At 66.3% G+C, this 57671-nt stretch carries 44 protein-coding genes and 2 pseudogenes (2 of these 46 cut by a window edge); 37 read left to right on the top strand and 9 right to left on the bottom strand.

Annotation, left to right across the window (positions count from 1 at the left end):
• The 7 genes from ACFJI2_RS18595 to ACFJI2_RS18565 all read left to right on the top strand — a co-directional run.
• Positions 1-218, top strand: the 3' portion of a protein-coding gene (locus ACFJI2_RS18595) for a LysR family transcriptional regulator (RefSeq protein ID WP_377701349.1). Its footprint begins 721 nt before the window's first position; the window shows 218 of its 939 coding nt (coding positions 722-939); its start codon lies off the left edge, out of view; it ends in the stop codon at positions 216-218.
• Positions 219-429: 211 nt separating this feature from the next.
• Positions 430-3285 (top strand): 2-oxoglutarate dehydrogenase E1 component, encoded by a 2856-nt coding sequence (locus ACFJI2_RS18590; RefSeq protein WP_107871201.1) that lies wholly within the window; start codon positions 430-432, stop codon positions 3283-3285.
• Between the two features lie 72 nt (positions 3286-3357).
• A complete protein-coding gene (odhB, locus tag ACFJI2_RS18585; RefSeq protein ID WP_377701348.1) occupies positions 3358-4608 on the top strand; it encodes a 2-oxoglutarate dehydrogenase complex dihydrolipoyllysine-residue succinyltransferase in 1251 nt (416 codons plus the stop codon).
• Positions 4609-4731: 123 nt separating this feature from the next.
• A complete protein-coding gene (locus ACFJI2_RS18580; RefSeq protein WP_056394836.1) occupies positions 4732-5070 on the top strand; it encodes a PspC domain-containing protein in 339 nt (112 codons plus the stop codon).
• 11 nt (positions 5071-5081) lie between these two features.
• Positions 5082-6515: a dihydrolipoyl dehydrogenase gene (lpdA, locus tag ACFJI2_RS18575; RefSeq protein ID WP_377701347.1), complete on the top strand. Its 1434-nt coding sequence runs from the start codon at positions 5082-5084 to the stop codon at positions 6513-6515.
• A 111-nt stretch (positions 6516-6626) separates the two neighbouring features.
• Positions 6627-7724, top strand: a complete 1098-nt coding sequence (zapE, locus tag ACFJI2_RS18570; RefSeq protein WP_107871193.1) for a cell division protein ZapE — start codon at positions 6627-6629, stop codon at positions 7722-7724.
• 13 nt (positions 7725-7737) lie between these two features.
• Entirely contained in the window at positions 7738-8454 is a 717-nt protein-coding gene (locus ACFJI2_RS18565) for a hypothetical protein (RefSeq protein WP_377701346.1), read from the top strand.
• A 54-nt stretch (positions 8455-8508) separates the two neighbouring features.
• Here ACFJI2_RS18565 and ACFJI2_RS18560 read toward each other — a convergent pair whose 3' ends face one another.
• Complete coding sequence (locus tag ACFJI2_RS18560; RefSeq protein WP_377701345.1) at positions 8509-9315, bottom strand: PP2C family protein-serine/threonine phosphatase; 807 nt, start codon at positions 9313-9315, stop codon at positions 8509-8511.
• A 122-nt stretch (positions 9316-9437) separates the two neighbouring features.
• Between ACFJI2_RS18560 and ACFJI2_RS18555 the strand changes: the two genes are divergently transcribed.
• Together ACFJI2_RS18555 and ACFJI2_RS18550 are read left to right on the top strand one after the other, a co-directional pair.
• Positions 9438-9638, top strand: a complete 201-nt coding sequence (locus ACFJI2_RS18555) for a YdcH family protein (protein WP_056394845.1) — start codon at positions 9438-9440, stop codon at positions 9636-9638.
• A gap of 68 nt (positions 9639-9706) precedes the next feature.
• Complete coding sequence (locus ACFJI2_RS18550; protein ID WP_377701343.1) at positions 9707-11749, top strand: ATP-dependent DNA helicase; 2043 nt, start codon at positions 9707-9709, stop codon at positions 11747-11749.
• A 72-nt stretch (positions 11750-11821) separates the two neighbouring features.
• On the opposite strand, the gene ACFJI2_RS18545 is transcribed toward ACFJI2_RS18550, so the two are convergent.
• Positions 11822-12802, bottom strand: coding sequence for an NADPH:quinone oxidoreductase family protein (locus ACFJI2_RS18545; RefSeq protein WP_377701342.1), 981 nt, complete (start codon positions 12800-12802; stop codon positions 11822-11824).
• Positions 12803-12968: 166 nt separating this feature from the next.
• Here ACFJI2_RS18545 and ACFJI2_RS18540 point away from each other — a divergent pair, with 166 nt between their 5' ends.
• The 9 genes and pseudogenes from ACFJI2_RS18540 to pbpC all read left to right on the top strand — a co-directional run bounded on the left by ACFJI2_RS18540 (position 12969) and on the right by pbpC (position 29182).
• Positions 12969-13577 (top strand): toll/interleukin-1 receptor domain-containing protein, encoded by a 609-nt coding sequence (locus ACFJI2_RS18540; RefSeq protein ID WP_107871361.1) that lies wholly within the window; start codon positions 12969-12971, stop codon positions 13575-13577.
• Between the two features lie 8 nt (positions 13578-13585).
• On the top strand, positions 13586-15655 hold the full coding sequence (locus ACFJI2_RS18535) for a KGGVGR-motif variant AAA ATPase (protein WP_377701340.1): 2070 nt from the start codon (positions 13586-13588) through the stop codon (positions 15653-15655).
• Positions 15656-15772: 117 nt separating this feature from the next.
• Positions 15773-16510, top strand: a complete 738-nt coding sequence (gene surE / locus ACFJI2_RS18530; protein ID WP_377701339.1) for a 5'/3'-nucleotidase SurE — start codon at positions 15773-15775, stop codon at positions 16508-16510.
• Positions 16507-17424 (top strand): protein-L-isoaspartate(D-aspartate) O-methyltransferase, encoded by a 918-nt coding sequence (locus ACFJI2_RS18525; RefSeq protein ID WP_377701338.1) that lies wholly within the window; start codon positions 16507-16509, stop codon positions 17422-17424. Before surE ends, ACFJI2_RS18525 begins: the two co-directional genes overlap by 4 nt.
• 32 nt (positions 17425-17456) lie before the next feature.
• Positions 17457-18418, top strand: a pseudogene (locus ACFJI2_RS18520) (peptidoglycan DD-metalloendopeptidase family protein).
• 6 nt (positions 18419-18424) lie between these two features.
• Positions 18425-19444, top strand: coding sequence for an RNA polymerase sigma factor RpoS (gene rpoS / locus ACFJI2_RS18515; RefSeq protein ID WP_377701337.1), 1020 nt, complete (start codon positions 18425-18427; stop codon positions 19442-19444).
• A 108-nt stretch (positions 19445-19552) separates the two neighbouring features.
• On the top strand, positions 19553-20986 hold the full coding sequence (gene rlmD / locus ACFJI2_RS18510) for a 23S rRNA (uracil(1939)-C(5))-methyltransferase RlmD (protein ID WP_377701336.1): 1434 nt from the start codon (positions 19553-19555) through the stop codon (positions 20984-20986).
• A 124-nt stretch (positions 20987-21110) separates the two neighbouring features.
• Complete coding sequence (locus ACFJI2_RS18505; protein ID WP_377701335.1) at positions 21111-26927, top strand: alpha-2-macroglobulin; 5817 nt, start codon at positions 21111-21113, stop codon at positions 26925-26927.
• 2 nt (positions 26928-26929) lie between these two features.
• A complete protein-coding gene (gene pbpC / locus ACFJI2_RS18500) occupies positions 26930-29182 on the top strand; it encodes a penicillin-binding protein 1C (protein ID WP_377701334.1) in 2253 nt (750 codons plus the stop codon).
• A 17-nt stretch (positions 29183-29199) separates the two neighbouring features.
• Here pbpC and ACFJI2_RS18495 read toward each other — a convergent pair whose 3' ends face one another.
• Positions 29200-30183, bottom strand: coding sequence for an Rpn family recombination-promoting nuclease/putative transposase (locus ACFJI2_RS18495; RefSeq protein ID WP_377701333.1), 984 nt, complete (start codon positions 30181-30183; stop codon positions 29200-29202).
• Positions 30184-30293: 110 nt separating this feature from the next.
• The gene (locus tag ACFJI2_RS18490; RefSeq protein ID WP_107871165.1) at positions 30294-30977 is read right to left on the bottom strand and encodes a Bax inhibitor-1/YccA family protein; all 684 of its coding nucleotides are present in this window, start codon (positions 30975-30977) and stop codon (positions 30294-30296) included.
• A 207-nt stretch (positions 30978-31184) separates the two neighbouring features.
• Here ACFJI2_RS18490 and ndk point away from each other — a divergent pair, with 207 nt between their 5' ends.
• The 16 genes from ndk (at position 31185) to ACFJI2_RS18410 (ending at position 47864) form a co-directional block, all read left to right on the top strand.
• A complete protein-coding gene (ndk, locus tag ACFJI2_RS18485; protein ID WP_107871163.1) occupies positions 31185-31610 on the top strand; it encodes a nucleoside-diphosphate kinase in 426 nt (141 codons plus the stop codon).
• Between the two features lie 116 nt (positions 31611-31726).
• The gene (gene rlmN, locus ACFJI2_RS18480; protein WP_132138489.1) at positions 31727-32899 is read left to right on the top strand and encodes a 23S rRNA (adenine(2503)-C(2))-methyltransferase RlmN; all 1173 of its coding nucleotides are present in this window, start codon (positions 31727-31729) and stop codon (positions 32897-32899) included.
• A complete protein-coding gene (gene pilW / locus ACFJI2_RS18475) occupies positions 32899-33723 on the top strand; it encodes a type IV pilus biogenesis/stability protein PilW (RefSeq protein ID WP_377701332.1) in 825 nt (274 codons plus the stop codon). The genes rlmN and pilW overlap by 1 nt, the downstream gene beginning before the upstream one ends.
• A gap of 13 nt (positions 33724-33736) precedes the next feature.
• On the top strand, positions 33737-34780 hold the full coding sequence (locus tag ACFJI2_RS18470; RefSeq protein ID WP_377701331.1) for a helix-turn-helix domain-containing protein: 1044 nt from the start codon (positions 33737-33739) through the stop codon (positions 34778-34780).
• A 41-nt stretch (positions 34781-34821) separates the two neighbouring features.
• Entirely contained in the window at positions 34822-36081 is a 1260-nt protein-coding gene (gene ispG / locus ACFJI2_RS18465) for a flavodoxin-dependent (E)-4-hydroxy-3-methylbut-2-enyl-diphosphate synthase (RefSeq protein ID WP_107871155.1), read from the top strand.
• Positions 36074-37432: a histidine--tRNA ligase gene (gene hisS, locus ACFJI2_RS18460; protein WP_377701330.1), complete on the top strand. Its 1359-nt coding sequence runs from the start codon at positions 36074-36076 to the stop codon at positions 37430-37432. Before ispG ends, hisS begins: the two co-directional genes overlap by 8 nt.
• 35 nt (positions 37433-37467) lie before the next feature.
• A complete protein-coding gene (locus ACFJI2_RS18455) occupies positions 37468-38124 on the top strand; it encodes a tetratricopeptide repeat protein (RefSeq protein WP_107871151.1) in 657 nt (218 codons plus the stop codon).
• A gap of 135 nt (positions 38125-38259) precedes the next feature.
• The gene (gene bamB / locus ACFJI2_RS18450; RefSeq protein WP_377701329.1) at positions 38260-39417 is read left to right on the top strand and encodes an outer membrane protein assembly factor BamB; all 1158 of its coding nucleotides are present in this window, start codon (positions 38260-38262) and stop codon (positions 39415-39417) included.
• Between the two features lie 4 nt (positions 39418-39421).
• A complete protein-coding gene (der, locus tag ACFJI2_RS18445) occupies positions 39422-40765 on the top strand; it encodes a ribosome biogenesis GTPase Der (RefSeq protein ID WP_377701328.1) in 1344 nt (447 codons plus the stop codon).
• A gap of 183 nt (positions 40766-40948) precedes the next feature.
• Positions 40949-41185, top strand: a complete 237-nt coding sequence (gene hfq, locus ACFJI2_RS18440) for an RNA chaperone Hfq (RefSeq protein WP_008450615.1) — start codon at positions 40949-40951, stop codon at positions 41183-41185.
• 43 nt (positions 41186-41228) lie between these two features.
• Positions 41229-42410, top strand: a complete 1182-nt coding sequence (gene hflX / locus ACFJI2_RS18435) for a GTPase HflX (RefSeq protein ID WP_107871145.1) — start codon at positions 41229-41231, stop codon at positions 42408-42410.
• Between the two features lies 1 nt (position 42411).
• A complete protein-coding gene (hflK, locus tag ACFJI2_RS18430; protein ID WP_377701327.1) occupies positions 42412-43704 on the top strand; it encodes an FtsH protease activity modulator HflK in 1293 nt (430 codons plus the stop codon).
• The gene (gene hflC, locus ACFJI2_RS18425; protein WP_377701326.1) at positions 43704-44606 is read left to right on the top strand and encodes a protease modulator HflC; all 903 of its coding nucleotides are present in this window, start codon (positions 43704-43706) and stop codon (positions 44604-44606) included. Before hflK ends, hflC begins: the two co-directional genes overlap by 1 nt.
• A 219-nt stretch (positions 44607-44825) precedes the next feature.
• A complete protein-coding gene (locus tag ACFJI2_RS18420) occupies positions 44826-45986 on the top strand; it encodes an ATP phosphoribosyltransferase regulatory subunit (RefSeq protein WP_377701325.1) in 1161 nt (386 codons plus the stop codon).
• A 4-nt stretch (positions 45987-45990) separates the two neighbouring features.
• Complete coding sequence (locus tag ACFJI2_RS18415) at positions 45991-47304, top strand: adenylosuccinate synthase (RefSeq protein ID WP_377701324.1); 1314 nt, start codon at positions 45991-45993, stop codon at positions 47302-47304.
• Between the two features lie 14 nt (positions 47305-47318).
• Positions 47319-47864: a phosphoribosyltransferase family protein gene (locus ACFJI2_RS18410; protein ID WP_107871137.1), complete on the top strand. Its 546-nt coding sequence runs from the start codon at positions 47319-47321 to the stop codon at positions 47862-47864.
• A 114-nt stretch (positions 47865-47978) separates the two neighbouring features.
• On the opposite strand, the gene ACFJI2_RS18405 is transcribed toward ACFJI2_RS18410, so the two are convergent.
• From ACFJI2_RS18405 to ACFJI2_RS18390, 4 genes are all read right to left on the bottom strand, one after another.
• Positions 47979-51098: an efflux RND transporter permease subunit gene (locus ACFJI2_RS18405; protein WP_377701323.1), complete on the bottom strand. Its 3120-nt coding sequence runs from the start codon at positions 51096-51098 to the stop codon at positions 47979-47981.
• Positions 51099-51116: 18 nt separating this feature from the next.
• Positions 51117-52346 carry an efflux RND transporter periplasmic adaptor subunit gene (locus ACFJI2_RS18400; protein WP_377701321.1) on the bottom strand — a complete coding sequence of 410 codons (1230 nt, stop codon included), beginning with the start codon at positions 52344-52346 and terminating at the stop codon, positions 51117-51119.
• Between the two features lie 6 nt (positions 52347-52352).
• A complete protein-coding gene (locus ACFJI2_RS18395; protein ID WP_377701320.1) occupies positions 52353-53669 on the bottom strand; it encodes a TolC family protein in 1317 nt (438 codons plus the stop codon).
• Between the two features lie 67 nt (positions 53670-53736).
• A complete protein-coding gene (locus ACFJI2_RS18390) occupies positions 53737-54138 on the bottom strand; it encodes a hypothetical protein (RefSeq protein ID WP_377701319.1) in 402 nt (133 codons plus the stop codon).
• A gap of 98 nt (positions 54139-54236) precedes the next feature.
• Here ACFJI2_RS18390 and ACFJI2_RS18385 point away from each other — a divergent pair, with 98 nt between their 5' ends.
• Positions 54237-54833, top strand: coding sequence for a MarC family protein (locus ACFJI2_RS18385; protein WP_377701318.1), 597 nt, complete (start codon positions 54237-54239; stop codon positions 54831-54833).
• Between the two features lie 21 nt (positions 54834-54854).
• Here the strand turns inward: ACFJI2_RS18385 and ACFJI2_RS18380 are convergent.
• A pseudogene (locus ACFJI2_RS18380) lies at positions 54855-55544 on the bottom strand (SDR family oxidoreductase).
• Positions 55545-55562: 18 nt separating this feature from the next.
• On the opposite strand from ACFJI2_RS18380, the gene ACFJI2_RS18375 reads away from it, so the two are divergent.
• Both ACFJI2_RS18375 and ACFJI2_RS18370 read left to right on the top strand, forming a co-directional pair.
• Complete coding sequence (locus ACFJI2_RS18375; RefSeq protein WP_377701317.1) at positions 55563-56414, top strand: LysR family transcriptional regulator; 852 nt, start codon at positions 55563-55565, stop codon at positions 56412-56414.
• A gap of 133 nt (positions 56415-56547) precedes the next feature.
• On the top strand, positions 56548-57671 hold the 5' portion of the coding sequence (locus ACFJI2_RS18370; protein WP_377701316.1) for a rhamnogalacturonan lyase B N-terminal domain-containing protein. It continues 556 nt past the right edge of the window; only the first 1124 of its 1680 coding nucleotides appear in the window; it begins with the start codon at positions 56548-56550; the stop codon falls past the right edge of the window.

Raw genomic sequence — 57671 nt, 5'->3', positions numbered from 1 at the left:
TGCAGCCGCGCTTCGCCGCCGCGCCGCTGCTGCGTTCCGGCCAGCTGGTGGAATTGCTGCCAGCCTGGCGTCCGCAGCAGATGGGAATCTACGGCATCTACACGTCGCGCGAGCACATGCCGCCGGCCCTGCGCGCCATGCTGGACCACCTGCTGAACTGGTTCGCGCACGACCCCGCATGGCTTGCCGCAAGCATACCAATTAGGGAAAAGACATGATTGACACCCTGCCTATCCCGCAATTTTTCGTGCTTGCATGGTTGTTCGAATACAATACCGCGTGCTATCCTAGGCGACCGTTTTTGGAACTACCCGTAATACCGAGTCCTTCCCCCACAACTTGATGTGCAATCCGCTAACCGGTCAGGCCGTGTCGCGGAAGGTTAGATTAACCCGCTAATCTCGCGAAGCGCGAAGAAAGGTGAGCAATATGATGCAGCAGCAGTCGTCCAACTCCTACCTGTTCGGTGGGAATGCTCCGTACGTTGAAGAACTGTACGAAGCGTATCTCGACAACCCAGGTTCCGTGCCCGATAACTGGCGCGCGTACTTCGATTCCATGCAACACGTCCCAGCCGTCGACGGCACCAACAAGCCGGACGTCGCCCATGCCTCCGTGATCGCCTCGTTCGCCGAACGCGCCAAAGCCGGCCCGATCCGCACCGTGGTGGCATCCGCCGACGCCGAAATGGGCCGCAAGCGCGTGGCAGCCACCCAGCTGATCGCCGCCTACCGCTACCTGGGTTCGCGCTGGGCCAACCTGGACCCGCTGCAGCGCCAGGAACGTCCATTGATCCCGGAACTGGAGCCGAGCTTCTACGGCTTCACCGATGCCGATCTGGACACCGTTTTCAATATCAGCAACACCTACTTCGGTCCTGAAACCGCAACCCTGCGCGACCTGACCAACTTCCTGCGCGACACCTACACCCGCTCCATCGGCGCGGAATACATGTACATCTCCGACCCGGCCGAAAAGCGCTGGCTGCAGGAGCGCCTGGAATCGATCCGCTCCACCCCGAATTTCACCGCAGAGAAGAAAAAGCACATCCTGGAGCGCCTGACGGCAGCTGAAGGCCTGGAACGCTATCTGCACACCAAATACGTCGGCCAGAAGCGCTTCTCGCTGGAAGGCGGCGAGACGTTCATCGCCTCGATCGACGAAATCATCCAGCGCGCCGGCGAAAAAGGCGTGCAGGAGATCGTTATCGGCATGGCCCACCGCGGCCGCCTGAACGTGCTGGTCAACACCCTGGGCAAGGCGCCTAAGGACCTGTTCGAAGAATTCGAAGGCAAGCATGGCGACGACTTGCCGGCCGGCGACGTGAAATACCACCAGGGCTTCTCGTCGGACATCTCCACCGCAGGCGGCCCGGTCCACCTGTCGCTGGCGTTCAACCCGTCGCACCTGGAAATCGTCAACCCGGTGGTTGAAGGTTCGGTCAAGGCCCGCATGGACCGCCGCGGCGACGCAGCCGGCGCGCAAGTGCTGCCTATCCTGGTGCACGGCGACGCCGCGTTCGCAGGCCAGGGCGTTGTGATGGAAACGCTGAACCTGGCGCAGACCCGTGGCTACGGCACCGGCGGCACGGTTCACATCGTGATCAACAACCAGATCGGCTTCACCACCTCCGACCCGCGCGACGCGCGCTCCACCATCTACTGCTCGGACGTCGTCAAGATGATCGAAGCACCGGTGCTGCACGTGAACGCCGACGATCCGGAAGCCGTGGTCCTGGCATCGCAGATCGCCATGGACTACCGCCTGCAGTTCCAGAAAGATATCGTTGTCGACATCATCTGCTACCGCAAACTGGGCCACAACGAGCAAGACACCCCGGCGCTGACCCAGCCGCTGATGTACAAGAAGATCGCCAAGCACCCAGGCACCCGCAAGCTGTACGCGGACAAGCTGAGCGCGCAGGGCGTGATCGCTGCCGATGGCGGCGACAAGATGCAGGCCGCCTACCGCGACGCCATGGACGCCGGCAAGCACACCGTCGATCCAGTGATCTCCAACTTCAAGAACAAGTACGCGGTCGACTGGCTGCCGTTCCTGAACCGCAAGTGGACCGATTCCGCCGACACCGCCGTACCGTCGACCGAACTGAAACGCCTGGCCACCCGCATCACCACCGTGCCGGAAGGCTTCAAAGTGCACTCTCTGGTCGAGAAGGTACTGGCCGACCGCGCCGCCATGGGCCGTGGTGAAGTGAACCTGGACTGGGGCATGGGCGAACACCTGGCCTACGCCTCGCTGGTATCGTCCGGCTACGCCGTGCGCCTGACCGGCCAGGACGCCGGCCGCGGCACCTTCGTGCACCGCCACGCCGTGCTGCACGACCAGAACCGCGAGCGTTGGGACGCAGGCACCTACGTGCCGCTGCAGAACGTGTCCGAATCGCAGGCACCGTTTACCGTGATCGACTCCGTGCTGTCCGAAGAAGCCGTTCTGGGCTTCGAATACGGCTACTCGACCGCCGAGCCAAACACGCTGACCATCTGGGAAGCCCAGTTCGGCGACTTCGTCAACGGCGCCCAGGTTGTCATCGACCAGTTCATCAGCTCCGGCGAAGTGAAGTGGGGCCGCGCTTCCGGCCTGGTGATGATGCTGCCGCACGGTTACGAAGGCCAGGGTCCTGAGCACTCGTCCGCACGTCCGGAACGTTTCCTGCAGCTGTGCGCAGACAACAACATGCAAGTGGTGCAGCCGACCACCGCGTCGCAGATCTTCCACCTGCTGCGCCGCCAGATGGTGCGCCAGTTCCGCAAGCCGCTGGTCATCCTGACCCCGAAATCGCTGCTGCGCAACAAGGACGCCGGCTCGCCGCTGACCGAACTGTCGAAGGGCGCCTTCCAGACCGTGATCGGCGAAGTGGACGACAAGATCGACGCCAAGAAGGTCAAGCGCGTCATCGCGTGCTCGGGCAAGGTTTACTACGACCTGGTCAACGCACGCAAGACGCGCGGCCAGACCGACACCGCCATCGTGCGTGTGGAACAGCTGTATCCGTTCCCGCACAAGTCGTTCGCTGCTGAACTGAAGAAGTTCCCGAACCTGGCGGAAGTGGTATGGGCCCAGGACGAGCCGCAGAATCAAGGCCCTTGGTTCCAGATCCAGCACAACATCTTCGAAAGCATGGACGCAGGCCAGCGTCTGGCGTACGCAGGCCGTCCGGCCTCGGCATCGCCGGCCGTCGGTTACTACGACAAGCACTACGCGCAGCAAAAAGACCTGCTGGAAACCGCGTTCTCGAAGCTGAAGGGCTTCATCCTGACCAAGTAATAGGCCCGCCCTCTGCTAAGGCATGTGGCCCAGGCAGAGGGCATCAAAGCATACAAAATACGGAGTTTTTTCATGGCACAAATCGAAGTTAAAGTCCCACAACTGTCGGAATCCGTCGCAGAAGCGACCCTGCTCACCTGGCACAAGAAAGTCGGCGAAGCCGTCGCGCGCGACGAGAACCTGATCGACATCGAAACCGACAAAGTGGTACTGGAACTGCCAGCGCCTGCCGCCGGCGTGATCGTGCAGATCATGCAGAATGACGGCGCCACCGTGGTTGCCGACCAGGTTATCGCCATCATCGACACCGAGGCCACCGCCGGCGCCGCGCCTTCGGCTCCAGCCGCTGCCGCCGCTGCTCCTGCCGCCGCTCCAGCTGCTGCTGCCGCTACCGGTGGCAACAAGGGCGACGTAGCCATGCCGGCCGCCGCCAAGATCCTGTCCGAAGCCGGCCTGTCCGCTTCCGACGTTGCCGGTTCCGGCAAAGACGGCCGCGTGACCAAGGGCGACGCCCTGGCCGCCGCTTCCGCACCGAAGCCTGCCGCTCCGGCGCCGCTGGCCCCAGCCGCTGCCAAGCCGGCGCTGCAAAAGGTTGCCGCGCCAGCCGCGCCTAACCTGGGCGACCGTCCGGAAGAGCGCGTGCCGATGAGCCGCCTGCGCGCCCGTATCGCCGAGCGCCTGGTGGAGTCGCAGTCGACCAACGCCATCCTGACCACGTTCAACGAAGTGAACATGGCTCCGGTCATGGACCTGCGCAACAAGTACAAGGACAAGTTCGAAAAAGAGCACGGCGTGAAGCTGGGCTTCATGTCCTTCTTCGTCAAGGCCGCCGTGGCCGCGCTGAAGAAGTACCCGATCCTGAACGCGTCGGTGGACGGCAACGACATCGTCTACCACGGCTACTTCGACATCGGTATCGCAGTCGGTTCGCCACGCGGCCTGGTGGTGCCTATCCTGCGCAACGCGGACCAGATGAGCATCGCTGAAATCGAGAAGAAAATCGGCGAATTCGGCGCCAAGGCCAAGGAAGGCAAGCTGACCCTGGAAGACCTGACCGGCGGCACCTTCTCGATCTCGAACGGCGGCACCTTCGGCTCCATGCTGTCGACCCCGATCATCAACCCGCCGCAATCGGCCATCCTGGGCGTGCACGCCACCAAGGACCGCGCTGTGGTGGAAAACGGCCAGATCGTGATCCGTCCGATGAACTACCTGGCAATGTCCTACGACCACCGCATCATCGACGGCCGCGAAGCCGTGCTGGGCCTGGTGGCCATGAAGGAAGCACTGGAAGATCCAGCGCGCCTGCTGCTGGACCTGTAATCAAGCTGGCGGGTTACGCGGGGGCGCCGAGCCGCTGCGTGCTAACCCGCCCTACAGCCCGTGGGGCGGGTTAGGCGGAACGCCGTAACCCGCCATGCCGCCGCAGCGTTGCGAAGGAGTGTCATGAGCGTTTCTGAAGAAATCAAGCGTTTGCACGAACTCAACCAGGCTGGCGCGCTGAGCGACGAGGAATTCGCCCGCGCCAAACAGAAGCTGCTCGACACCACGCCGGTGTCGCTCAGCAAGGACAACGGTTCCGGCGACTTCGCCAGCGAATTCAACCGCTTCCGCCGTTCCCGCAGCGACCGCTGGCTGGGCGGCGTGTGCGGCGGCCTGGGCAAGATCTCGGGCATGGAGTCGTGGATCTGGCGCCTGGTTTTCACGCTGTTCACGATCTGCTTCGGCTTCGGGCTGGTGATCTATCTCCTGCTATGGATATTCGTCCCGGACGAAATTAATTAGGATAAAAAATAATGAGCAATAAACAATTTGACGTCGTCGTCATCGGCGCCGGTCCCGGCGGCTACATCGCCGCCATCCGCGCAGCGCAGCTGGGCTTCTCGGTCGCTTGCGTGGACGAGTGGAGCAATGAAAAAGGCGGCCCGGCACCTGGCGGCACCTGCACCAACGTCGGCTGCATCCCATCGAAAGCGCTGCTGCAGTCGTCCGAGCACTACGAGCACGCCGGCCACTCCTTCAAGGAGCACGGCATCGACGTGTCCGGCCTGTCCCTGAACCTGGGCCAGATGATCAAGCGCAAGGACACCGTGGTCAAGCAGAACAACGACGGCATCCTGTTCCTGTTCAAGAAGAACAAGGTCACCTTCTTCCACGGCCGCGCCGCCTTCGAAGGTGCTGCCACCGCCGACGGCTATCCTATCGCCATCACCGGCAAGACCCCTGAGACCATCAACGCCAAGCAAGTGATCGTGGCCACCGGCTCGAACGCGCGTGCACTGCCGGGCGCCGAATTCGACGAGAAATTGATCCTGTCGAACACCGGCGCACTGGCGATCGACGCCGTGCCAGCCAAGCTGGGCGTGATCGGCGCCGGCGTGATCGGCCTGGAAATGGGTTCCGTATGGCGCCGCCTGGGTTCCGACGTGACCGTGCTGGAAGGCCTGCCGACCTTCCTGGGCGCCGTGGACGAGCAGATCGCCAAGGAAGCCAACAAGCTGTTCACCAAGCAGGGCCTGAAGATCTCCCTGGGCTGCAAGATCAACAGCGTGACCAAGGGTGCCGACAACGTCACCGTGGAATACGCCGACGCCAAGGGCGACGCGCAGACCGCCGTGTTCGACAAGCTGATCGTGTCGATCGGCCGCACCCCGAACACCAACGGCCTGGGCGCCGACAAGGCCGGCCTGGCGCTGGACGAGCGCGGCTTCATCGCCGTGGACGGCGACTGCAAGACCAACCTGCCGAACGTATGGGCGATTGGCGACGTGGTGCGCGGCCCGATGCTGGCGCACAAGGCCGAAGAAGAAGGCGTTGCCGTGGCCGAGCGTATCGCCGGCCAGCATGGTCACACCAACTTCGACACCATCCCTTGGGTCATCTACACCTCGCCGGAAATCGCGTGGGTAGGCCGCACCGAGCAGCAGCTCAAAGCCGACGGCACGCCGTACAAGGCCGGCACCTTCCCGTTCCTGGCCAACGGCCGCGCACGCGCGCTGGGCGACACCTCGGGCATGGTCAAGTTCCTGGCGCACGCCGAGACCGACGAAATCCTGGGCGTCCACATCATCGGACCGATGGCTTCCGAGCTGATCTCCGAAGCCGTGGTGGCCATGGAGTTCAAGGCATCGGCCGAAGACATCGCCCGCATCTGCCACGCCCACCCATCGCTGTCCGAAGCAACCAAAGAAGCCGCGCTGGCCATCGACAAGCGCACGCTGAACTTCTAAGCACCACCGGCGGGTTACGGCTGCGCCTAACCCGCCCTACATCCCCCGATGCGGACCGTAGGGCGGGTTGGCGCGCAGCGCGTAACCCGCCGAACGCAACCGGCATCTCCCATGAACGTCCAAGAGTTCTACCAGCACGCGCTGACGCAGCGCGATTTCAAGGCCGACGAGGCGCAGCAGCGCGCCGTCGACCGCCTGCAGCTTTGCTACGACGAGTGGGTGGACTACAAAGCCCAGCGCTCGAACAGCTTCAAGCGCTTCATCAACCGTCCCGACGTGCCACGCGGCGTGTACATGTGGGGCGGGGTAGGGCGCGGCAAGTCCTTCCTGATGGACAGCTTCTACTCGGTGGTGCCGCTGGTGCGCAAGACGCGCCTGCACTTCCACGAATTCATGCGCGACATCCACCGCCAGCTCGACGAGCTGAAGGGCGTGGCCAATCCGCTGGAGGAAGTGGCGCGCAAGGTGGCCAAGAAGTACCGCCTGATCTGCTTCGACGAATTCCACATCTCCGACGTGGCCGACGCCATGATCATGTACAACCTGCTGTCGGCCCTGTTCGACAACGGCGTGTCCTTCATCATGACCTCGAACTACGACCCGGAACTGCTGTACCCGGACGGCCTGCACCGCGACCGCATCCTGCCCACCATCGCGCTGCTGAAAGCGAAGATGGACGTGATGAACGTGGATGCCGGCGTGGACTACCGCGGCCGCGCGCTGGAGCAGGTGGACTCCTACTACACCCCGCTGGGCGCCGAGACCGACGCCGCGCTGCGCGCCGCCTACGCCCGCATCGCCGAGACGGCCGACGACGATCCGCACGTGATCATCGAGAACCGCCAGATCCGCGCGCTGCGCCGCGCCGGCACCATCATCTGGTTCGACTTCGCCACCCTGTGCGGCGGCCCGCGCTCGCAGAACGACTACCTGGAGATCGCCAGCCAGTTCCATACCGTGATATTGTCCGGCATACCGATGATGTCGGCCGGTATGTCGTCCGAAGCGCGCCGCTTCACCTGGCTGATCGACGTTTTCTACGACCAGAAGGTCAAGCTCATCATGTCGGCCGAAGTCGAGCCGGAGGAGCTGTACACTAGCGGCATGCTGGCCAATGAATTTCACCGTACCGTGTCGCGCATCGTGGAGATGCAGTCGCGCGAGTACATGGACAAGGAACAGCGCGGCGCTGCCGAAGCGCTGTCGTAACAACAGGATAAACATGGCAAAGTACTTCAATCTGGCGGCTGCGGCCCTGCTGGCAGCGGCCGCGATGAGCGCGTCCGCACCGGCGGCGCAGCAAATCGGCCAGGCGCCGGTGGGCGAGCCCGCCGTCCCGCAATCGCACTCGGTGGAGCAGGCCGACGCGCGCCTGGCCGAGGTGGCCAAGGGCCGCGCCGCCGTGGAGGCCGAGTACGCCGCCGCCGAGCAGGTATGCAACGCCAAGTTCTTCGTCAACTACTGCCTGGACGGCGCCAAGGAAAAGCGCCGCGCGGCGCTGGCGGGACTGCGCGCCATCGAAGTGGAAGCCAACCACTTCAAGCGCAAGTACGCGGTCGACAAGCGCGACGCCGAGCTGGCCGAGCGCATGAAGAAGGATGAAGAGGAGCTGGCGCGCCGTGTCCAGAACCCGCCGGCGCCGCACGCCGAGCGCGAGCCGGCCAAGCCGGCCGCCAAGCCGGGTCCCAGCCTGGAGCAGCGCCAGGCCGAGCACGACGCCAAGGTGACAGCGCAAGCGGCCAAGGATGCCGCCGAAGCGCCCAAGCGCGCCGCCGCCGTGGCCGCGTTTGAAAAGAAAAAAGCCGAGTCCGAAAAGCGCCAGGCCGACATCGCCGCCAAGAAAGCCGCCAAGGAAGAAAAAGCCCGCAAGCGCCAAGCCGACGCCGCCGCCCAGGCAGAAAAAGAAGCGGCCAGGGAAGCCGCCGCCAAAGCCAAGTAATGAGCAAGTAGGGCGGGTTAGCAGGGCGCGCCCTGCGTAACCCGCCGGCGCCGCCTACACCGCCTTCCCCATCTTCTGCACCGTATAAGCAGGCGCTTCCTTCGGCGGCGCCACCAGCTTGACGATCGCCATGCTGCAGTTATCCCCCTGGCCCTTGGCCCGTTCGATCGCCTTATTAATCAGCATCTCCGAGGCCTGGCGCGGCGTGCCGCGCGCCACCACGGCAGCCAGCTCCGTCTCGGTAAAATACTGCCACAGCCCATCCGAGCACAGCAGGAATGCATCTCCCGGCTGCAGCCCCTCATAAACACCCAGCGTGACAAACGGCGCCTTCTGCCGGTTGCCCAGCACATTGGCCAGCAGGCGCGCGCTGCGGTGCTTCTTCGCCGCCTCGGGCGGCAGCCTGTCCACGTTCACCAAATGCTCGACATACGCCGCATCGCTGCTGCGCTCGCCGCACTGCGTGCCGGAAAAGCGGTACAGGCGCGAATCGCCCACGTAAGCCCACACGGCCTGGCCTTGCGGCGTGAGCACCAGCAGCACCAGCGTGGTCTGCGGCTCGCCGCTGGTCCCCAGCGGATTCATGGCCAGCACTTCATGCGTTTCCAGCGCAATGCTGCGCAGCAGCTCCTGCACGCGCGCCAGGTTGGCCGTGTCGCCGGCGCGGTAGTCGTCGAACAGCTGCTTGCTGGTGTGCAGCACCTGTTCCGGCGCCGTGCCGCCGCTACCCATGCCGTCGGCCAGCACCGCCATCACGTAGCCCGGTGCCTTCGGCGCCGTGTAGAGCACGGCGCGGTCGTTTTGCTGCGGCCGGTTCCCCAGATGCTGGGCCGTACCGGCTTCGATTTTATAAATGCTCATGTCTACTGGCTAGCCTGCGTCTGTGCACTGAGTTAAACTATGCACCGGTAAGCAGTTTTGTTGCAAGCGTAGGGTTGTTGACCAGGCGAAACTGTTGGGAAATATAACAGAACCGAGACCCTATGACAGACGTAGAAGAAATCAAGCGCCGCATTATCGAGCTCGACGTGGAACACCGCGACCTGGATGCGGTGATCGACATGCTGACCCTGGACGGCCATCACGACCAGCTCCAGCTGCGCCGTCTGAAGAAACGCAAGCTGCAACTCAAAGACTACATCACCTTGCTGAAAATGCAACTGGTGCCCGACGTACCGGCCTAAGCCGCGCGATCCCGTGCGCGGCAGCCCCATCTTAGCTTATTTTGACCGATCTCCGACTTACGGCTGACATGTCCGCCCCGGCACCCGCGCCGGCCCAAGCCCAGGCCCCGGCACCCCACCCCGAACCCGGCAAGCACGACGCCGAAATCGACCGCCTGTTCGGTCCCGGCGGGCCGCTCAGTCCGGCAGTGGGCGGCTTCCGCCCGCGCCAGTCGCAGACCGAGATGGCCAAGGCCATCGCCGCCGCCATCGACGGACGCAGCACCTTGATGGCCGAGGCCGGCACGGGCACGGGCAAGACCTTCGCCTATCTGGTGCCGGCGCTGCTATGGGGCGGCAAGACCATCGTCTCCACCGGCACCAAGAACCTGCAGGACCAGCTGTTCCTGCGCGACATCCCCACCGTGCGCGCGGCGCTGCAGGCGCCGGTGTCGGTGGCGCTGCTCAAGGGACGCGGCAACTATTTGTGCCACTACCACCTGGAGCGCACGCTGCAGAACGGCCGCATGACCTCGCGCGAGGACGTGGGCTACCTGCGCGAGATTTCGCGCTTCCTGAAGATGACCTCGTCCGGCGACAAGGCCGAGCTGGCGCGCGTGCCCGAGAACGCCACCATCTGGAACCTGGTCACCTCCACGCGCGACAACTGCATGGGCGCCGAATGCCAGTACTACCAGGACTGCTTCGTGATGAAGGCGCGCAAGGAAGCGCAGCAGGCGGACGTGGTGGTGGTCAACCACCACCTGTTCTTCGCCGACGTGGCGCTGAAGGACACCGGCGTGGCCGAACTGCTGCCGTCGGCCAACACCATCATCTTCGACGAGGCGCACCAGCTGCCCGACACCGCCACGCTGTTCTTCGGCGACACCTTCAGCACCTCGCAGGTGCTCGAGCTGTGCCGCGACGTGCTGGCCGAAGGCCTGGCGCACGCGCGCGACGGCGCCGACTGGGGCAAGGTGGTCACGGTGGTGGAGAAGGCCGCGCGCGACCTGCGCCTGACCTTCCCGCAGGACATCGTGCGCCTGTCGCTGCCGCAGATCGCCCCGTCCAGCGAGTTCTTCCCGGCGCTGGAAACCCTGAAGGACGAGCTGGACGGCATGCTGGCCGTGCTGGAAAAGCAGGGCGAGCGCGCCGAGACGCTGGACCAGTGCCGCATGCGCGGCATCGAGCTGGCCACCGCGCTGCGCGAGTGGAAGTTCGATCCCAAGGCCAAGGTGGACAAGGGCGAGGAAGCGGTCTACTGGGTGGAGGCCTACACCAGCTCGCTGCAGCTGCACAAGACGCCGCTGTCCATCGCGCCCATCTTCAACGGCCAGCGCGAAGGCGTGCCGCGCAGCTGGATCTTCACCTCGGCCACGCTGGCCGTGAAGAACGACTTCAAGCACTTCGCCGAGCAGATGGGCCTGACCGGCGAGCCGGCGCGCACCTGGCCCAGCCCGTTCAACTACGAGCAGCAGGGCATCCTGTACGTGCCGCAGGGCTTGCCCGACCCGAATTCCATGGGCTACACGGACGCCGTGCTGGACGCGGCGCTGCCGATCATTGAAGCGTCCGAAGGCCGCGCCTTCCTGCTGTGCACCACCTTGCGCGCCGTGAAGCGCGCCGCCGAGCGCCTGCGCAACGAGTTCGAGCAGCGCGGCCTGCCGTATCCGCTGTTCGTGCAAGGCGACAAGGGGCGCACCGAGCTGCTGGACCAGTTCCGCAAGTCCGGCAACGGCGTGCTGATCGGCAGCCAGAGCTTCTGGGAAGGCGTGGACGTGCGCGGCGAGGCGCTGTCGCTGGTCATCATCGACAAGATGCCGTTCGCCCCGCCGGACGACCCGGTGCTGGCCGCGCGCATCGAAGTGATGGAAAAGCAGGGCCTGAACGGCTTCATGCACCACACGCTGCCGGAAGCCATCATCAACCTCAAGCAGGGCGCCGGCCGCCTGATCCGCGACGAAGGCGACCGCGGCGTGCTGATGCTGTGCGACCCGCGCGTGATCACCAAGCCCTACGGCCGCCGCGTCTGGCAAAGCCTGCCCCCCTTCAAGCGCACCCGCGAAGCGCAAGTGGTAATCGACTTCTTCAAGGGCGTGCCCCCGGCCGACCCCGAAGCCAGTCCCTCCTGACGCGCCTTGCGCCATTCCAACAAGCAGCCTGAGCCGCATTCGGGGTCTGACCCCGAATGCGGCTCAGCTCGCTTAGGCTTGCGGGTTGATGACGACCTTGCCGGTGACTTTGCGGGCGGCCATGTCGTTCAGCGCCTGCGGGGTGTCGGCCAGCGCGTAGCGGGCGGAGATGTGGGGCTTGGTCTTGCCTTCGGCCAGCCAGCCCAGCAGCTGCATCATGCCGGCCAGGTTGGCCTTCGGTTCGCGCTTGGCGAATTCGCCCCAGAATACGCCCACCAGCGAGGCGCCTTTCAGCAGCGCGAGGTTGAGCGGCAGTTTGGGGATCTCGCCGTTGGCGAAGCCCACCACCAGGTAGCGCCCGCGCCAGGCGATGGAGCGGAACGCCGCTTCGCTGTAGTCGCCGCCCACCGGGTCGTACACCACGTCCGGCCCCTTGCCGCCGGTGGCCGCCTTGACCGCTTCGCGCAAGTCTTCCTTGCTGTAGTTGATCAGCGCGTCGGCGCCGTGCGCCTTGCAGATGGCCAGCTTGTCGTCGGTGGAGGCGGCGGCGATCACGCGCGCGCCCAGCGCCTTGCCGATCTCGATGGCGGCCAGGCCGACGCCGCCGGCCGCGCCCAGCACCAGCATGGTTTCGCCCGCTTTTAACGCGGCGCGGTCCACTACCGCGTGGTGCGAGGTGCCATAGGTGAGGGTGATGGCGGCCGCCGTGTCGAAGTCCATGCCGGGCGGCATGGGCATCAGCGCCTGGGCCGGCACCGCCAGCTGCTGCGCGAAGGCGCCGTGCGCGGAGAAGGCGATCACCTTGTCGCCCACCTTGTAGCCGCTCACGCCGTCGCCCACCGCGCGCACCACGCCCGATACTTCATTGCCCGGGGTGAAGGGCAGGGCGGGCTTGTACTGGTATTTGCCCTGGACGATGAGCACGTCCGGGAAATTGACGCCGGCCGCTTGCACGTCCAGCACCACGTGGCCGGGCGCCGCCTCCGGGTCGGGCAGCTCTTCCACGGTCAGGGTGTCGGGCAGGCCCCAGGCTTTGCATACGATGGCTTTCATGCGGTCTCCAATGGTTGGTTATGGTTATTAATAGTACGGTCGTTCCATTTTACGGCGATTCCTGATTGCTGTCGCGTTTACTCTGCGGCTTGCCCGTTTGCGTTTTCGCAAAGCGCGGCACGCCCAGCGCGCTACAGTGGGTTTAATGAGCAAGCAGGAGGCTGCCATGTCGACTATCCGCTACGGCTGTTTCTTCAGTTATGCGCACGGGCGCCATCCCCACATGATCAAGTTCAAGAACGACCTGGCCGAGGCGCTCAAGTGCTACCTGGAACCGCACTTTGACAATGAAAGCGAACTGTTCATCGACACCGAGCAGCTCGGCGGCGGGGACGACCTGGACCGGCGCATCGCCACCGCGCTGTGCGAAAGCGTGTGCATGATCGTCATTTATACGCCGAAATACGAGGCCCATGGCTACACCCGGCGCGAATTTGCCGCCATGCAGCAGATCGAGAACGAGCGCCGCCTGTGGTATCCGCTGCCCAGCCACCTCATCATCCCTGTCATCATGACGCGCCATCCCTTCAGCCTGCCGCCGCAGATCACCGATCCCGGCATGTATGTGGACTTCTCACGCTACACGCTGGCCAGCGGCGACCTGAAAACCAATCCGGACTTCCTGCCCGACATCGAAAAGATCGTCCAGCGCATCGCCGCGCATTACCACTATTTGAAGCACAGTATCCCGCCTGAACACGATTGCAGCCGCTTCGTGTTGCCGCCCATCCCCGAGGAGTGGCGCGCCACTCCGCCGCCCCACTTTCCCCGCTAAGGTGACCCATGGAACTCCCGCACCTGTTGCCGCCGCTGGCCACGCCCGGCGAAGTCACAACCTTCCACTCGCACAAGGGCGGCGCCGGCCGCAGCATGGCGGTGGCCAATCTCGCCACGCTGCTGGCCGGACGCAGCCAGGCCTCGGTGCCGGTACTGATGGTGGACTGGGACCTGGAGGCGCCCGGCCTGCACCAGTATTTCGCGCCGGCGGCGGACGGGCCGGGCGTGCTGGAGCTGTTCACCGCCTGCCGCGACCAGCTGCTGCGCCGCAGCCGGCGCAGCGCCCTGCAGGACGACGCCGAGCAGGCGCGCCAGGTGCTCGAGGCGGTGGGCTGGGAGCGCTACGTGGTGCGCGTGGACCAGAGCCGCCCGCTGTACCTGATGCGCGCCGGCCGGCTGGACGCCGGCTACGCCGAGCGCGTGGCGGCCTTCAACTGGGAAGCGCTGTTCCATCTGTGCCCGGCGCTGTTCCGCAGCTTTGCCGACATGCTGGCGCGCCAGTTCCGCCACGTGCTGGTCGACGCGCGCAGCGGCCGCACCGATACCGCCGGCATCTGCACCACCTTGCTGCCGACCCGCCTGGTGCTGCTGTTCGAGGCCAACCGCCAGAGCCTGGAGGGCTTGCAGGCGCTGGTGCAGCGCGTCACCACCTACCGGCGCAGCCACGAGGACGAGCAGCGCCCGCTGCTGGTCTATCCATTGCCGACCCGTACCGACGCGGAATGCAGCGCGCAGCGCGCCCTGTGCCGGCGCGGCGACCCGGCCAGCGGCTTGCCGGGCTACCAGCCGGTGTTCGAGCAGGCGCTGGCCGAAGCCTACGGCTTGCAGCAGCTGTCGCTGGAGAGCTATTTCGACGAGGTGCAGCTGCCGCAGTCGCGCAGCCTGGCGCGCGGCGAGCGCCTGGCGGTGCGCGGCGAGCCGGTGGCGGACCGCTTTTCCGCCACGCGCTCCTACGAGGCCTTGCTGGGCTGGCTGGCCGGCGGCCACCCGCCGTGGCAGTCGCGGCGCGAGATCCCGCTGCTGGCGGCGGTGGCGCAATCGCGCCGCGCGGTGGAGGCGGGCGGCGCCTACGGCATGATGCTGGCGCGCGACCTGTTCCGCCTTGGGCTGGTGTACGCGGACGAGGGCCGCTGCGCCGCGGCCGTGCTGGCCTTCCGGGAAAGCCTGGAATTGCACGTGAAGGTGGTGGGTGAGGAACATCTGGAGACGGCGGCCGTCAAGGCGCAGCTGGCGCGCATGCTGCTGCGGGAAGGCGAGCTGGACCAGGCGCGCATCCTGCTGCGCTGCGTGGTCGAGACGCGCACGCGGCTGCTGGGCGGCGAGCATCCGGACGTGCTGGAGGCATGTTCGGCGCAGGCCAGCGCGCTGGCCCGGCAGGGCTATTTCGAGGCCGCGCTGGACCGGCAGGAGGAGGTGCTGCAGATCCAGATGCGCTTGCTGGGGCCGGAGCATCTGCTGACGCTGGCCAGCCTGGAGGCGCGGGCCGGCATCCACGTCCTGTCGGGCGAGCTGGAACTGGCGCGCCAGGCGCAGGAACAGGTGCTGGCGGTGCGCGCCCGCCTGCTGGGCGCCGAGCACGAGGACACCCGGCGCGTTGCGGCCGCGCTGGGGCAAACCCTGGCCAGGATGGAGGAGGCGGAGCAGATGGAGCGCTTAGGCGCGCAGCCCGCTCCGTATGCGGTGCCGCGGGGGGGCAGCCCGGCCACGCTGCCCGCAGCCGCGGGCGCGAGCGTCACAGGCGCCGGTGCGATGGCGGGGGGGGCGCAGGCCGGCGAGGCTGCGGGCGCGCGCGAGGCCGTGCGCATGGGTGGCCAGCTTGGCCCGCTCATGCCGGGCGCACCAGGGGAGCGCAGCGCGCGCGAGCAGCCGGGGCATTACAGCGCGCCGGCGCGCCAGCGCAGCGCGGCACGGGCTGCCGGCCAGGCGGCGGAGGCCGTCCCAGCGCCCCCGGCCGTGCGCGTACCCGGTGTCGAGCAGGAAGTGCAGGCTTATTACGAGGAGCCGTACTCGCTGCAACGCGCCGAGCCGCCCCTTGAGCAGCCGCTGCCGGAAGCGTCGCCGGAGCCGCGCGCCTAGTGGGGCGCAGGCCGGTTCGGGCCGCCGCGCGCCGGCGTCGTTGCACGGCCAATAAATTTGTCCGGGGCGGTGGCCGCCATGTGCTGGCGTGCCATTGCTTCAGGTAAAATCCCAGCCATGCGTATCCTAATTAGTAATGACGATGGCTATCTGGCGCCCGGCATCATCGCCCTGGCGGAAGCGCTCGCGCCCATAGCGGACATCGTGGTCGTGGCGCCCGAGGGCAACCGTTCCGGCGCTTCCAATTCGCTGTCGCTGGACCGGCCCCTGTCGGTGCAGCAGGCGAGCAATGGATTCTATTTTGTCAACGGCACGCCGACCGACTGCGTGCACATCGCGCTGACCGGCATGCTGGCGGAGCGGCCCGACCTGGTGGTGTCCGGCATTAACAACGGCCCCAATATGGGGGACGACACCCTGTATTCGGGCACGGTGGCGGCCGCCACCGAAGGCTATCTGTTCGGCGTCCCGGCCATCGCGTTCTCGCAGGGTTCCCACGGCTGGGAGCACATCGAGGACGCGGCCAGGGTGGCGCGCGACATTGTCGAGCGTTATGTCGATATGCTGGCGCAACCATATTTGCTCAACGTTAACATCCCGAACCGGCCTTATGCCGAAATGGGCAAGTTGACGGCCACCCGCTTGGGCCGCCGCCACCAGGCCGAACCGGTGATCCGCTCGCAAGACCCGCGCGGCCGGGAAATTTTCTGGATCGGCCCGCCCGGCGCGTGCAAGGACGCCGGCGAAGGCACCGATTTCCATGCAGTCAGCCAGGGCATGGTGTCGCTGACGCCGCTGCAGGTGGACTTGACGCACCGTACCCAACTCGAGACGCTGGCAAAGGCCCTGGCATGACCGACAAACACCGCACCTTCCCGTTGCCGCTGTCCTCCGTGGTGGACAAAGCACAGAAAAAGCCGGCGGTGTTTTCGCCGGTGGCCACGCCGCAGACGGCCACCCAGAACGCCGCCCGCAACGCGGCCTTGGGCGGCACGCATCCGGGCGTGCGGGTGGCGGCGGTGCCGGGGACGGCGGTGCGCCCCGGCAGTGCGCCGACCGCCATGCCGTCCCGTTCGCACACCTATGCCATGGAGCGCGCGCAGGTGGCCCCGGCCGCCGCGCCGCGCCAGAATCCGCTGGTGTCGGACGCGGTGCGGCGCGCCATGGTGGCGCGCGTGGCCAGGCAGGGCGTGAAGGACGCGGTGGTGCTGGCCGCGCTGGAGGCGGTGCCGCGCCATATGTTCATGGACGAGGCGCTGGCCTCGCAAGCCTATATCGACGCCTCGCTGCCGATCGGCCACCACCAGACCATTTCCCAGCCCTACATCGTGGCGCGCATGATAGAGGTGATGCGCAACGGCGGCCAGCTGAAGCGCGTGCTGGAGATCGGCACCGGCTGCGGCTACCAGGCGGCGGTGCTGTCCTGCCTGGCGCAGGAAGTGTTTTCCATCGAGCGCATTAAGCCGCTGCACGAGCTGGCCAAGGGGAATTTGCGGCCGCTGCGGCTAGCGAATCTACGCTTGCATTACGGAGATGGTATGCTAGGGCTGCCTCAGGCGGCCCCGTTCGACGGCATCATCCTGGCCGCTGCCGGCCTGGAAGTGCCGCAAGCGCTGCTTGAACAGCTCGCCATTGGCGGCCGCCTGGTCGCCCCGGTGGGCGCGCGCGCCCAGCACCTGGAGCTGGTGACGCGGCTGGGCAAGGCCGAATGGACCAGCCAGACGCTGGAAGACTGCCATTTCGTGCCCCTGCGCCCCGGAACCGTGTAAGGTCCGGCTGAAGATGACAAACTAAGATGAGTATGACGAATAAGAGTTCCCTGTTACTGCTGAGCATTTCCCTGTGCGTGCTGAGCGCCTGTACCACCGTGCCGAACCAGGCGCCCGTGATCGACCGCACCACGCCCATGGTGACCGCGCCGCCGGCGCGGCAACCGTCGCCGAGCGAGGATGCGCAGAAAGAGCGCGAAGAGCGCGGCCTGTACACCGTGAAAAAGGGCGACACCCTGATCCGCATCGCCCTGGACCACGGCCAGAACTATCGCGACCTGGTCACCTGGAACAACCTGACCAACCCGAACGACATCAAGGTGGACCAGGTGCTGCGCGTGCAGCCGCCCGAATCGGTGGGCGGCGTGCAGACTGTGGCCGTGCCGCAGCCGGGCACCACCGAGGTCAAGCCCGAGCCGGTGCCCAAGAAAACCGGCCCGCGCGGCGAGAAAAGCCGTGGAGCGAGGGCGCGCTGGCGGAACTGCAGCGCGGCGACGAAGGCAGCACGACCGCCGCCGCAGGCAAGCCGGCGCCGGCGCGCAGCGAGCGCCCGGCCGCCGTGTCCGCCGCCGCACCGGCAGCGCCCGCGCCTGCCGCCCCGGCCGTGCAACTGAGCGCCGAAGACCGCGAGCTGACCTGGGCCTGGCCGTCCGAAGGGCGTGTGATCGCTACCTTTGATGAAGGAAAAAACAAGGGTATCGACATTGCCGGGAAAGCTGGGCAACAAGTATTGGCCGCAGGTGCAGGAAAAGTGATGTATGCCGGTAGCGGCATCCGTGGATATGGTAATCTCGTTATTGTGAAGCACAGTAATAGCCTGCTGTCGGCCTACGCGCACAACCGGACCATCCTGGTGAAGGAAGGGCAGAGCGTGAACAAGGGCCAGATGATTGCAGAAATGGGGGATTCGGACACGGACGCCGTCAAGCTGCACTTTGAAATCAGGCAGCAGGGCAAGCCGGTCGATCCATCGAAGTTCTTGCCTAACCGCTAGCTACCCATGACACACTCGCCGCACGACCGCCTGGATGACGATGCCCTGCCGGACGATTTTCCGGACGAGCAGATCGACGATGCAGCCGTCGACGGCGAGGCGGTGGACGGCGACGAGGGCCATGCCGCGCCCGAAGTGAGCGCGGTGCTGGAGAGCGTCGACGAACTGAAAAAGGTGCTGGCCGCCGAGCTGTCCACCGACACCACCCAGCACTACCTGAACCAGATCGGCACCCGGCCGCTGCTCACCGCGCCGCAGGAGGTGCACTACGCCACGCTGGCCAAGCAGGGCGACTTTTCCGCCCGCCAGACCATGATCGAGCACAATCTGCGGCTCGTGGTCTCCATCGCCAAGCACTACATCAACCGCGGCGTGGTCCTGCTCGACATGATCGAGGAGGGCAATATCGGCCTGATGCGCGCCATCGACAAGTTCGAGCCGGAGCGCGGCTTCCGCTTCTCCACCTACGCCACCTGGTGGATACGCCAGAGCATCGAGCGCGCCATCATGAACCAGGCCCGCACGGTGCGCCTGCCGGTGCACATGGTGCGCGAACTGAACCAGATCCTGCGCGGCAAATACCACCTGGAAGCGCAGCACCACAACGGCAAGGACGCCACCGCCGAGGACATCGCGGAACTGGTGGGCCGGCCGGTGGAAGAGGTGCAGGACATCCTGGCCTTGTCCGAGCACGCCACCTCGCTGGACGCGCCGCTCGACAACGATCCCCAGTCCTCGCTGATGGACATGCTGCCCGGCGATAGCGAGGACGCGCCGGACGCGCGCGCCGAACACCACGAAATGACGGTGCTGGTGCGCGACTGGCTCACCAAGCTGCCCGACAAGCAGCGCATCGTCATCATGCGCCGCTTCGGGCTGGACAACGACGATCCGGCCACGCTGGAAACGCTGGCCGAGGAAATGGGCGTCACGCGCGAGCGGGTGCGCCAGATCCAGCAGGAAGCGCTGGTCAAGCTGAAACGCGCCATGGCCGCCCGCGGCGTGGTGCGCGACTCCCTGCTGTAAGCCCCTCCGGCGCGCCGCCGCCCGCGACCTGCGGGCGCGCATCTGCTATCATATCGCCCTTCCGAAAGCCTGCGCGGCCTGCGCCAGCTCCCATTTGACTTGAACGTTATGCAAGACACTATCATCGACATCAAATCGCTCGACATGGACGCCCGCGGCGTCGGCCACATCGAAAACGAAGACGGTACGCCGGGCAAGGTGGTATTCGTGGAAGGCGCGCTCCCCGGCGAGCGCGTGACGTTCGAAACGTTCAAGAAGAAGAAAAACTGGGAGGCAGCCCGCCTGGTGGAGATCCGCAAGGAGTCGTCCATGCGCATCAAGCCCAAGTGCGTGCACTTCGACTACTGCGGCGGCTGCTCCATGCAGCACCTGGAGCCAAGCGCGCAGGTGGCCATCAAGCAGCGCACCCTGGAGGACAACCTGTGGCACCTGTCCAAGGTCAAGGCCGGCAACGTGATGCGTCCGATGTACGGCCCGACCTGGGGCTACCGCTACCGCGCGCGCCTGTCGGTGCGCTACGTGGCCAAGAAGGGCACGGTGCTGGTGGGCTTCCACGAAAAGAAATCGGCCTACGTGGCCGACATCCAGAGCTGCCAGATCCTGCCGCCGCACGTGTCGGACATGATGATGCCGCTGCGCGCGCTGATCGGCTCCCTGAGCATCTTCGACAAGGTGCCGCAGATCGAGCTGGCCATCGGCGAAGACCTGACCGTGCTGGTGCTGCGCAATATGGAACCGCTCACGGCCGACGACGAGACCAAGGTCAAAGCCTTTGCCGACCAGTACAACATCCAGTGGTGGCTGCAGCCGAAAGGCCCGGACACGGCCTATCCGTTCTACCCGCTGGACAAGCAGCTGCACTACCTGCTGCCAGAGTTCAACGTGCGCATGCCGTTCAAGCCGGTCGACTTCACGCAGGTCAACCATCACATCAACCGCGTGCTGGTATCGAAGGCGCTGCGCCTGCTGGAAGTGCAGCCGCAGGACCGCGTGGCCGATTTGTTCTGCGGCCTGGGCAACTTCACCTTGCCGCTGGCCACGCAGGCGCGCGAAGTGGTGGGCATTGAAGGCAGCACTGCGCTCACCGAGCGCGCGCTGTCGAACGCGGTGGTGAACGGCGTGTCGCAGAAGACCAGCTTCATGACGCGCAACCTGTTCGAAGTGAGCAAGGAAGACCTGATCGCGCTGGGCAAGTTCGACCGCGTGCTGATCGACCCGCCGCGCGACGGCGCCATGGCCCTGTCGCTGGCGCTGGCGGAGCTGAAGAAGACCAATCCCGAGCTGCTGCCCAAGCGCATCGTGTACGTTTCGTGCAGCCCGTCCACGCTGGCGCGTGACGCCGGCGTGCTGGTGCACCTGTGCGGCTATGTGCTGAACAAGGCCGGCGTGGTGAATATGTTCCCGCACACCTCGCACGTGGAATCGATGGCCGTGTTCGACCTGAACATCGACGCGCTGGTGACCCAGCTGGCCGACGGCCGCGACATGCCGGCTGCCGTCGAGCCGGACGGCGCGGTGAACCCGCTCGGCGCCGCCGCCTAGCTTTCGCCGCCTGGCTTTTCGCCGCCCGCCCGGCGGTGCGCTTAACCGCGCGCCGCGAAGTGGTATGGTTGACATGCATTAGCGTATTTGCAACACTGGCTGCTCATCCAGCCCGGGAGTTCCTATGCGCGCCATGCCCATCTTCAGCTTCGCCGTTCTGAGCCTGCTGCCTCTTGCCGCGCACGCGCAAACGGCGGTGGAGGCGTTCTCTCCGGAGGGCGCGGTGAAAGGCGTGCGGCAGGTGAAGGCCCGCTTCAGCGCGCAGATGGTGCCCTTTGGCGACCTGCGCCTGAGCGACCCGTTCGACGCCGATTGCGGCGCCGACGCCGGGCTTGCGGCGGGCAAGGGCCGCTGGGTCGATGGCCGCAACTGGGTCTACGACTTTGAACGCGACCTGCCGGCCGGCGTGGCCTGCCGTTTCACACTCAAGCCGGCGCTGGCCGACGTGGCGGGCAAGCCGCTGGCCGGCGAACGCAGCTACAGTTTCAATACCGGCGGCCCGTCCGTGGCCAGCTCCATGCCGCGCGCCGGCGCCGGCTATATCGACGAGAACCAGGTGTTCGTGCTCAGCCTCGACGCCGTGGCGCGCGAGGCGGACATTGCCCAGCATGCCTACTGCACGGCCGAAGGCATCAGCGAGAAAATCCCGGTGCGCCTGCTGGAGGGCAAAGAGCGCCAGCAGGTGCTGGACGCGCGCAAGGACTATATCCAGCGTTATCTGCACGTGTTCTGGGCCGCGCGCGGCGTGGTGTGGCATGGCGCCACGGCGGTGAAGAGCAAGCGCGCGGAGCAGATGCCTGTCAGCCTGCTGCAGTGCAGGCGCAGCCTGCCACAGGACGCCAAGGTGACGCTGGTCTGGGGCGCCGCCATCGCCACGCCGAACGGCATCACGAACCGGCACGACCAGGTGCTGGCTTTCAGGACCCGCCCGGACTTCAACGCCACCTTCCATTGTGAGCGCCCATCCGCCAAGGGGCAGTGCATCCCGTTCCTGCCGGTGCGCGTGGGATTCAGCGCGCCGGTGCGCATGGCGGACGCGCGCGCCATCGCCATCACGGGGCCGGGCGGCAAGCGCTGGGCGCCGCAGTTTGCGCAAGAGGAAGCGAAGGCGGAGTACGTGAGCAGCGTCAGCATCCCGGGGCCGTTCCCGGAAAAAGCCCGGCTGCGCCTGGTGCTGCCGGATGCGTTGAAGGACGACGCCGGCCGCAGCCTGCTGAACCAGGCGCGCTTCCCGCTGGCCGTGCAGACTGGCGAGATGCCGCCGCTGGTGAAGTTTCCGGCCCGTTTCGGCATCATCGAGGCGCGCGGCGACAAGCTGCTGCCGGTCACGGTGCGCAACGTGGAGGCGGGCATCGCGGCGCGCATGGCCAAGGCTGCGAATGTGGCCAATGCGGCCAATGCGGCCGGCGCCGAGGGCGCCATGCTGCGCGTGGACGGCCCCGAAGGCCGGCAGGACCAGCAAGTGATCGACTGGCTGCGCCGCCTCACCGGCGGGAACCGCGGCGGCGGCTGGGTGCCGCGCGAATTGTGGGGGCTGAAAAACTCCGTCTTCGCCGAGCCGAAAGGCAGCCCGCAGCCGAAGACCGAGCGCTTCACGTTGCCCAAGCCGGGCGGCGGCAAGGCCTTTGAGGTGATCGGCATCCCGCTGCGCAAGCCCGGCTTTTACGTGGTGGAGCTGGCCAGCCCGAAACTGGGGCTGGCGCTGCAGGGCAAACCGAGCCTGGCCTACGTCAGCGCGGCGGCGCTCGTCACCAACATGGTGGCGCACTTCAAGCACGGCGCCGAGTCGTCGGTGGTATGGGTCACTTCACTCGACAAGGGACAGCCGGTACCGAACGCGCAGGTGGCGGTGCGCGCCTGCACCGGCAAGCTGCTCTGGCAGGGCAAGACCGACGCGACGGGCGTGGCCAGCATCCGCGAAGAGCTGTTTCAGGACGGCTGCCCCTACAGCGAGGGCTACTTCGTCAGCGCCCGCAGCGGCGCCGACATGACCTTCACCCTGTCCAACTGGGCCGAGGGCATCGAGCCCTGGCGCTTCAACGTGCCGACCGACGGCCTGCGCGCCGACAAGACCATCGCCACCACCGTGTTCGACCGCACCTTGCTGCGCACGGGCGAAACGGTGCACATGAAGCACTTCATCCGCCGCCGCAGCGCGGACGGCTTTGCCTATGCCACGCCGCAGGGCAAGGAGTCCAAGGTCATCATCACGCACCAGGGCAGCGCGCAGAAATACGAGCTGCCGCTGGCCTGGGCCAACGGCGGCGTGGCGGAGAGCGCCTGGACCATACCGGCCGACGCCAAGCAGGGCACGTACGAAGTGATGTTCGAAGGCCGCTCGGGCGGCAGCTTCCGCGTCGAGCAGTTCCGCGTGCCGACCATGAAGGCGCTGCTGCAAGGCCCGTCCACGCCGGTGGTGCAGGCGGAACAGGTGGCGCTCGACGTGCAGCTCAGTTACCTGTCCGGCGGCGGCGCGGCCGGCGCGCAAGTCAAGCTGCGCACCACGCGCCAGCCGCGCGGCGTGCAGTTCGAGGACTACGACGGTTTCACCTTTGCGGCGGGCGACGTCAAGGCCGGCAAAGTGGCCAACGGCCCGGTTTTCGACGAGGACGAGGGCGAATTCGACAGCATGGAAGGCGAGGCCGGGCCGGATGGCGCGCCTCTGCCGGATTCGCCCGTGCGCACGCAGAGCCTGACGCTGGACCGCGCGGGCGGCGCGCGCGTGGTGGTGGACAGGCTGCCCAGGCTGGAGCAGCCGGCCACGCTGCTGGCCGAGATGTCCTACCAGGACGCGAACGGCGAAACGCTGTCCTCGTCCACCAGTGTGCCGCTGTGGCCGTCCAGTGTGGTCATCGGCATCAAGCCGGACAGCTGGGTGCTGAGCAAGACCGCGCTCAAGTTCCAGGTGGCGGTGCTGGACACGGGCGGCAAGCCGGTGGCCGATGCGCCGGTGGACGTGGACTTCTTCCAGCGCCTGAACTATTCGCACCGGCGGCGGCTGATCGGCGGTTTCTACGCCTACGAGAACAACAGCGAGATCAGGCAGCTCGGCAAGGCATGCGAAGGCAGGACCGACGCCAAGGGCCTGCTGATATGCGAAGTGGCCGCGCCCGAGGCGGGCAACCTGATCCTGCGTGCGAAAACGCGGGACGGCGAGCAGCGCGAAGCCGTCACCAACCGCGAAACCTGGGTGGCGGACGGCGACAACTGGTGGTTCAAGGCCAGCGACGACGACCGCATCGACCTGCTGCCCGAGCGCAAGCGCTACGAGCCGGGCGAGACGGCCACCTTCCAGCTGCGCATGCCGTTCCGCGAAGCGACCGCGCTCATCACCGTGGAGCGCGAAGGCATCCTCGACACCTATGTGCGGCCGCTGTCCGGCACCTCGCCGGTGTTCAGCATTCCGGTCAAGCCGAACTACGCGCCGAACATGTTCGTGTCCGCGCTGGTGGTGCGCGGCCGCGTGGCGGGCGTGCAGCCGACCGCGCTGGTGGACCTGGGCAAGCCGGCCTACAAGATGGGCGTGGCGCAGCTGCGCGTGGGCTGGGCCGCGCACGAGCTGAAGGTGGCGGTGAAGGCGGACAAGCAGGTGTACAAGGTGCGCGAGCAGGCGCGGGTGAACGTGAAGGTGACGCGCGCGGACGGCTCGGCCGTGCCGGCCGGCGCCGAGGTGGCGCTGGCGGCCGTCGATGTCGGCCTGCTGGAGCTGATGCCGAACGCCAGCTGGGATCTGCTGGAGGCGATGATGCAGCAGCGCGGGCTGCAGGTGGAGACGTCGACGGCGCAGATGCAGGTGGTCGGCAAGCGACACTTCGGCCGCAAGGCGGTGCCGCACGGCGGCGGGGGCGGCAAGGGAGGAGGGCGCGAACTGTTCGACACGCTGCTGTTCTGGAATGCGCGCGTGAAGCTGGATGCGAACGGCGAGGCCAGCGTGCAGGTGCCGATCAACGATAGTCTGACCGCGTTCCGCATCGTCGCCATCGCCAGCGCCAACGCGGACCTGTTCGGCACCGGCCGCACCGAGATCCGCAGCTCGCAGGACGTGATGCTGCTGTCCGGCCTGCCCGCCATGGTGCGCGAGGGCGACAAGTTCCGCGCCGGCTTCACGCTGCGCAACGCCACCGAGCGCGATTTGAAAGTGGAGCTGGGCGCGCAAGCGGCCGGCAAGGCCCTGCCGCGCCAGACTGTCGCCATCGCGGCCGGCATGGCGCAGGAGGTGGGCTGGGATTACCAGGTGCCCGTGGGCGCCACCGAACTCGCGTGGGACGTGACGGCGCAGGCTGTCGGCTTGCCCGCCGCGCCCGCCGGCGCGGACGTCGCGGGCACACCCGGCGACGCGCGTGCCGCTGGCGCGCCGTCCGCGTCGTCCGACCGGCTGCGCGTGAAGCAGTCGGTCAAGGCGGCGGTCCCGGTGCGCACGCTGCAAGCCACGCTGCTGCAGCTCGACAAGCCGCAATCGATGCAAGTGCAAATTCCCGGCGACGCCCTGCCGGGACGTGGCGGCGTGCAGACGCTGTTCGCCTCGCGCCTGGGCAGCGAACTGCCCGGCGTGCGCGACTACATGCTGGCCTACCCCTACACCTGCTTCGAACAGAACACCTCCCGCGCCATCGCCCTGCGCGACGGCGAGCGCTGGCAGAAACTGGCCGCGCAGCTTCCCGCCTACCTGGACAGCGACGGCCTGCTGAAATACTTCCCCATCATGGAGCAGGGCAGCGACAGCCTGACCGCCTACGTGCTGTCCGCCGTGCAGGAAGCCGGCTTCCCGATACCGCCCGAACTAAAGGCGCGCATGGAAGACGCCCTGCAGAATTTCGTGCAGGGCCGCATCGTGCGCGGCTCCCCGCTGGCCACCGCCGATCTCGCCGTGCGCAAGCTGGCCGCACTGGAAGCGCTGTCGCGTGCCGGCCGCGTTACGGCCGCCGAGCTGGAGTCATTCTCGCCCGAGCCCAATTGGTGGCCGACGTCGGCGGTCATCGACTGGTACCTGATTCACCAGCGCGTGCACAACCTGCCCGAGCACGACAAGCGGTTGGCGCAGGCGCAGCAGATCCTGCGCTCGCGCCTGAACCTGCAAGGCACCACCATGGGCTTCTCCACCGAGCGCAATGACGACTGGTGGTGGCTGATGGTGTCCGGCGACGTCAACGCCAACCGCCTGCTGCTGGCCATGACCGACAATCCGGCCTGGCAGTCCGACATCGGCCGCCTCGCACGTGGTGCGCTGGGGCGGCAGCACAAGGGACGCTGGAATACCACGGTGGCCAACGCCTGGGGCGTGCTGGCGCTGGACAAATTCTCGGACAAGTTCGAGCGCGAGCCGGTGAGCGGCAGCAGCACCGCGGCCATTGGTACGGCCAGCAAGAGCGTGGCGCTGGACGCCAACACCACCAGCGGCAGCGCGCTGCTGCCCTGGCAGCGCGGCGCATCCGAACTGTCGCTCAAGCACGCGGGCAGCGGCAAGCCATGGGTGACGGTGCAAAGCCTGGCCGCCATCCCGCTCAAGGCGCCGATCACTTCCGGCTACAAGATCGTCAAGACCGTCACGCCGGTTGAGCAGGCTGTCAAAGGGGTGTGGACGCGCGGCGACGTATACCGCGTGCGCCTCGATCTCGAAGCGCAGGCCGACATGACCTGGGTGGTGGTGGACGACCCCATTCCGGCCAGCGCGTCCGTGCTCGGCACGGGCCTGGGCAAGGACTCGCAGCTGATGACGGCTGGCGAGAAGAGCAAGGGCTGGGTATGGCCTGCCTTCCAGGAGCGTACGTTTGAGGCCTTCCGCTCTTACTACGAGTTCGTGCCGAAGGGGACATGGAGCGTCGAGTACACGGTCCGCCTGAACAACGCCGGCCAGTTCCAGCTGCCGCCCACGCGCGTGGAAGCCATGTACAGTCCCGAAGCGTTCGCCGAGTTTCCTAACGCGGCCGTGAGCGTGAAATGAGCATGGCGCGGCTCCGAGGCGTCCGCAGCCCGGCACTGTACTGCGCGCCGGCGCTTGCTGCGCCCACGCGCACCCCCGCGCCCACCCCCGCGCTCAACCCCGCGCGTAGCGCTGCGCGCGGGCCCGGCCCCGGGCGGCGGCCGCTGCTGGCGGGAGCCGTGGCCCTGCTGGCCAGCTTATGCGCCATCGCCAGCGCCGTCGCGGCGCCCACGCTGGCCGAAGTGCAGGCCGCTTTCCGCGCCTCCGACTCCACGCTGCTGGACCGCCACGGCGTGCCGATCCAGTCCCTGCGCGTGGACATGGCGGCGCGCCGCCTGCCATGGGTCAGGCTGGACGACATCTCGCCGGCGCTGGGCGTGGCTGTCATGCAGGCCGAAGACCAGCGTTTCATGCAGCACGATGGCGTGGACCTGGAAGCGCTGGGCAAGGCCGCCTGGGACAACCTGTTCCGCCGCCGCCCGCGCGGCGCCTCCACCATCACCATGCAACTCGCCGCGCAGCTCGACCCGGCGTTGCAGCCCGCAGCAGCGGGCCGCAGCTGGGCGCAGAAGTGGGACCAGCTCAAAGCCGCCAAAGAGCTCGACCAGGCCTGGACCAAGCCGCAGATCATGGAAGCCTATCTGAACCTCGTCACCTTCCGCGGCGAGCTGCAAGGCATAGGCGCGGCCGCGCGCGGCCTGTTCGGCAAGGCGCCATCCGGCCTGAACGTGGCGGAATCGGCGGTGCTGGCCAGCCTGTTGCGCGGCCCGTCGGCGGCGCCCAGGCTGGTGGCGCGCCGCGCCTGCGCGCTGGCCAGGGAGCTCAAGGCCCACGCCAGCTGCGCCAGTGTCGAGGCCACCGCCGCCAGCGCCTTCGCGCGCTCGGCCGCCATGGCCGTGCTGGCGCCCGCGCCGCAAGTGGCGCAGCAGCTGCTGGCCGCACCGTCGCAGCAGGTCCGCAGCACGCTGGACGCGAATCTGCAGCGCTACGCGCAGGCCGCCTTGCGCCAGCAGATCATGTCGCTGCGCGAGCGCAACGTGAAGGACGGCGCGCTGGTGGTGCTGGACAACGCCAGCGGCGAGATCCTGGCTTACGTCGGCAACGCCGGCGGCAGCGAAGTCGATGGCGTGGCGGCGCTGCGCCAGGCCGGCTCCACGCTCAAGCCCTTCCTGTATGAGCTGGCGCTGGAGCGCAAACAGCTCACCGCCGCCTCGCTGCTGGACGATACGGCGGTCGACATCTCCACCGCCTCCGGCCTGTACATCCCGCAGAACTACGACAAGGAATTCAAAGGCTACGTCAGCGCCCGCACTAGCCTGGCCAGCTCACTCAACGTGCCGGCCGTGCGCACGCTGATGATGGTCGGCCTGGACCGCTTTTACGGCAGGCTGCGCGAACTGGGGCTGGACAGCCTGGCCGAGGCGGCCGACTACTACGGCTACTCGCTGGCCCTGGGCTCGGCCGACGTCAGCCTGCTGGATCTGGCCAACGCCTACCGCACGCTGGCCGGCGGCGGCATGCAGGGGACGCCCAGCCTGTTGCCGCGCGCTCCCGAAACCAGGCGCCGCGTGCTGGATGCGCGCGCGGCCTTCATCATCGGCGACATCCTGTCCGACCGCGCCGCGCGCAGCGTCACCTTCGGACTGAAGAACGAACTGGCCACCACGTTCTGGGCGGCCGTCAAGACCGGCACCAGCAAGGACATGCGCGACAACTGGTGCCTCGGCTACAGCGAGCGTTACACGGTAGGGGTGTGGGTCGGCAATTTCGACGGCGGCTCGATGTGGGACGTTTCCGGCGTTACCGGCGCCGCGCCCGTGTGGCGCGATGTGATGGACTATCTGCACCAGCACGTCCCCAGCCGCGCCCCGGCTGCGCCGCTCGGCGTGGTGCGGCGAGACGTTACCTGGCAGCCCGCCTTCGAGCCGCCGCGCGCCGAGTGGTTCATCGCCGGCACCGAGAGCGCCGAAGTGGCGTTGCTGCAGGACGCCCGCCGCGCCCCGCGCATCCTGTATCCGGCCGATGCCAGCATCATTGCCGTCGATCCCGACATTCCCGACGCCCGCCAGCGCGTCTTCTTCCAGGCCCAGGCCGGGCAGGGCCTGCAGTGGCAGCTGGACGGCGCCACCCTCGGCCCCGCCACCGCCAGCTATGCCTGGCGCCCCGAACCGGGTCAGCACGCCTTGATCCTGCTCGACGCCACCGGCGCCGCAGTCGCCACCACCCGCTTCCAGGTGCGCGGCGCCTCCACCGCAGCACAGGGAGACCAGCTGTAAGGCGCGGTAGCGTCCCGCTAGCGGGCCTGGAAGACTTCTGCCGGAGAAGCGCCATCCACCAGCCGGTCGCACCAATCCTGCAGTTGATCTGGCGGCGCGAGACTGATCCGGGCGGCAATGTCACCAGGGATGCAGCCCAAGCCGCGCTGAACCAGGCGATACGCGATTCGCTGCAGGCCTTGTTGCAGGCCTTGCTGTATGCCTTCCTGCCGTCCCTGCTTTATGCCTTTTTGAATCGCTTCATATTCATACAATTCTTCAAAGGTTGCGAATTTTCGGTTATGCATGGCACGCACCTCCCTGATCGTTCCTGCAATGCTAATACCGTCCAATTCGCGCTGCGAATGAGCTCGCAACCAGTGTTCAACTGTCTCGGACATGGCCGGATTGGCCTGCTTCTCCAGCCAGCGCGAAATGTAATCCAGCAGGGGCGGCATCTCCGTTACGCTCGACATGCGGGCCAGCCGGAACAGCGCCGCCACGACGTTGGACGGAGGTCCCTGCGCCCTTGCTGCATAGGCGGCTTGGTCGATCAGCCGGTAGCGCAGCGTGGGTTGATGGCCCCGCAGGCCGCGCAGCGCGCGCGGCGCCAGGTCGGCCAGTTCACGGCAGGCGTTCCAGGGTTCGCTGCCGCTATAGACCACCAAAGGCAGCACGGCAGGGAGATCGCCGGTCGGCGCCAGCGTGCCTTCCTTTAGTAGTTCTTGATGCAACAGGCCGGCATAGACTTGCATGCGCGAGGCCATCCACCGGTCCGGCTGGCTCTGAAACTCAAGCAAGACGTAGACATCGTCGACTGGGGCGCCCGTCCGCACGCGCCAGACCATGTCGTCGTGGCGTTGATGCCCGGTATCGCTGGCGTAGCTGGCATTGTGCCGGGTGCAATTTTGAATGTTCAGCCGCCTGGCCCAAGCGAAGGGGAGAAATCCCGCCAGCAATTCACGCAGCAGTTCAGCATGGGCAAACAGCTGCTTGTAGCTGGTGTCGTGGTCGGTGTGCATGACCAATTGTAGTCAGCGGCTTTCTTGTTGCGGCTGCTGTCGCGCGCCGGTTTGACCGGGCGCAAAAAAGCCGGCGCGAGGCCGGCTTTTTGAGGGGAGGGGGTGGGTGCTTAGTCGCGGTCGCCGCCGGCGATGCCGAGCAGGCTCAGCAGGCTGGTGAAGATGTTGTACACGTCCAGGTACAGGGCCAGCGTGGCGCTGATGTAGTTGGTTTCGCCGCCGTTCACGATCTGCTGCACGTCGTACAGGATGTAGGCGGAGAAGATACCGATCACCATCACCGAGATCGCGATATGCAGCGCCGGCATCTGGAAGTAGATGTTGGCCAGGCTGGCCACGATCAGCACGATCACGCCGGCGAACAGCCACTTGCCCATGGCCGAGAAGTCGCGCTTGGACACGGTGGCGATACTGGCCAGCGTGGCGAACACGGCCGCCGTGCCGCCGAAGGCCAGCATGATCAGCGAGCCGCCGTTGGAGAAGCCCAGGGTGCGCGTCAGCAGCGGCGTCAGCATCAGGCCCATGAAGAAGGTAAAGCCCAGCAGCAGGCCGACGCCCAGTCCGCTGTTTTTGTTCTTCTCGATGCCCCAGATGAAGCCGTAGGCGATCGCCATGAAGACGAAGAAGCCGATAAAGCCGCGTGGAATCGGCACGTGCATCAGCACGCCGGCGAAGGCGCCCAGCACGGTAGGGATCATGGACACGGCAAGCAGCCAGTAGGTATTGCGCAGCACGTTATGGCGTACCGCGACGCTACTGCCGGACAGGTCGTAGGTTTTCTGCATGTTGATCATGTAATGCCTCCAAAGGATAGGTGCGGAGCACCGCTTGCTAAAAGCATAGCATGCTGGGCCGGAAAGGAGCAAAAACGGCCTTAAACAGGGCTTAAAATCCGCCGGCGGCGGCAAATATCGGTCCGGCATGGGGTTCTATGGTAAAATCAAGGGTTGATTGAATCATCAATTTCGTTTTAAACCTTTCTTTTTATTGGAGTTTTTTACATGGCAATCGAACGCACCCTGTCGATCATCAAACCAGACGCAGTTGCTAAAAACGTTATCGGCCAGATCTACAGCCGTTTTGAAGGCGCTGGCCTGAAGATCGTCGCTGCGCGTATGGCTCAACTGTCGCGCGCTGAAGCCGAAGGCTTCTACGCCGTGCACGCTGCCCGTCCATTCTTCAAGGACCTGGTGGACTTCATGGTTTCCGGCCCAGTCATGATCCAGGTTCTGGAAGGCGAAAACGCCATTGCCAAGAACCGCGACCTGATGGGCGCTACCGATCCTAAGAAAGCTGAACCAGGCACCATCCGCGCCGACTTCGCCGACTCCATCGACGCCAACGCCGTTCACGGTTCGGACGCCGCTGAAACCGCTGCTGTGGAAATCGCTTACTACTTCCCAGCACTGAACGTTTACTCCCGTTAATTTTCGCTACGGCGAAACACGGTAGTACGTTTGATTTGAGCTGTACCTGTTGCCCCGGCCTCGTCTGGGGCGCAGCCTTTTTTTAGAATGATTTGAGCATCGAAGTGAGCACAACAATGGACACGACCCTCACCAACCTTCTGGATTTCGATCCGGAACAGCTGATCGCCTACTGTGCGGAGTTGGGTGAGAAACCGTTCCGTGCCAAGCAGCTGCAGCGCTGGATACACCAGTTCGGCGCGTCGGACTTCGATTCGATGACCGACCTGGCCAAGTCGCTGCGCGACAAGCTGAAAACCCGCGCCCACATCACGGCGCCGGCCATCATCAGCGACCATACCTCCACCGACGGCACCCGCAAATGGCTGGTCGACGTCGGCAACGGCAACGCCGTCGAAACCGTGTTCATCCCGGAAGAAAACCGCGGCACGCTGTGCATTTCCACCCAGGCCGGCTGCGCCGTGAACTGCCGCTTTTGCTCGACCGGCAAGCAAGGCTTCTCGCGCAACCTGACGGTGGGCGAAATCATCGGCCAGCTGTGGATGGCTGAATTCGAACTGCGCCGCACCAAGGGCATCGAGCCCGGCCCGAAAGGCGAGCGCCAGATCACCAACGTGGTGATGATGGGCATGGGCGAGCCGCTGCTGAACTTCGAGCCGACCGCTACCGCCCTGAAACTCATGCTGGACGACAACGCCTACGGCCTGTCGCGCCGCCGCGTGACGCTGTCCACCTCCGGCGTAGTGCCGATGATGGACAAGCTGTCGCAAGTGGTGCCGGTGGCGCTGGCCGTGTCGCTGCACGCGTCGAACGACCCGCTGCGCGACGGCCTGGTGCCGCTGAACAAGAAATACCCGCTGGCCGAACTGATGGCCGCGTGCAAGCGCTACCTGGAATTCGCGCCGCGCGACTTCATCACCTTCGAATACTGCATGCTGGACGGCTTCAACGACAGCGACGACAACGCGCGCGAGCTGGTGGCCCTGGTCAAGCACCGCGAATACGGCGTCAACTGCAAGTTCAACCTGATCCCGTTCAACCCATTCCCGGAATCGGGCCTGTTCCGCTCCAAGAACGAGCGCATCAAGCAGTTCGCGCAGATCCTGATGGACGCCGGCATCGTCACCACCATCCGCAAGACGCGCGGCGACGACATCGACGCCGCCTGCGGTCAGCTGGCCGGCGAAGTGCAGGACCGCACCCGGGTGCAGGAGCGCATGGGTAAAATGGCCGAATACCAGAAGAAATTCGGCGCCGATTTCGGCAAGATCGTGGAGATCCGTTCCTGATGACCGTGCTAGCCCACCGCTGCCTGCTGCGCCTCGCCGCCCTCGGCCTGGCCGGGGTGGTGTGCGGCTGCGCGTCCACGTCGGCGCCCACGCCGGGGCAGAGCGGCAAGGCCGAGCTGGCCACGGCATCGGACCAGACGGCCGCGCAAAAGCGCGCCGAAATCCGCATGCAGCTGGCCATCGGCTACTACCAGCAGGGCCAGTACGCGGTGGCGCTGGACGAAATCAAGAAGGCGCTGGCGGCCGACCCCGAGCTGGCCGACGCCTATGGCATGCGCGCCCTGACCTATATGGCCATGGACGAGCGCGAACTGGCCGAGGATAACTTCGTGCGCGCCCTGAAACTGGCGCCGCACAACCCGGAAGTGAACAACAATTACGGTTCCTTCCTGTGCCGCCACGGCCGCGTGCCCGAATCGCTCAAGTATTTCGACGCCGCGCTGGCCGTGCGCACCTACCGGTCGCCGGCAGATGCCTACAACAATGCGGGCAGTTGCGCGCTGAAGCTGAAAGATTACGACACGGCAGAGAAGTATTTGCTGCCGGCATTGAAGATTGCGCCGGACGTACCGGCAACCAGCGCCAACCTGGCGCGCATCTACTACGAGCGGCGCGACTATGTGCGCGCCGGTTTTTTCATTACCCGGCTGAGCAAGCTGGCCAAGGTGGACAGCCTCTCGGCTGACGTGCTGTGGCTTGCAATCAGGGTGCAGCATAAACTCGGCGACACGGGCGCGGAATCGGCCTGGGTGACGCAATTGCGCCGCCACCATTCCGGCTCGCCGGAGTATGCTGCCTATCAACGTGGGGCGTTTGATGAGTGAGACAGGTATACCTATGAATTCAGAGTGGGCGGATCAGCCTGAGAAGCAGAACAACCAGGGCACGCCCGGAGCCCAGCTGAAAGCCCAGCGCGAAGCGATGGGCCTGACGGTGGACCAGATAGCCGACCAGCTCAAGCTGGCGCCGCGCCAGGTGGTGGCGCTGGAAGCGGGCGACTACGCCGCGCTGCCGAACATGGCGGTCACGCGCGGCTTCGTGCGCGCCTACGCCAAGGTGGTCAAGCTGGACGCCGCTCCGCTGGTGGCCATGATAGAAGTGAACCCGGTGGCGGGCCATGAAACGCCGCAGCCGGTGCGCCGCGAAAAGATCTCGGCCAGCTTCTCGGAATCGCGCTTCCCGTCGCTGACGGAGCGCTCGTCCAAGCCTGCGGGCTGGGTGATCGGCGCCGCCGTGGTGGCGGTGGTGGTGGCCGTCGCCGGCGCATACCAGTCCGGTCTGCTCAACAATGTGCTGCACGCGGTGAAGAGCGATGCGCCTGCCGCCAGCGCGCCAGCCGCGTCCGCGCCAGCGCTGGAAACCGTCGCCAAGCCGGGCGCCGATACCGCGCCGCTGATTTCGCCTAACGTGCCGCTGGTGTCCGTGCCGCCGGCCGACGCCGCACCCGGCGCCGGCGCCAATCCGGTGGTGCAGGGCGTAGCTCCGGCCACGCCAGCGGGCACGGTGGCCGCGCCTGGCGCTGCCCCGGCACCAGCCGCCCCCGCCGCCGGCCAGGCCGCGCCTGCGCAGCCGGCCCCGGCTCCGGCCATTGCCCCGGCCGCGCCGCTGGCGACGCCGGCCGCCAGCCCGGCCGCCGCCACCGCGCCCGGCACGCTGGTGCTGAAATTCACGGACGACTCGTGGGTGGAAATCCGCCGTCCCGGCAAGCCGTCGCTGATTGCGCGCCTGGTCAAGGGCGGCAGCACCGAGCAGTTCGAGATCAACGATGCGGCGCTGCTCATCGTCGGCAAGCCCGGCCACGTGCAAGCGACCCTGCGCGGCCAGCCTCTGGCCCTGCCGGAAGTGCCGGGCGGTACAATCGCCCGCGTGAACATTAAGTAAAGCTCAGAGCGTAACGCTAAACGAACAAGATGGACGTCCCGATGTCGAACACCGCAATCCCCTCCGGCCCGCAAGCGCGCCGTGGCAGCCGCAGCGTGCTGGTGGCCCATGGCGACCGCAAGATCTGGGTCGGCGGCGACGCGCCCGTGGTGGTGCAGTCGATGACCAATACCGACACGGCCGACGCCGTGGCGACCGCGATCCAGATCAAGGAGCTGGCGCGCGCCGGCTCCGAGCTGGTGCGCCTGACGGTGGACCGCCCCGAGGCCGCCGCCGCCGTGCCCTACATCCGCGACCAGCTGGACAAGATGGGCATCGACGTGCCGCTGGTGGGCGACTTCCACTACAACGGCCACACGCTGCTGACCGACTACCCGGACTGCGCGCAGGCGCTGTCCAAGTACCGCATCAACCCCGGTAACGTGGGCAAGGGCGCCAAGCGCGACACGCAGTTCGCGCAGATGATTGAAGTGGCCGTCAAGTACGACAAGCCGGTGCGCATCGGCGTCAACTGGGGCAGCCTGGACCAGGCGCTGCTGGCGCGCATCATGGACGAGAACGCCGCGCGCGAAAACCCGTGGTCGGCGCAAGCCGTCATGTACGAGGCGCTGATCACCTCTGCCATCGAAAACGCGGTGCGCGCCGAGGAACTCGGCATGGGCCGCGACAAGATCATCCTGTCCTGCAAGGTGTCCGGCGTGCAGGACCTGATCGCCGTGTACCGCGAGCTGGGCAAGCGCTGCGACTACCCGCTGCACCTGGGCCTGACCGAAGCGGGCATGGGCAGCAAGGGCATCGTGGCCTCGACCGCCGCGCTGTCGGTGCTGCTGCAGGAAGGCATCGGCGACACCATCCGCATTTCGCTGACCCCGGAACCGGGCGGCGACCGCACCAAGGAAGTGGTGGTGGGCCAGGAAATCCTGCAGACCATGGGCTTGCGCAAGTTCACCCCCATGGTGATCGCCTGCCCGGGCTGCGGCCGCACCACGTCCACCACCTTCCAGGAGCTGGCGGACGACATCCAGACCTATCTGCGCGACTCGATGCCGGAATGGAAGAAGGACTACCCGGGCGTGGAAGCGATGAACGTGGCCGTCATGGGCTGCATCGTCAACGGCCCCGGCGAGTCCAAGCACGCCAATATCGGCATCAGCCTGCCCGGCACCGGCGAATCGCCGGCCGCGCCGGTGTTTGTCGACGGCCAGAAATTCGCCACCTTGCGCGGCGACAATATCGTCCAGGAATTCCAGGCCATCGTGCTGGATTACGTTAAAAAGAACTACGGCAAAGCATATGTCTGACAATAAAAAAGCTGAAAAAATCACCGCCATCAAGGGCATGAACGACCTGCTGCCGCAGGACGCGCACCTGTGGGAACTGTTCGAGAACACCGCGCAATCCGTGGTGCAGAGCTACGGCTTCCAGCAGATCCGCACCCCCATCGTCGAGAACACCAGCCTGTTCGCGCGCGCCATCGGCGCCGTCACCGACATCGTCGAGAAGGAAATGTATTCCTTCACCGATTCGATGAACGGCGACGCGCTGACCCTGCGCCCGGAAGGCACGGCCGGCGTGGTGCGTTCGGTGATCGAGAACAACCTGGTGTACGAAGGCCCGAAGCGCCTGTGGTACAAGGGCCAGATGTTCCGCCACGAGAAGCCGCAGCGCGGCCGCTACCGCCAGTTCCACCAGTTCGGCTGCGAAGCCGTGGGCTTCACCGGCCCGGACGTGGACGCTGAAATGATCATGCTGTGCCGCCGCCTGTGGGACGACCTGGGCCTGGAAAACATCCGCCTGGAACTGAACTCCATCGGCGACGCGGCCGAGCGCGCGGCGCACCGCGTGGACCTGATCGCCTACCTGGAATCGCACAGCGAGCAGCTGGACGCCGAAGCCCAGCGCCGCCTGCACAGCAACCCGCTGCGCATCCTGGACACCAAGAACCCTGCCATGCAGGACCTGGTGAACAATGCGCCCAAGCTGCTGGACTACCTGGGCGAAGCGTCGCTGGCGCACTTCAACGGCGTGCAGAAGATCCTGAACCACAACAACATTCCGTTCACCATCAACCCCCGCCTGGTGCGCGGCCTGGACTACTACAACCGCACCGTGTTCGAGTGGGTGACGGACGAGCTGGGCACGCAAGGCACGGTCTGCGCCGGCGGCCGCTACGACCCGCTGATCGAAACCTTCGGCGGCAAGCCTACCCCTGCGGTGGGCTTCGCCATGGGCATCGAGCGCCTGGTGGAACTGATGAAGGTGGCTGGCGAGCCGGCCGAGCCTAACCAGTGCGACGTGTACATGGTGCACCAGGGCGAGGAAGCCCAGATGCAAGCCTTCGTGCTGGCCGAGCGCCTGCGCGACGCCGGCCTGGACGTGGTGCTGCACTGCGCCGCGCTGAGCGGCGCCGGCTCCTTCAAGAGCCAGATGAAGAAGGCCGACGGCAGCGGCGCGTCCTTCGCCGTCATCATCGGCGAAGCCGAAGTGGCCAACGCCACGGCCAACGTGAAAGCCATGCGCGGCGAAGAGGGCGAGCACCAGCAAGCCACCGTGGCCTTCGACGAGGTGGTGGACTACATCGTGGACCACATCACGGGCGATGGTGAGGAGCACCACCATTTCCACGTGCACGATGAAAACTGCAAACATTAATCCGTAATTGACCAACCTTTAACCAGAGCAATCTCATGGCATACGATCTCGAAGAACAAGAACAATTAGCTAACTTCAAAGCCTGGTGGGCCAAGTACGGCAACCTGACGTCGTGGGTACTGATCGCCGGCCTGGCCGCCTACTCCGGCTGGAACGGCTGGCAGTACTACCAGCGCACCCAGGCCGCCTCGGCCTCGGCCCTGTACGACGAGCTGCAGACCGCCATCGCTGCCAAGGACGCGGCCAAGGTGCAGCGCGCCACGGCCGACATGCAGAGTAAGTTCGCCAGCACCTCCTACGCCACCATGACCGCGCTGGCAGCCGCCAAGCAGGCTTTCGACGCGAACGACCTGAAGACCGCCAAGGCGCAGCTGAACTGGGCCATCGAGCACGGCAACGAGGAATACAAGGCCATCGCGCGCGTGCGCCTGGCCGGCGTGCTGCTGGACGAGAAAGCCTATGACGAAGCGCTGAAAGTGCTGTCCGCGGAAGTGCCGAAGCAGTTCGCCGGCCCCGTGGCCGACCGCAAGGGCGACGTGCTGGCCGCGCAGAACAAGCTGGCCGAAGCGCGCACCGCCTACCTGGCCGCGCTGAACGCCATCGACAAGAAGAATCCGGGCCGCCAGCTGATCCAGCTGAAACTCGAAGCCATCGGCGGCACCGTGCCGGCCGAGCCTAAAGCAGCCGCCTAAGAGAGAGAGGGCGGGCCGTGGGGCGGGTTAGCGCATAGCGCGTAACCCGCCGGCGCCGCCGCAATGCATGCATGGCGGGTTACGCGTAAGCGCTAACCCGCCCTACGGGTTTACGTATCGGGTTTAAGGACATTTATGCGCATGAGCGGAAAAGTAGTTGGAGTGAGCCTGCTGGCCCTGGCCGCGGGTTGCAGCACCCTGGACAAGATCAATCCATTCAGCAGCGAACCGAAGGACAAGCCCGCCGCGCTGGTGGAGCTGAAAAACAGCATGGCGGTGAAGACCGCGTGGAAGTATTCGCTGGGTAAATCCGGCGCGTACAACTTCAGCCCTGCGGCTGCGGCCGGCAGCGTGTTCGTGGCCGATGCCGACGGCGCCGTGGCCCGCCTGGAGGCGGCCAGCGGCAAGCAGCTGTGGCGCGTCAAGGCCGGCACCGACCTGACCGCCGGCGTCGGCGCCAGCCCGAACGGCGACGTGGTCGTGGTGGGCGGCGTCAAGGGGGTCATCGTCGCCTTCGACGGCAGCGGCAAGCAGTTGTGGAAGGCGCAAGCGTCCAGCGAAGTGCTGTCCTCGCCGGTGGCGGCGGACGACGTGGTGGTGGTGCGCTCGGTGGACAACCGCATCACGGCCTTCGAAGCCAAGACCGGCGCCAAGCGCTGGTCGGTGCTGCGCACCACGCCCGCGCTGACCCTGCGCAACGCGCCCGGCATGGTCATCAACGGCAGCAACGTCTATGTCGGCCAGCCCGGCGGCAAGCTGCTGGCGCTGACCCTGGCCACCGGCGTGCCGCGCTTCGAAGTGTCGGTGGGCGAGCCGAAAGGCGCCACCGAGCTGGAGCGCGTGGCCGACGTCGCCGGTTCGCCGGTGGTGTACGAGAAAGACATCTGCGCCGTGACCTACCAGGGCCGCGTGGGCTGCTTCGACCTGGCCACCGGCCAGGCGCGCTGGACCAAGGAAGTGTCTTCCGACGTCGGCGTGGCGGTGGACCAGCGTTTCGTGTTCACGGCGGACGAGAAGGGCGCCGTGGCGGCCTTCTCGCGCGAGGGCGGGCAGAGCGCCTGGAAGAGCGACAAGCTGGCCTTCCGCCGCCTGTCCACGCCGGCCTCGGTCGGCCGCAGCGTGGCCGTGGGCGACTACCAGGGCTACATCCATTTCCTGTCGCGCGAAGATGGCGCAATAATAGGTCGGGTCAGCACCGACGGCTCGGCGATCCAGTCGAACCCCGTCATGGCTGGCTCGAATTTGATTTTCCAAACCCAATCAGGGACAGTGACCGCGCTCGCGGTCGAGTAATACAATGAAGCCGGTAATAGCACTCGTAGGTCGCCCGAACGTCGGGAAATCGACCTTATTCAATCGTCTGACCCGCTCGCGCGACGCGCTGGTGGCGGACTTGCCAGGCCTGACGCGCGATCGCCATTATGGCGAAGGCCGCATCGGCGAACGCCCCTTCCTGGTGGTGGACACCGGCGGTTTCGAACCGGTGGCCAAGGAAGGCATCATGTACCAGATGGCGCTGCAGACCAAGCAGGCCGTCGCGGAGGCCGATATCGTGGTGTTCCTGGTCGATGGCCGCCAGGGCCTGACGCCGCATGACAAGACCATCACGGACTTCCTGCGCAAGACCGGCCGCCCCGTGCTGCTCGTGGTGAACAAGTCGGAAGGCATGCGCTACACCGCCGTGGTGTCCGACTTCTACGAACTGGGCATGGGCGACCCCTATGTGATCTCCGCCGCCCACGGCGACGGCGTGCACGACCTGGTGCAGGAAGCGCTGGACAAGGCCTTCGAGCAGCGTCCGGAAGATGCCGAGGAGCTGGCCCCGGCCGAGCGCGGCGTGAAGATCGCGCTGGTGGGCCGCCCCAACGTGGGCAAGTCCACGCTGATCAACACCCTGGTCGGCGAAGAGCGCGTGATCGCCTTCGACATGCCGGGCACCACGCGCGACTCGATCGAGATTCCGTTCGAGCGCGACGGCAAGCAGTACACGCTGATCGACACGGCCGGCATCCGCCGCCGCGGCCGCGTGTTCGAAGCCATCGAGAAGTTCTCGGTGGTCAAGACGCTGCAGTCGATCTCGGAAGCGAACGTCGTGATCCTGATGCTGGACGCCCAGCAGGACATCTCCGAGCAGGACGCCCACATCGCCGGCTTCGTGCTGGAGACCGGCCGCGCGCTGGTGGTGGCCGTCAACAAGTGGGACGGCCTGCAGTCGGACGACCGCGACGAGATCAAGATCGACCTGGACCGCAAGCTCGATTTCCTCGGCTTCGCCAAGATGCACTTCATCTCGGCGCTGAAGGCGTCCGGCATCGGCCCGCTGATGAAGTCCGTGGACCAGGCTTACGCCGCCGCCATGGCCGACCTGTCCACGCCCAAGCTGACCCGCGCGCTGCAGGAAGCGGTGGAGAAGCAGGAACCGAAGCGCAAGGGCTCGATCCGTCCGAAGATGCGCTATGCGCACCAGGGCGGCATGAACCCGCCGGTGATCGTTATCCACGGCAACTCGCTGGACGCGGTCACCGACCCGTACAAGCGCTACCTGGAGAAGCATTTCCGCGACACGTTCAACCTGGTGGGCACGCCGCTGCGCATCGAATTGCGTACCGGTAAAAACCCGTTCGACAAACGCGAAAAATAATTTGCCGCTGATTGATAATTCTGAGAATACGTTGACATTTCTGCACGGTACGCCCTGCACGAATGTCAAAAACAGGTTACAGTAGCTTGAAGGCATCATTCTCCAGGCAGAGATTGATGCTTGGCACTTGAAATACAGCGAGTCGCCTCCAATTCTTACACAACAACATAAAACGGAGCTGTTATGAGCAACAAAGGGCAACTGTTACAAGACCCATTCCTGAACGCACTGCGCAAGGAACACGTTCCTGTCTCGATCTACCTGGTCAACGGCATCAAGCTGCAGGGACATATCGAATCGTTCGACCAGTACGTGGTATTGCTGCGCAATACCGTGACCCAGATGGTGTACAAGCACGCCATTTCGACCGTGGTGCCGGCCCGTGCCGTGAACCTGAACATCGAATCCGAAGCGGAATAATCATTGAGCTTTGATTTTCGCCTCCACCTTGCCTGGCGGTCGCATGCGCGCAGCTTTAGTCGGGGTAGACTTCGGTCAGGGCGATTTTGCCGCTAGTGTCGAAGAACTGATGCTGCTCGCGCGTTCCGCGGGAGCAGACCCGGTGACCACGATAACCGGCAAACGCTCCAGTCCGGACGCAGCCTATTTCGTCGGCAGCGGCAAGGCCGACGAGATCGGCTTTGCCGTCCAGGATCTCAAGCTTGAGATCGTCATTTTCAATCACGCCTTGTCTCCCGCGCAGCAGCGCAACCTGGAAAAGCGCCTGCAGGTCCGCGTGCTGGACCGCACCAGCCTGATCCTGGATATCTTCGCGCAGCGCGCGCAGAGCCACGAGGGCAAGCTGCAGGTCGAGCTGGCCCAGCTGCAGCATCTGGCCACGCGCCTGATACGCGGCTGGACCCACCTGGAGCGCCAGAAGGGCGGTATCGGTCTGCGCGGCCCGGGTGAGACGCAGCTGGAGACCGACCGCCGCCTGATCGGCGAGCGCGTCAAGGCCTTGCGCGCGCGCCTGGCCAAGCTGCGCAAGCAGCACGAAACGCAGCGCCGCTCGCGCGGCCGCAGCCAGACGTTCTCCGTGTCCCTGGTTGGCTACACCAATGCCGGCAAGTCCACGCTGTTCAACGCGATGACCAAGGCCGGCGTGTACGTCGCCGACCAGCTGTTCGCCACGCTGGACACCACCTCGCGCCGCGTCTACATGGGCGAAGAGGTGGGCAACGTGGTGATTTCGGACACGGTTGGTTTCGTGCGGGAACTGCCGCACCAGTTGGTGGCGGCGTTCCGCGCCACGCTGGAGGAAACCATCCATGCCGACTTGCTGCTGCACGTGGTCGATGCCGCCAGCCCGGTGCGCATGGAGCAGATCGAGCAGGTCAATCTGGTGCTGCGCGAAATCGGCGCCGACCATATTCCGCAGATCCTGGTGTGGAACAAGATCGATGCGGCCGGCCTGGAGCCGGCGGTCGAGCGTGATGAATATGCTAAAATTTCTCGCGTTTTCACCAGTGCCCGCACTGGCGCAGGACTGGACCTGCTGCGCGGCGCGATCACCGAAGCGGCCAAGGCCGCACCCGGCAAGGCTTATCTGTACGAGGCGACCGAGGAAGATGTGAGTCCGCATGACGAAGATGCGGATTCCGGCTCCGAGGACCATTCCACTTTCACCCAAGTTGGATCACATTAGTATGCCTTTCTCCTCCTTAAAAAAAAGAATAGGCTTGAAGCTGAACCTGAACGATCCCCGCTGGGGCTCGGACAAGAAGGACGGCAACAAGCAGGCCCAAGAAGGCAAGAAACCCGGTGAAGGTCCGCCGGACCTGGACCAGCTGTGGCGCGATTTCAATCAGCGCCTGAACGGCCTGTTCGGGCAAAAACGCAATAACAACGGCGGCGGCGGTGGCGGCAGCAATGGCGGCGACATGCGCGGCGCCGGCTTCACCATCGGCGCGGTCGGCGCGATCGCCGCGCTGGTGTGGCTGGCCAGCGGCGCCTTCATCGTGCAGGAAGGCCAGACCGGCGTGGTGTTCACCTTCGGCAAGGTGTCGCACGTGACCCCGGCCGGCCTGAACTGGCGCTGGCCGTACCCCTTCCAGAGCGACGTCACCGTCAACGTGTCGCAGGTGCGCACGGTGGAAGTGGGCTACCGCAACAACGTCAAGAACAAGCAGGCGCGCGAATCGCTGATGCTGACCGACGATGAAAACATCATCGACATCCAGTTCGCCGTGCAGTACACGCTGAAGAACCCGGTGGCCTGGATCACCAGCAACACCAATCCGGAAGAAACCGTGATGCAGGTGGCCGAGACGTCCATCCGCGAAATCGTCGGCAAGAGCAAGATGGACTTCGTGCTGTACGAAGGCCGCGAGAAGGTGGCCTATGAAACGCAGCAGCTGATGCAGCAGATCCTGGACCGCTACGCCTCCGGCGCGCAGATCACCAACGTGACCATGCAGGGCGTGCAGCCGCCGGAGCAGGTGCAAGCCGCCTTCGACGACGCCGTCAAGGCAGGGCAGGACCGCGAGCGCCTGAAGAACGAAGGCCAGGCTTACGCCAACAAGGTCATTCCCGAGTCGCGCGGCGCCGCCTCGCGCCTGACGCAGGACGCCGAAGCCTACCGCTCGCAGGTGGTGGAGAACGCCGAGGGTAACGCGGCGCGCTTCAAGTCGGTGCAGGCCGAATACGCCAAGGCCCCGGGCGTGACGCGCGACCGCATGTACCTCGACACCATGCAGCAGATCTTCACCAGCACCAGCAAGGTGATGATCGACTCCCGCGCCGGCAACAACCTGCTGTACTTGCCGCTCGATAAACTGATCGCGCAGGCAGCCGCCAGCGACGCCGCCGCGAAGGCGAACGCCGCGCCGCCGCCGCCCACTGCCGTGATGCTGCCATCGGACGGCTTGCCGTCGGTGGAAGTCAGCCGCCCGCGCGACAGCCGTACGCGCGAGTCCTCACGTGATCGGGAGAGCCGTTAATGAATCGCATAGTTACCACCCTGATCGGCGGCTTCATTGCATTGATGCTGCTGTCCTCGACCGTGTTCGTGGTCGACCAGCGCAAGTACGCCATCGTGTTCGCGCTGGGTGAAGTCAAGCAGGTGATATCCGAGCCCGGCCTGCACTTCAAGCTGCCGCCGCCGTTCCAGAACGTGCTGTACCTGGAAAAGCGCATCATGACCATCGATTCGCCCGACGCCGACCGTTTCATCACGGCCGAGAAGATGAACATCCTGGTGGATGCCTTCGTCAAATGGCGCATCGTCGAGCCGCGCCTGTACTTCGTCTCCTTCGGCGGCGACGAGAGCCGCGCGCGCGACCGCATGTCGCAGATCGTGAAAGCGGCGCTGAACGACGAGATCACCAAGCGCACCGTGCGCGAAGTGATTTCCGGCCAGCGCGGCAAGGTCATGGAAGCGATCCGCACCAAGGTCATCGTGGAAGCCAAGCAGATCGGCGTCGAGATCATCGACGTGCGCCTGAAGCGCGTGGACTACGTGGAGCAGATCAACAACTCCGTGTACGAACGCATGAAGGCCGAGCGCGTGCGCGTGGCCAACGAGCTGCGCTCCACCGGTACCGCCGACTCGGAGAAGATCCGCGCCGACGCCGACCGCCAGCGCACCGTGATCCTGGCCGAAGCCTACCGGGCCGCCGAGACCATCAAGGGCGAGGGCGACGCCAAGGCCAGCCAGATCTACGCCGACGCCTTCGGCCGCAATCCGGAGTTCTACAAGTTCTACCGCAGCCTGAGCGCCTACCGTGAGTCCTTCAAGAGCCGCAGCGACGTGCTGGTGCTGGACCCGAACTCGGAGTTCTTCAAGTACTTCAAGGGCGCCGGCGCAGGTTCCGCCGCCCCGGCGGCCCCTGCCAAGAAGTAAGCCGTTCCACGCAACCCCGCCCTGCACACCCCCGCAGGGCGGGTTAGCGGCGAAGCCGCGTAATCCGCCATCGCCGTTCCGCCAGCCGCCCTGACCAGCTTTTATTTCCATCCGTCCGCATTTTCGCGTAAAATATGCGGTTCGGCCCTCCGATTGCCGTGTGCGTTCCCTGCGGAGCGCATGATCGATATCTCAACAACACCGTTTCCGGTTTTCTCCATGCCGAATTGGCTATTGCCCGAACATATTGCGGACGTTTTGCCGTCCGAAGCGCGCAAGATTGAAGAATTGCGCCGCCTGATGCTGGATAACTTCCGCCTGTACGGCTACGAACTCGTCATGCCGCCCCTGCTGGAATACGTCGAGTCCCTGATGACCGGCGCCGGCCAGGATACCGAGCTGCGCACCTTCAAGCTGGTCGACCAGATTTCCGGCCGCATGCTGGGCCTGCGCGCCGACATGACCACGCAAGTGGCCCGTATCGACGCGCACCTGCTCAACCGCGCCACCGTCACCCGCCTGTGCTACGCCGGCAGCGTGCTGCATACCCGTCCGTCGGGCCTGCACACCACGCGCGAGCCGCTGCAGATCGGCGCCGAGATCTATGGCCACGCCGGCCTGGAAGCGGACGCCGAGATCCAGGAACTGGCGCTGGCCTCCCTGGCGCTGGCCGGTTTCACCGACGTGCGCCTGGACCTGTCCCACGTGGGCGTGCTGCGCGCCATCCTGGCCGAGGACGCGAACGCGGCCAGGGACGAGGCGGCGCTGTACCTGCTGCTGCGCGCCAAGGACGTGCCGGGCCTGGAAGCGCAGACCGCCGCCTACGCGCCGGCCGTGCGCGCCGCGCTGCTGGCGCTGCCGAACCTGTACGGCGACGTGGACGTGCTCGAGCGCGCCCGCGACGTGCTGCCGGACCTGCCGGGCATCGGCAAGGCGCTGGCCGAACTGGCGGCGCTGGCCGCCTCCGCCATCGGCCGTGCCGATGTGGCGATCGACCTGGCCGACCTGCGCGGCTACCAGTACGAAAGCGGCGCCATGTTTGCCGTCTACGTGCCGGGCCTGCCCAACGCGGTGCTGCGCGGCGGCCGTTACGACCACGTCGGCGAAGCGTTCGGCCGGGCGCGTCCCGCCACCGGCTTCTCGATGGATTTGCGCGAACTGGCGCGCCTGCTGCCGACGGCCGAGCGCAAGCATTCGATCCGCGCGCCGTGGGGCAATGCGCCTGAACTGAAAGACAAGATTGCCGAGCTGCGCAAGGCCGGCGAAGTGGTGATCCAGAGCCTGCCGGGTCACAGCAATGAACAGGACGAGTTCGAGTGCGACCGCGCGCTGGTACTCGACGATAGTGGTAGCAACTGGATTCTTAAAAACTTAGGTTAGTGTGATGTCGAAAAAAAATATGGCAAAGAACGTGGTTGTCATCGGCACCCAATGGGGCGATGAAGGCAAAGGTAAAATCGTTGATTGGCTGACCGATCACGCCCAGGGCGTGGTGCGTTTCCAGGGCGGCCACAATGCCGGCCACACGCTGGTCATCGGCGGCGTGAAGACTGCGCTGCAGTTGATCCCGTCGGGCATCATGCGTCCAGGCGTGGCCTGCTACATCGGCAACGGTGTGGTGGTGTCGGTGCCGGACGTGCTGCGCGAAATCGACAAGCTGGAAGCGGTCGGTGTGGAAGTGGCTTCGCGCCTGAAGATCTCCGAGGCTTGCCCGGTCATCCTGCCGTACCACAGCGCCCTCGACGCGGCCCGTGAAGCGGCCCGTGGCGCCGCCAAGATCGGCACCACCGGCAAGGGCATCGGCCCGGCCTACGAAGACAAAGTGGCCCGCCGCGCGATCCGCATCGCCGACCTGCTGAACGAAGAGCGTTTCGCAGAGAAGCTCAAAGAGAACCTGGACTACCACAACTTCGTGCTGGAAAACTACCTGAAAGCACCGAAGATCGACTACCAGAAGACCCTGGACGACGCGCTGGCCTACGTGCCGCGCCTGCGCCCGATGGTCGCCGACGTGTCGAGCGCCCTGTACGCTGCGCACAAGGCCGGCGGCAACCTGCTGTTCGAAGGCGCGCAAGGCTCGCTGCTGGACGTGGACCACGGCACCTATCCGTTCGTCACCTCGTCGAACTGCGTGGCCGGCAACGCCGCTGCCGGCGCTGGCGTCGGTCCTGGCATGCTGCACTACATCCTGGGCATCACCAAGGCCTACACCACCCGCGTCGGCTCCGGCCCGTTCCCTTCGGAACTGCCTACCGATGCTGGCGTGGGCCACCACCTGTCGTCGGTCGGCCACGAGTTCGGCACCGTGACGGGCCGCGCCCGCCGCTGCGGCTGGTTCGACGCCGCGCTGCTGCGCCGCTCGGTCCAGATCAACGGCGTATCCGGCATGTGCATCACCAAGCTGGACGTCATGGACGGCCTGGAAACCATCAAAATCTGCACCGGCTACACGCTGGACGGCCGCACCGTGGACATCTTCCCGGTCGGCGCAGAGGACGCAGGCCGCTGCCAGCCCATCTACGAAGAGATGGCTGGCTGGAGCGAAAGCACTGTCGGCGCCAAATCGCTGGCTGCGCTGCCTGCAAACGCGCGCGCTTATATCAAGCGCATCGAAGAACTGGTTGGCGTGCCAGTGGATATGGTATCGACCGGCCCGGACCGCGAAGAGACCATCGTACTGCGCCATCCGTACGAGTAAGAAGGATAGAACTAATGAGCACCCCTCAATCCGATGACAAGCACCTGTGGGTGTCCTGGGATGAATACCACCGCCTGATCGAGCGCCTGGCGCTCAAGGTGCACGAATCGGGCTGGAAGTTCGACATGGTCCTGTGCCTGGCGCGCGGCGGCGTGCGTCCCGGCGACGTGTTCTCGCGTATTTTCGACGTGCCGCTGGCGATCCTGTCGACCAGCTCCTACCGCGCCGACAAGGGCACCGTGCAGGGCGACCTGGACATCGCCAAATACATGACGATGACCAAGGGTCCGCTGTCGGGCCGCATCCTGCTGGTGGACGACCTGGCCGATTCGGGCGTGACCCTGATCAAGGTGATGGAACACCTGAAGGAAAACTTCGCCGGCGTGACCGAGGTGAAGTCGGCCGTGATCTGGACCAAGGGCAGCTCGGCGTTCCGTCCGGACTACCAGATGGAAGAACTGCCGCACAACCCATGGATCCACCAGCCGTTCGAGGACTACGACGGCATCCGCCCCCACCAGCTGGCGGCGTGGATCAAGAAGGGCGAAGCGTCGAAGTAATTCGGCGTTCCCGGTAAGAAGCGGCCTGCGGGCCGCTTTTATTTTGCGCCGCGTATCGGCGGGTTACACGCCCTGCGCTAACCCGCCCTACGGTGAGCCCTTTCGTAGGGCGGCTTAGCGCGCAGCGCGTAAGCCGCCGTGCGCGAGCCGATACAGCATCGGCAGCACCAGCATGGTCAGCGCGGTGGACGACAGAATGCCGCCAATCACCACCGTAGCCAGCGGCCGCTGCACCTCGGCGCCGGTGCCGGTGGCCAGCGCCATCGGCACGAAGCCCAGCGCGGCCACCAGCGCCGTCATCAGCACCGGCCGCAGCCGCGCCAGCGCACCCTCGCGCACCGCCTCGTCCACCGTCCTGCCTTCCTCGCGCAGGCCGCGGATAAAGGAAATCAGCACCAGCCCATTCAGCACCGCCACCCCCGACAGCGCAATTAAGCCCACAGCCGCCGAAATCGACAGCGGCAGCCCGCGCAGCGCCAGCGCCGCAATGCCGCCGGTGAGCGCAAACGGGATACCGCTGAACACCAGCAGCCCATCCTTCAGGCTGCCGAACATGGCGAACAGCAGTCCCAGGACCAGCAGCAGCGCCGCCGGCACCATCAGCTTCAGGCGTTCGACTGCCGACTGCAGCTGCTCGAACTGCCCGCCCCAGGTGATCCAGTACGCGGCCGGCAGCTTCACCTGCCGGGCTATGGCCAGCTCCGCGTCCGCCACGAAGGAGCCGATGTCGCGCCCGCGCACGTTGGCGCTGACCACCACGCGCCGCTTGCCCTGCTCGCGGCTGACCTGGTTCGGCCCCGGCGCAATATCCAGCGCCGCCACCTCGCCCAGCGGAATGAAATCCTTGCCCGGCAGGGCGATCGGCAGGCGCCGGATCGCATCGAGGTCGCTGCGCATCTGCTCCGGCAGCCGCACCACGATGTCGAAGCGGCGGTCGCCCTGGAACACGTCGCCGGCCTGCTGGCCGCCCACGGCCGCCGCTACTGTGTCCTGCACGTCGGCCGAATTGAGGCCGTAGCGCGCCAGTTTGGCGCGGTCCACGGCCACCGTCAGCACCGGCAGGCCGCTGGTCTGCTCCACCTTCACCTCGCTGGCGCCCGGCACCTTCTCCAGCACGGCCGAGATCTGCGCGGCGGTCTGGTTCAGCACCGCCATGTCGTCGCCGAACACCTTCACCGCCACGTCGCTGCGCACGCCTGAAATCAGCTCGTTGAAGCGCAGCTGGATGGGCTGCGAGAACTCGTAGCTGTTACCCGGCAGCTGTTCCACGCTGGCGCGGATGGCCGCCTCCAGCTGCTCGCGCGTCTTGCGCGGCTTGGGCCACTGCGCGCGCGGCTTGAACATGATGAAGCCGTCCGCGCTGTTCGGCGGCATCGGATCGGACGCCACCTCCGCCGTGCCGATGCGCGCGAACACGCGCTCGATTTCGGGGAACTCCTTCATCAGCTTGCGTTCCAGCTGCTGCTGCATCGTCACCGACTGCGTCAGGCTGGTGCCGGGTATGCGCAGCGTCTGCAGCGCGATGTCGCCTTCGTCCAGGCTGGGCACGAATTCGCTGCCCATGCGCGTGGCCAGCAGCGCCGACAGCAGCACCGCCACCGCCGCAAAGGCCAGCACCACCGGCTTGTTGGCCAGCGCGCGGTCCAGCACCGGCGCGTACCAGCGCGCCGCCGTGCGCATCACCGCGTTGTCCTTCTCGCTCACGCGCTCGCCGATGAACAGCGCGACGGCGGCCGGCACGAAGGTCATCGACAGCACCATGGCGCCGAACAGCGCGATCACCACGGTGAGCGCCATCGGATGGAACATGCGTCCCTCCACGCCGCTGAAGGCGAAGATGGGCAGGTACACGGCCATGATGATGAGCTGGCCGTACAGCAGCGGCCGGCGCGACTCGCGCGCGGCGGCGAACACTTCGTCCATGCGCTCGCCGCGCGTGAGCGGACGCCCCAGCGCGGCCTGCGCATGCGCCAGGCGCCGCACGCAGTTCTCCACGATGACCACCGCGCCGTCGACGATGATGCCGAAGTCCAGCGCGCCCAGGCTGAGCAGGTTGGCGCTCACCTTGTACGACACCATGCCGGTGAAGGTGAACAGCATGGACAGCGGTATCACCATGGCGGTGATCAGCGCGGCGCGCAGGTTGCCGAGGAAGGCGAACAGCACGGCCACCACCAGCACCGCGCCTTCCAGCAGGTTGGTGCGCACGGTGGCGATGGCCTTGTCCACCAGCGTGGTGCGGTCATACACGGTGACGGCGTGCACGCCTTCGGGCAGGCTGCGGTTGATCTGCTCCATGCGGGCGTCCACCGCGCGCGACACGGTGCGGCTGTTCTGGCCGATCAGCATGAACACGGTGCCGAGCACCACTTCGCGGCCGTTCTCGGTGGCGGCGCCGGTGCGCAGTTCGCGGCCTTCCAGCACCTCGCCGATATCGCGCACGCGCACCGGGATGCCGTCCGCGCTGGTGAGCACCACGTTGGCGATGTCCTCCATGGTGGCCAGCTGGCCGGGCGCGCGCACCAGCAGCTGCTCGCCGTTGCGCTCAATGTAGCCTGCGCCGCTGTTGCCGTTGTTGCGCTCCAGCGCCGCCACCACGTCGCGCACGCTCAGGCCGTAGGAAGCCAGCTTGTCGGGATGCGGCGCCACCTGGTATTCGCGGGCGTAGCCGCCGATGGAGTTGATCTCGGTCACGCCCGGCACGGTGCGCAGCTGCGGCTTGATGATCCAGTCCTGGATGTCGCGCAGGTCGGTGGGCGTGTAGGGCGTGCCGTCCGGTTTCTTCGCGCCTTCCCTGGTTTCCACCGTCCACAGGTAGATTTCTCCCAGGCCGGTGGAGATGGGGCCGAGGGCGGGGAAGACGTCTTTCGGCAGCCGTCCGCGCGCTTCCTGCAGCCGTTCGCTGACCAGCTGGCGCGCGAAGTAGATGTCGGTGCCGTCCTTGAAGGTGACGGTGATCTGCGACAGGCCGTAGCGCGACAGGGAACGGGTCTGGTCCAGCTGCGGCAGGCCGGCCATGGCCGTCTCCAGCGGCAGCGAAATGCGCTGCTCGGTTTCGAGCGGCGAGTAGCCGGGAGCGGCGGTGTTGATCTGGACCTGCACGTTGGTGATGTCCGGCACCGCGTCCACGGGCAGGCGCTGGTAGTTGTAGACGCCCAGGGCGGCCATGCCCAGCACCAGCAGCATCACCAGCCAGCGCTGCGCGATGGCGGCGCGTATCAGTCGTTCAAACATGATGGTGTGCCTTTCGCGTCAGTGGGCGTGTTCGTTGCCGGACTTGCCCAGTTCGGCCTTGATGGCGAAACTGCCGTCCGCCGCGTACTGCGCGCCCGGCGCCAGGCCGGACAGCACTTCCACCAGCTTGCCGTCGCTGCGGCCTGGCGTCACGGTGCGCGCTTCGAATCCCGTGGAGGTGCGCACGAAGACGGTGGGCTTGCCTTCCAGCGTCTGCATGGCGCTGGCCTGCACCGCCACGGCGGCGGTGGCGCCTTTGACGGAAGGCGGGAATACGCTGACGTTGACGAACAGGCCGGGACGCCAGGCGGCGCCGGGGTTCTTCAGGCGGATGCGGGCGGTGGCGGCGCGCGTCTGTTCGCCCAGTAGGGCGCCCACGTAGGCCACGGTGCCCATGGCGCTGGCGCCGGAGGATACCGACTGCACCGTCGCCGGCTGGCCGACGCGCACGGTTTCAAGGTGGGGCGCCGTGACGGCAAATTCGGCCCACACGCTGGACAGGTCGGACAGGGTGAAGATGTTGGCGTCTTCCTTGACCGCTTCACCGGCGGCAATGTGCTTTTCCAGCACGGTGCCGTCGAACGGTGCGCGCACTTCGTAGCGGTTGAGCGGGCCGGAGCCGGCCAGCGCGCCGGCGCCCAGCGCTTCCAGCTTCTGCTGCGCGTTGCGCACGGCGATACCGGCTTCGTGGGCTTGCTGTTGCGCTTGCAGGTAGTCCTGTTCGGCCGAGATGCGGTCTTCCCACAGCCTGCGCTCGCGCGCCAGCAGCGTTTGCGCCAGCGACTGGCGCTGGCGCGCCGACAGCAGTTCGCTGCGCAGCTCGGACAGCTCGCGGCTGGAGAGCACGGCCAGCACCTGGCCCTTTCTGACTTGCTGGCCCAGTTCGGCGTTCACGCTTTCGACCATGCCGGCCAGGCGTGGGACGACGTGCGCGGTGCGGTCGCCGTCGTAGCGGATCTCGCCGGACAGGGCGATGGCAGGCGCGATCGGCGCCGGCCCGGCCACGGCCAGCACGATGCCGGCGGTCTTGATTTGGGCGTCGCTGAAGGCGGCCGCCTGTACTTCGCCGGCGTGCTCCGCATGTTCCGCGTGCTCGCCGTCTGCCGGCTTGCCGCTTGCCTCGTCCCCGTGCGCTGCTTCCTGCGTGGGGACTGGTTGCGCGCCGGGACGCACGATGAATGCCGCGAGCGCGGCGCCGCACAGCACGATGGCTGCGATGGCGATGGTTTGTTTTTTGGTCAGTTTCATGGCGGTTCAGTGTTCGTTGTTCGGCGCCGTGTGGCCGAGGATGCGTTCGATGGCGGCTGCGGCGCGGTGGCCGTCCGACAGCGCGGACAGGTATTGCGCGCGCGCCTGCAGCAGCGTGCGCTGCGCGTCGAGCACGTCGATGAAGTTGTGTTTGCCGAATTCGAAGCCCTTGCGCACGGCCTCGCTGGCCTGCTGTGCAGCGGGCAGGATGTCGCCGCGCAGCGTATCGATCGCCTGCCGCGCGGCGCGCAAATCCTGTATTGCCAGCGCCAGCTCGGATTCCAGCCGGACCGCCGCGGCGGCCAGTTCGGCGTCCGCCTTGTCGGCCTGCCTTTGCGCGGCCAGCACATTGCCCTGGTTGCGGTCGAACAGCGGGAGCGGCAGCGACAGGCCGACCACGGTCTGGCTGCGCGACGGATCGGCCATGCGCTTGCTGCCCAGGCTCACCGTCAGGTCCGGTGCGCGGTTGGCCAGTTCCAGCTGCGACACCGCCTTGCGGCGCGCCGCCTCCAGCCGGGCCGGCATCAATGCAGGCGACTGCGCGCGCCAGCTCGCCATCGCCGCCGCCGATGGCGGCTCCGGCAGCACGCCTATGTCGCCCTCAGCGCGCCCGAAATCGGCCGCCCCCGCCGCGCCCGTCGCGCCGGCCAAGGTCGCTGCGTACTGCGGGCGTTCCATGCCGGCGGCGGGCTGCTGCCAGTATGCGGCGAGCCGCTGGCGCGCTGAGGCCAGCGCTGCCGCTGCGCTGGCTTGCTCAAGCCGCACGTTGGCTTCCGCCAGCCGCGCCTTGGTCTCGTCCACCGGCGACACTTTGCCCGCCACGACGCGCTTGCTGGCCGCCTGTGTGGCGCGCTGCGCCAGTTCGCTGCCGTCCTGCGCCAGGCGCAAGCGCTCCTGCGCCACCAGCACGTCATAGAAGGCCGTCACCACGCCCGCGTGCAGTTCCAGCCGCTGCGCCTCCAGCGCCGCGCCGGCCACATCGCGTCCGCGCTCCGCGGCCGCCACACGCGCCGCACGCTTGCCGCCAAGTTCCAGCGGCTGGCTAAGCTGCCAGGTCTTCTCGCCATCGGCTTCGCTGCCGGCGCCGCTGCGTCCCACGCGCTCGAACGACAGCGTGGGATTCGGCCGCGCCGACGCCTGCAGCACCAGCCCGTCCTGCGACTCGGCCTCGTAGCGCGCCGCTGCCAGCACGGGGTTGGCTTGCGCGGCCAGCGCCAATGCAGCGCGCAAGGTAAGGACCGCCTGCGGTCCGGGTGTTTGTGCGGCCGCATGCATGGGCGCGACAAGCGTCGCCATGGCGAGCGGCCAAAGGAATTTGACCATCGAATTCTCCAGTATCGGGAAAAGAAATTCGACGGGACTTCAGTAGTTGGAAAGAGTCCCCGCCGCGCTAGGCAGCGGGGCGCCAGTCGGGCTTTTTCGGCCCGTCGGCGATATGGGAAGAGAAGTGGGAATCGGAGGGGGGCGGATAGCCGCCGCTGGCGGCATCGGGCGGCGGCGCCATGCCCGACAACAGCGAGGCCTGCACCGCGTGATGGCATACGGCGCAATCGGCATGCACCTTGACTTTGCCGGGCAGCTTGCCCTTGCCGCCGCCATCGCCGCCATCGCCGCCATCGTTGTTATCATTGCCATCGCCGTCGTGCGAGCCGGCCTGCGCATTGTGCTGGTGAGCGTGATGGCCAAAGTGCCGGCTTTGTTCCTGTTCATGCCCGCAATAGGCCGCAGCCGCAGACCAGGCATACTGGAGCGGCAGAATGGCGAGCAGCAGGATCAGGAACAATTTACGCATCGTGCAATTCTAGCAGCATTCGCCGCCCTGTCCCGCCCGTGTAGTAAACTCCCGCTGGCGCGCCGCCGCCCCTCGGCCTGCCAACCCGAAAGCCCTGAATGACCCAGAATTTTTTCCAGACCTTCATCCTGCTCCTGCTGGTGACCGACCCCTTCGGCAACGTGCCGCTGTTCGCCACCGCGCTCAATCCCGTGCCGCCCGCGCGCCGGCCGCGCATCGTGGTCCGCGAATGCATGATCGCTTTCGCCGTGCTGCTGATCTTCATGTTCTTCGGCCGCCACTTCCTGCAGGCGCTGCAGCTGTCCGAAGCCTCGCTGCGCATCGCCGGCAGCGTGATCCTGCTGCTGATCGCCATCCGCATGATCTTCCCGCACCCGGACGGCGTGTTGGGCCGCAACGAAGGCGGCGAACCCTTCATCGTGCCGCTCGCGATTCCCGCGCTGGCCGGCCCTTCGGCGCTGGCCACGGTGCTGCTGTTCTCGCGCGAGAGCACCGGCGAGGTGCTGATCCACGTGGCCGCGCTGGCCGCCGTGGTGGTGGTGTGGCTGGCCGTGTTCCTCGGCGCCGAGCGCCTGCAGAAGGTGCTCGGCCCGCAGGTGATGACGGCCTTCGAGCGCCTCATGGGCCTGATCCTGGCCGCGATGTCGATCGAGATGCTGTTGGGCGGCATCCGCGAATTCGTCAAGACCCTGTAGGCCCGCGCGGCGCCAGCGGCGTCAGATCTGGCGCATGCCGCCGTCGACGAACAGTTCCACGCCGTTGACGAAGCTGGCGTCATCGCTGGCCAGGAACACGGCAGCCTTGGCCACCTCGTCCGGATCGCCCACGCGGCCCATCGGGATGGTCGACGCCAGGTGATCGAGGAAGCCCTGCTGCTGCGCCGGGTCCGTGCCGACCAGTTCCACCAGGCCCGGCGTCTTGATCGGGCCGGGGCTCAGCGTGTTGACGCGGATGCCGCGCTCCTTCAGGTCCACGATCCAGTTGCGCGCGAACGAGCGCACGGCGGCCTTGGACGCGGCGTACACGCTGAAGGCCTCGGTGCCGCCGCTGGCGGCGGTGGAGCCGGTCAGGATCACGGACGAGCCGCTGCCCATCAGCGGCAACGCGGTCTGCACCGTGAACAGCGTGCCTTTCACATTGCGCGCAAAGGTGTCGTCGAATTGTTCTTCGGTGATCTGCCCCAGCGGCAGCAGCGAGCCGCCACCGGCATTCGCCACCAGCACGTCCAGCTTGCCGTGTTCGGCCTGGATGCGGTCGAACAGCGCCTGCAGCTACGCCATGGCCGCCGAATCGACGCGCGCCGCAATGGCGCCGCCACCGATCGCCGCTGCCGCTGCGTCCAGCTCCGCCTGGCGGCGGCCGGTAATGTAGACCTGTGCGCCTTCGCTGACAAAACGCTTGGCCATGGCCAGCCCGATCGGGCCGTGGAAACCGGCAGCTTTTCCGCCGTCGCGCGCGAGCTGGGCATCGGACAGCCCAACGTCAGCCGGCACATCGCCTCGCTGGAGCAGGACCTCGGCGTGCAGCTGCTGCGCCGTTCCACGCGTCAGCTGACGGTGACGCCGGAAGGGCAGCGCTACTATGCCCAGGCGCGCGTGGCGCTGGATGCAATCGCGCGCGCCGAGGCGGACGCGCGCGGCCAGCAGAACCCGCACGGCTTGCTGCGCGTGGCCTGCGCACCGGGGCTGGGCATCGAGAAAATCGTCGGCGCCCTCCCGGAGTTCATGTCGTGCTATCCGGACGTGGAAGTGGAGCTGCGCTTCGGCGATGGCTATGTGGACCTGGTGGCGGAGGGCGTGGACGTGGCGCTGCGCGGCGGGGTGCTCAAAGACAGCGCGCTGCGTGCGCGGCGCGTCGGCATGTCCCAGCGTATCTGCGTCGCCAGCCCGGCCTATCTGGAGCGGCACGGCACGCCGCAGCATCCGGACGACCTGCTGCGGCATGAATGCATCGTCTACACCTTGCTGGCCGGCGGCGGCTGGCCGTTCCGGGAGAGCCAGGTTCCGGTGCACGGGCGGCTGCGCATGAACAGCCTGGAAGGCATACGCCGCGCGGCCCTGGAGGGCATGGGCATCGCCTACCTGCCGTCGTGGATGGTGATGGAGCACCTGGGCGGCCCGGGGAGCCGCTTGCAGCCGGTGCTAAGTGCGCACGCTGCGCCGCCGACGCCGCTCAACGCGGTGTACTCCGCCGAGCGGCTGCCGCACCGCGCCTCGGTCTTCATCGACTTCGTCGCGGAAGTGCTGGCCGCCACGCCGGGGCTGGCGATGAGGTAGATGGTTACAATCGGCTAGCTACAAATAATCAGCAAGTCGAGCGATGCGTGCCGGCGTTCCATTCTAAGCTGGTGTGCCGCCTAAAGTTTGAGCAGGGGCGGGCGGCACATCCTAAAACAAGAATGGAGACGCGATGCATCAACTCAAACTCAAAAGCCTGTTGGCCGGCTGCGCGCTGCTTGCGCTGTCCGCCGCTCCGCTGCAAGCCATGGCCGCCTTCGGCCTCACCACCAACACGGGCGACTACACCATCGACACCGGCGCGGGCCTGGTGTTCAAGGTGAACCGCGCCGCCACGTCCAAGGCCGGCATCGGCGATATCGCCAGCCTGGTCTACAACGGCGTGGAGTTGCAAGGGCAGACCAAGGGCTCGCACATCGCCAGCGGTTTCAGCGGCTTGTACACCGGCGTCACCGCTGTTACCGTGAGCGCCACCCAGCCCGATACGGACACGATCAAGATCACCGTATCGACCGGGAACCTGATCCACTACTACCTGGCGCGCCGCAATGCGGCCCACATCTACATGGGCACCTACATCACGGCCGAGCCGTCGGTGGGCGAGTTCCGCTGGATCACGCGCATGAAGTCCTCCCTCCTCACGGGCGTGCCGGCCGAGTCCAATCTGAACGGCACCACCACCACGGTGGAAAGCACGGACGTCTTCGGCTTCGCCAACGGCGAAACGCGCTCCAAGTACTACGGCAACCAGCGCACGCTGGAGTACACGCTGCGCGGCATCACCGGCTCCGGCGTGGGCGTCTACATGGCTTACGACAACCGCGAGGGCGCCTCGGGCGGCCCCTTCTTCCGCGACATCCAGAACCAGAGCAGCAGCACCACCAGCGGCGACACGGAGCTGTACAACTACATGAACTCCGGCCACAACCAGACCGAGGCTTTCCGCATGGGCTTCCACGGCCCGTACGCGCTGCTGTTCACGGGCGGCAGCACGCCGGCCATACCGGACATGAGCTGGTTCGCCAACATGGGCCTGGCCGGCTACGTGGCCGCCAGCGGCCGCGGCGGCGTGTCGATTGCCGGCATGACGGGACTGGACAGCAGCTATCCCTACACGGTGGGCTTCGCCAACAGTACCGCGCAATACTGGGGCACGGCCAATTCGAGCAGCGGCCAGATGACGAAGACGGGGATGAAGCCGGGCACGTACACGATGACGGTGTACAAGAACGAGCTGGCGGTCGATACGCGCAGCGTGACGGTGAGCGCGGGCGGCACCACCAGCGTGGGCAGCTT

It is taken from the genome of Pseudoduganella sp. UC29_71 (assembly GCF_042693265.1).
Taxonomy (GTDB): domain Bacteria; phylum Pseudomonadota; class Gammaproteobacteria; order Burkholderiales; family Burkholderiaceae_D; genus Rugamonas.
Note: the sequence above shows the minus strand (reverse complement) of the source record. Positions and strands in the feature narration are given on the sequence as shown.

Coding starts and splice junctions, on each gene's coding strand:
- ACFJI2_RS18505 (WP_377701335.1), top strand. CDS start 21,111: ATGCGCGCCATGCCCATCTTCAGCTTCGCCGTTCTGAGCCTGCTGCCT.
- surE (WP_377701339.1), top strand. CDS start 15,773: ATGCGTATCCTAATTAGTAATGACGATGGCTATCTGGCGCCCGGCATC.
- rpoS (WP_377701337.1), top strand. CDS start 18,425: ATGACACACTCGCCGCACGACCGCCTGGATGACGATGCCCTGCCGGAC.
- ACFJI2_RS18535 (WP_377701340.1), top strand. CDS start 13,586: ATGGAACTCCCGCACCTGTTGCCGCCGCTGGCCACGCCCGGCGAAGTC.
- ACFJI2_RS18415 (WP_377701324.1), top strand. CDS start 45,991: ATGTCGAAAAAAAATATGGCAAAGAACGTGGTTGTCATCGGCACCCAA.
- hflK (WP_377701327.1), top strand. CDS start 42,412: ATGCCTTTCTCCTCCTTAAAAAAAAGAATAGGCTTGAAGCTGAACCTG.
- ACFJI2_RS18405 (WP_377701323.1), bottom strand. CDS start 51,098: ATGTTTGAACGACTGATACGCGCCGCCATCGCGCAGCGCTGGCTGGTG.
- ACFJI2_RS18390 (WP_377701319.1), bottom strand. CDS start 54,138: ATGCGTAAATTGTTCCTGATCCTGCTGCTCGCCATTCTGCCGCTCCAG.
- ACFJI2_RS18540 (WP_107871361.1), top strand. CDS start 12,969: ATGTCGACTATCCGCTACGGCTGTTTCTTCAGTTATGCGCACGGGCGC.
- ispG (WP_107871155.1), top strand. CDS start 34,822: ATGTCGAACACCGCAATCCCCTCCGGCCCGCAAGCGCGCCGTGGCAGC.
- pbpC (WP_377701334.1), top strand. CDS start 26,930: ATGGCGCGGCTCCGAGGCGTCCGCAGCCCGGCACTGTACTGCGCGCCG.
- ACFJI2_RS18555 (WP_056394845.1), top strand. CDS start 9,438: ATGACAGACGTAGAAGAAATCAAGCGCCGCATTATCGAGCTCGACGTG.
- hisS (WP_377701330.1), top strand. CDS start 36,074: ATGTCTGACAATAAAAAAGCTGAAAAAATCACCGCCATCAAGGGCATG.
- bamB (WP_377701329.1), top strand. CDS start 38,260: ATGCGCATGAGCGGAAAAGTAGTTGGAGTGAGCCTGCTGGCCCTGGCC.
- ACFJI2_RS18525 (WP_377701338.1), top strand. CDS start 16,507: ATGACCGACAAACACCGCACCTTCCCGTTGCCGCTGTCCTCCGTGGTG.
- ACFJI2_RS18385 (WP_377701318.1), top strand. CDS start 54,237: ATGACCCAGAATTTTTTCCAGACCTTCATCCTGCTCCTGCTGGTGACC.
- ACFJI2_RS18400 (WP_377701321.1), bottom strand. CDS start 52,346: ATGAAACTGACCAAAAAACAAACCATCGCCATCGCAGCCATCGTGCTG.
- ACFJI2_RS18590 (WP_107871201.1), top strand. CDS start 430: ATGATGCAGCAGCAGTCGTCCAACTCCTACCTGTTCGGTGGGAATGCT.
- hflX (WP_107871145.1), top strand. CDS start 41,229: ATGCGCGCAGCTTTAGTCGGGGTAGACTTCGGTCAGGGCGATTTTGCC.
- ACFJI2_RS18550 (WP_377701343.1), top strand. CDS start 9,707: ATGTCCGCCCCGGCACCCGCGCCGGCCCAAGCCCAGGCCCCGGCACCC.
- hfq (WP_008450615.1), top strand. CDS start 40,949: ATGAGCAACAAAGGGCAACTGTTACAAGACCCATTCCTGAACGCACTG.
- hflC (WP_377701326.1), top strand. CDS start 43,704: ATGAATCGCATAGTTACCACCCTGATCGGCGGCTTCATTGCATTGATG.
- pilW (WP_377701332.1), top strand. CDS start 32,899: ATGACCGTGCTAGCCCACCGCTGCCTGCTGCGCCTCGCCGCCCTCGGC.
- ACFJI2_RS18560 (WP_377701345.1), bottom strand. CDS start 9,315: ATGAGCATTTATAAAATCGAAGCCGGTACGGCCCAGCATCTGGGGAAC.
- ACFJI2_RS18470 (WP_377701331.1), top strand. CDS start 33,737: ATGAATTCAGAGTGGGCGGATCAGCCTGAGAAGCAGAACAACCAGGGC.
- ACFJI2_RS18545 (WP_377701342.1), bottom strand. CDS start 12,802: ATGAAAGCCATCGTATGCAAAGCCTGGGGCCTGCCCGACACCCTGACC.
- ACFJI2_RS18455 (WP_107871151.1), top strand. CDS start 37,468: ATGGCATACGATCTCGAAGAACAAGAACAATTAGCTAACTTCAAAGCC.
- ACFJI2_RS18495 (WP_377701333.1), bottom strand. CDS start 30,183: ATGCACACCGACCACGACACCAGCTACAAGCAGCTGTTTGCCCATGCT.
- odhB (WP_377701348.1), top strand. CDS start 3,358: ATGGCACAAATCGAAGTTAAAGTCCCACAACTGTCGGAATCCGTCGCA.
- ACFJI2_RS18420 (WP_377701325.1), top strand. CDS start 44,826: ATGCCGAATTGGCTATTGCCCGAACATATTGCGGACGTTTTGCCGTCC.
- der (WP_377701328.1), top strand. CDS start 39,422: ATGAAGCCGGTAATAGCACTCGTAGGTCGCCCGAACGTCGGGAAATCG.
- zapE (WP_107871193.1), top strand. CDS start 6,627: ATGAACGTCCAAGAGTTCTACCAGCACGCGCTGACGCAGCGCGATTTC.
- ACFJI2_RS18580 (WP_056394836.1), top strand. CDS start 4,732: ATGAGCGTTTCTGAAGAAATCAAGCGTTTGCACGAACTCAACCAGGCT.
- ACFJI2_RS18490 (WP_107871165.1), bottom strand. CDS start 30,977: ATGATCAACATGCAGAAAACCTACGACCTGTCCGGCAGTAGCGTCGCG.
- rlmN (WP_132138489.1), top strand. CDS start 31,727: ATGGACACGACCCTCACCAACCTTCTGGATTTCGATCCGGAACAGCTG.
- ACFJI2_RS18565 (WP_377701346.1), top strand. CDS start 7,738: ATGGCAAAGTACTTCAATCTGGCGGCTGCGGCCCTGCTGGCAGCGGCC.
- rlmD (WP_377701336.1), top strand. CDS start 19,553: ATGCAAGACACTATCATCGACATCAAATCGCTCGACATGGACGCCCGC.
- ACFJI2_RS18395 (WP_377701320.1), bottom strand. CDS start 53,669: ATGGTCAAATTCCTTTGGCCGCTCGCCATGGCGACGCTTGTCGCGCCC.
- ndk (WP_107871163.1), top strand. CDS start 31,185: ATGGCAATCGAACGCACCCTGTCGATCATCAAACCAGACGCAGTTGCT.
- lpdA (WP_377701347.1), top strand. CDS start 5,082: ATGAGCAATAAACAATTTGACGTCGTCGTCATCGGCGCCGGTCCCGGC.
- ACFJI2_RS18410 (WP_107871137.1), top strand. CDS start 47,319: ATGAGCACCCCTCAATCCGATGACAAGCACCTGTGGGTGTCCTGGGAT.